Origin of the sequence: Chelatococcus sp. YT9 (assembly GCF_018398315.1) — a bacterium.
Classification (GTDB): domain Bacteria; phylum Pseudomonadota; class Alphaproteobacteria; order Rhizobiales; family Beijerinckiaceae; genus Chelatococcus.
On sequence record NZ_JAHBRW010000001.1, the window covers coordinates 3,605,932 to 3,663,354 of the forward strand.

Consider the following 57,423-nt stretch of genomic DNA (forward strand, 5'->3'; position numbering starts at 1 on the left):
TCAACATCTCGGGCTCTTCGGTCGCCATTACCCCGTCGAACGGGCAATGCCGCCCTCGGTGGCGGGCGACACATGGCGCCTTCTGTTGCCTTCCGGCGTAGTCGCAGCCGAGGGCAATATGGGGATGAGCGCCTTGAACCCGTAAGCTCCGATCAGCATGAGCCAAGTCACGAGGACGAAGGCGGAAGTCAGTACCGGCATGCCGATCGGTTTCAGGAAAATCGCGACCGAAGCCCACAGCCACGTCGTCACAACGATGCCGAAGAGGGTATAGAGGGCGCTTTGCCAGGTGAGCACCAAGAAGAAGCCACCCAGTGCAATGGCAGTCAGGGCCGCGTTATATCCGAACAGACCGTCGCGGATCGCTCCTTCTGGTCCGCCGAACACCGCAGCCACCGCAGCCGCGAGAGCCGCCCCCAATAGGGCCATGCCTGCACTGATCCGGGAATTGACGGCAATGCCCAGAACGATGAGATATCCCGCAATCCAGTTGTCCTGGAAGAAGATCTGACCGATGGCATTGCCTATGCCCATGTACCAGGTTGGGAGGACGTAATCGACGACGGGAGCGTACTGGTCGGGCGAGACCGGCTTCGCCAGCGGGCCAGCCTCGATATTCGCGAATTTCAGCACGGCAAAGAGGAAGAGCCAGCCCACCAGTACGAACGGCATGGTCAATGCGGCGACCTTGTACGGCTGGAGCAAAGCACCGATCGTCGAGAAGACGATGCTCGTCATGGCCGCCGCGAAAATGATGTAGATGAGCATGTGCACCGAAGGCACGCTGCCGGTGCGGAAGTCCGCGCTTGTGAAGGCGACGAGCGCAAGGCCAACGAGCGCTCCATTGAAACCGAACAGTCCGTCGGCCACGAGACCGTCATCTGCTCGGAGCGCCTTCGCCGTCAACGTCGCGACGATGGCTCCCAGCAGGCAGATCACACCATAGATCCAGGAATTGAAGAAAAGCGCACCGACGATGATCAGGCCGGAAATCGGGTTGTTCTGGAAAACTACCTGTCCAACGCCGCGCAGAACATGGTCACCAAAGGCAATGATCGTGTTATTCTGAACCCGCTTCGTGTCCATGCAAGCCTCCTTCCGATGACAAGCGCGCGGGGGGTTGAACCGGCGGACGTTCACTTGCGCAATGATCTTCCATCCGAAACATGCGTGACGGCGCGACCTGGCGCCGCCGCGCCAAGCCGCCCGATGCCGGCACTCAGAACAGAAAGTAGCGTTGCGTCATGGGTAGCAAATGCGCCGGTTCGCAGGTTATCAGCTCGCCGTCGATCCGAACCTGATAGTTCTGCGGGTCGACCTCGATCTTCGGCGTCAGCGTATTGTGGATCATGTCCTTCTTGCGGATCCCACGTGTGCCCTTGACGGCAACGAGCTGCTTCTGCAGTTGCAGCTTGTCACCGACCCTGTCGTCGAAAGCCGCTTGAGAGACGAAGGTAACGCCCGTTTTGCCACGTGCTCGGCCGAGTACGCCGTACATTGGCCGGTAATGCACCGGCTGGGGTGTCGATATCGAGGCGTTGGGGTCTCCCATCGGCGCGGTGGCGATCATGCCGCCCATCAGCACGAGCGATGGCTTGACACCGAAGAAGGCAGACTTCCAGAGCACGAGATCGGCGCGCTTGCCGACCTCGATCGACCCAACTTCATGGGCGAAGCCATGGGTGATGGCCGGATTGATCGTGTATTTGGCGATATAGCGCTTGCAGCGGAAATTGTCGTTGCGCTCGCTATCCTCGGGCAGAGGGCCGCGCTGCACTTTCATTTTGTGAGCCGTCTGCCAGCAGCGCAGCGTCGTCTCGCCGATGCGGCCCATGGCCTGGGAGTCCGACGACATCATCGAGAAGGCACCGAGGTCGTGGAGGATGTCCTCAGCCGCGATCGTCTCTTTCCGGATCCTCGATTCCGCGAAGGCAACATCCTCTGGGATCTGGGGGCTCAGATGGTGGCACACCATCAGCATGTCGAGATGCTCGTCGATGGTGTTGATGGTGTAGGGCCGTGTGGGATTGGTGGAAGACGGCAGGACATTCTCCTCACCGGCGGCCGTGATGATATCCGGGGCATGGCCGCCGCCGGCGCCCTCCGTGTGGAACGAGTGGATGGCTCTTCCCTTCATGGCGGCGAATGTGTCAGCCACGAAGCCACTCTCGTTCAAGGTATCCGAGTGCAGAGCGACCTGGATATCCATCTCGTCAGCGACAGATAGGCAATTGTCGATAGCCGCCGGTGTGGTGCCCCAGTCCTCGTGCAGCTTCAGCCCGATCGCCCCGGCGCGGACCTGCTCGCGCAGGGGCTCTGGCAGGCTGGCATTGCCCTTGCCGAGCAAGCCGACATTGATCGGCAACTCCTCGATGGCTTCAAGCATCCGGTGAATGTACCAGGGACCGGGCGTTACCGTCGTGGCGAGGGTGCCGACCGAAGGACCGGTGCCGCCGCCAACCAGCGTGGTGGTGCCGCTCGTCAGCGCTTCCTCGGCCTGCTGCGGCGCGATGAAGTGGATGTGGGTATCGATGCCGCCTGCAGTGAGGATCTTGCCCTCGCCGGCGATCACATCCGTGCCCGGGCCGATGATGATCGTGATGCCTGGCTGAATGTCGGGGTTGCCAGCCTTGCCAATGCCGCTGATGCGGCCGTCCTTGACGCCCACATCCGCCTTCACGATACCCCAATGGTCGAGGATGATCACGTTGGTGATCACGAGGTCGGCAACCTCGGCGGCGTTCCGCTGGCTCTGGCCCATGCCATCGCGGATGACCTTGCCGCCACCGAACGTGACCTCGTCGCCATAGACAGTACGGTCCTCTTCGATTTCGATCACGAGCTCCGTATCAGCGAGCCGGACCCGGTCACCCTTGGTCGGGCCATAGAGCGAAGCGTAGTTCTCGCGGGTGATGCGTGCCATCTCAACCCTCCAGCTTTCCCATGACCTTGGCGTTGAAGCCGTAGACGACCTCGTCGCCGGCGAGCGCTACCAGCTCGACGGTACGCGCCTGCCCCGGCTCGAAGCGTACTGCTGTTCCTGCCGGGATGTTCAGGCGAAAGCCGCGGGTCTTCTCGCGGTCGAAGTGAAGTGCCGTGTTCGTCTCGTAGAAATGGTAGTGCGAACCGACCTGGATCGGTCGATCGCCCGAGTTCGCAACGTCGACAGACCGCGTCTCACGACCTGAATTGAGTTCGATCTCGCCATCCTCGATGAAGAATTCGCCCGGGATCATGGTGAAACCTCACGGAATAGGGCTATGGACGGTGACGAGTTTCGTCCCGTCCGGAAAGGTGGCCTCGACCTGGACATCGTGGATCATCTCTGGGACACCTTCCATGACGTCCTCTCGGCTCAACAAGGTTGCGCCGAAGGACATGAGCTCGGCAACCGTGCGGCCATCTCGCGCCCCTTCGAGGATAGCCGCCGAAATATAGGCGACCGCTTCGGGGTAGTTCAGCTTCAGGCCGCGTGCCTTCCTTCTTTCTGCCAGAAGTGCAGCAGTAAAGATGAGAAGCTTGTCTTTCTCACGTGGAAGAAGTTCCATGGCCTTCCCTCGCTTCAGCCAATGTTTCCGTTAAGTCGCCCAAATACGTGGCACGTTGGCGGTCTTACCCTGACACGACATTCGCAGCGTATCCCACGCTCGGGCGAAGAGGGACTTGCCGTCCGCAACCCGCGGGCCGAGATAGCGGCACACGACCACTTGTTCGAGCTGGCTGACGGAGAATACCCCCTTGCCACTATCCCCGATTGCGGCCCGCACGCGTTCGGCCGCGCCTTCGTCGACAGCGCCGGCATAGACCATGGTGCCCCAAGTCGGCTGTCCGGCGAGCGAGAAGGCGGCATGAACAATGGGGGATCCGCCGGCGAGCGCCATCCGCTCGAACCAGATCGGTTTGCCGAACCTTGAGATGGTAAGGCGCTGGCTGAGCCTACCCGTCTCAAAGCGCTCACGAGCCGCCGGCCGGCCCAGGCAGAGAAAGTCCCATCCCACGTAGCTTGCGTCGGATGCGAGAGAAACCTGAAGGTCGATATGCGCGTCAGCGCCGTCAAAGACGATCGTTTCCTGGGGCAAATACTCGCACACCGCACCAGGCCCCACGTCAATTCGGGTGGACTGTGTGCTGGCCCCGTGCTCGCTGCGATAGAATTTGGTCGCGGCGGGTGTGGTCATTAACGCGCGTGAATCAGCGGCAAGATGAAAATGGAGATTGAGTTGATCACCGCCGGCAACGCCCCCCGGGGGATGAAGGAGATAGACATGGCACGTTCCGTCCCTTTCCGGGTGAAAGGGACGCTGGACCACCAGCGGGCCATGATGGCGCCTGCGCATAAGCCGGGTCTTGCCAGCACTCGGCTCAAACCAGAGCTCGAGTGTTGCAACCCAATTTGTCGGCTGCGCCGTGTAGCGGGCGCGCGCTATCTGGGAGGCAGACAGCTGCGTTGGCTCCGCAGGAGGAATTGACATGAGCGCATTCATCTGTGGCTCATTCGCCAAATTATCCCAAAGTACTTACGCCGAAAATAGGAGGAGATCGGGCGAAACATATCGCATATGTCCATTGTTGCAGCAAATGAAATTGGCGGTTGACGCGCGGCACATCCGGCCGCCTGTGCTGGACGTCCCACGACTATACATTCCATCTCAGATCCCGCTTCGCCATGATCCATAGTATCGATGTAAGCCCGTTTTACGCGGCATCGAAATGACGACTGCCTGTTTACTGGTGCACTGGTGCGGCGCCGATATTTGCGCTAAACATAGGCTATCCTTTATCTTATCGGCTGGGCAGGACCTGTCCGGCTTGATTGCTGAAGGTTAACGGATATGGCGTCAGCGAGGGTGGGCAGACATGCTGAGAGCGATAGCCCTCAGGCGGGCATCGGAAGATGGCGTGGGCCATGGGACACCGTTCGGCCAAGCGGTGCTCCCCCATGACGAGCGCCATCTGCGCCGACGTGTGATCGAGCTGGCCGATGGCCAGCGGGTCCTGGTTGATCTCCCCGAGACGGTCGTGCTGTCCGCTGGCGACACGCTCGTGATCGAAGGTGGTGGAACTGTCGAAATCGCCGCAGCGAACGAGGCGCTCTATGCAGTTCGTGGGAAAAATCCCATTCATATAACAGAGCTCGCTTGGCATATCGGCAATCGTCACCTGGCCGCTGCGATCGAGGATGACCGGATACTGATCTTGCGCGATCACGTCATTAAGGCGATGCTTGAAGGGCTTGGCGCTGAGGTCGAGGAGGTCGAAGCGGAATTCAATCCGGTACGTGGTGCCTATTCCGGCCATAATCATGAGCGCGACCATAGTCACCGCCACAATGACGATCATGGTCATTCCGACCACCATCATGACCATGAGCACGTCCATACCAGTCATCATTCGCATTCGCACGCTCACGCCTCGCGCGATCCTCGGCATGATCGATGATGACCCGGCGAAATGCCTGCCTATCGTTCCCTGGTTAATCTGAGGGCTTTCACCCATGGCATCGAAGAATGGCCCTCTCCGCGTCGGCATCGGCGGCCCTGTCGGTTCGGGGAAAACCACACTCACGGAGAAATTATGCAAGGCGATGCGCGAGGATTTCTCCATCGCAGTCGTGACCAATGACATCTACACCAAGGAAGACGCGATGATCCTGGTGAGGCGGCAGGCGCTCTCCGAGGATCGCATCGTCGGCGTCGAGACGGGAGGTTGCCCGCATACGGCGATCCGTGAGGACGCCTCGATCAATCTTCAGGCTATCGCCGAGCTCAATCGGCGCATTCCCGATCTCGACGTCATCTTTGTCGAATCCGGCGGGGACAATCTGGCGGCCACCTTTTCGCCGGATCTCGCGGACCTCACGCTCTACGTCATCTCCGTTTGCCAAGGCGAAGAAATCCCCCGCAAAGGCGGACCCGGAATCACCCGTTCAGATTTCCTCATCATCAACAAGAGCGACCTCGCGCCTTACGTGAATGTGAATCTCGACGTCATGCAGGCGGATGCGGCGCGGATGCGCGGCAAACGGCCTTTCGGTTTCACCGACCTCTCGCGGAGCAAGGGGCTCGACGGTGTCGTCGATTTTATCATCGAATATGGCGGGCTAGCGGACAACCGGCGCAAGCAAGCCGGCTTGCAAACAAGCCAATCTTGAAACCAGCTGACTTGACCGGGATGTCATTGATGGACGCTGTTTCAGGCTTCTCGGGCGAGCACCACGCGATACCGCTCCATTTGCTGCGGCTGGTCAGCCAGGGGCTGCCTGTCGGCGGGTTCTCGTATTCCCGCGGACTTGAGGGGGCTGTTCAGGCTGGCTGGGTATCCGACGAGGCGACGGCCCGCGACTGGATTCTTGGCACGCTCCAGGCCAATGTCGCGCAACTGGATGGCGCTCTGTTCTGGCGTATGGCTCTCGCTTTGGAAGCCGGCGATACCGAGCGTTTTCGCGCGGCGGATGCGTGGCTGGCGGCAGGACGGGAAAGCCTTGAATTCCAGCGTGAGGATCGACGGCTGGGGGAAGCCCTCTTGCGCCTTCTCGCCGATCTCGATGTCGCCGCGGCCGCTGGCGTCCAGGGAGAGGGGCTGACCTATGCCGCCGCCTTTGCGCTTGCGGCCCATCACTGGCGTATTGCCCCGTTTCAGGCGTTAACCGGACTGCTCTGGATCTATGTGGAAGGGCAGGTGACCGCCGCCATCCGCCTCGTTCCGCTCGGTCACACCGCGGGCCAGCGCATTCTTATCGACGCGGTCGGAGCGATTGAAGAGGCGGCCGCTCTTGCCCGGTCCATTGACGATCAGGACATCGGCAACCTGGCTCCGGCTCTGGCGATGGCAAGCGCCTGGCACGAAAGTCAGTACAGCCGCCTTTTCCAGTCTTAGACGTGAGCTCGAAGTGCTTTAGAGAAGGGGAAACCAAATTCCTCTGAATATTGGCGGCTTCATATTGCCGATTATAAGGCCATCTTTGATTGTTGATATATCGATATCTTCTATTATATTGATAATTTTCCTATTTTCATAAACAGAAAATAAATCCGATTCGAGTATCCTTTTTGCATCGTCAATGCTGAATGCCGTGACACCGCAGCCGAGATTGAGAATGCAAGGCTCCTCTGTTTTCGAGAAAGAGAACCAATACCTGTGCAGCATGTCTCATGTCTCCTCTGCGATGACACGTCGCAATGCGTCGCCGGAAGATCGAGAATTATCCCCGCTGCAAAAGGGCATAATCCTTGACGAAGGCGTGTTCCGCACAAAGCTATTTGCTTTGCGACACATCGATTGCGTTGCCTGTGAGGCGTTTATTGCCTTGCCGCGCCTGCCGTAGCATACGGCCCTCGGCGCCCTTGAACTCCAGGGTCCAGCCGGTCTGCGGGTTAACACGAACCGAAATATCTCCGGCCTCGCGGCTTACGACGGCGCGGAACTCTCGCTTCCTACGCTCGAGGATAATCGGCCGCGCGGATCGTTCCGGGGTTTTCCTCAATCGGCAGAAAAATGAAGACGCAATCGTGCTTGCCCGGTTCGAGATTCTTAGGGCCGGCGAACAGGAGATAACCTATCAGCTCTCCCGTATTCGTACCAGTTCCAGGGTGGCCATCGTATGATATCCGCGAGCGGCGGTTCCGTCTGTTCGATCGCGGTCTGGCGTCTAGGCGTGAATGCGCACAGGAATTTGGTTTTAAGGGCAATTTTGGTGAGCGCGCTGGGGCTCGAACCCAGGACCTACTGATTAAAAGTCAGTTGCTCTACCGGCTGAGCTACGCGCTCCCTCAAGAAGGTGCCTTGAGATACGGTCTAGAAGGCTCCGGGTCAACCGTCTTGACGCGTTCCTGTGTGGAGAGCCCTAACGAAACCAACGCGGCTGCTGCTGCAACAGGCCGTCCAGGGCTCGCTGGCGTCCGCGCAAGCTCACGCGGCTTCCGCTGACAGCTGGCGCTGGGTAGGCAGTTTAGAGAGCATCGAGAGCATGCCCCGATCCTGAAGGATGACCATGCGCTCCTTCGGCTTGAGCCAGGCGCGGGCGTCCTCGATCGTCTCGGCGTCGATCAGCTTGGCGAGGGCCAGCGCGTGGTCGGCCTCGATCTGGCCGCGATGGCGCTTGAGCCCGCTCGGCAGGAGCATTTCATGCCAGGTGCGGACGTCTGCGTCGCGGTGGATTACCTCGAGCGCGTCGGCGTCGTCGAAGCCGTCGCGTTGGAACTCGGCGTTGAGCTCGCCCGCGCGCTCAGCGATGGGCGGGCGCACCGTTTCCTCGGGCGTCAGAAGCAACCCGGCGCGCTTTAGCGCCAGCCCGAGTGCCAGCGTACCGGTCGCCCACGAGATGGGGATGGCAAGTACCAGGCCGACGATCGTCGGTGACATCCAGCCGAACAGGGAGGGCGCGATCATGAAGGCGGAAATTCCGGTGATCACCCCGAGAATCGTGTGCATGCGATGCCGGCGCACTATATCCCGCAAGGGAATGGAACCGTCGTCGCGGCGTTGCGGCTGCCAGCCGGTGTCACGGCCGGCGATGATCTGAAACACGGCGCCAGACTGGATGAGCATCATGATAGGCGCCAAGAGCGCCGAGAGGATGATCTCCAGCAGGGAGGATATGATCAGGCGTAGGCCGCCGCCGCTTGCGCGCCTCTCGTGCTTGGTCAGCAGCATCAAGAGGAGACCGAACAGCTTCGGCGCGAGCAGGATGCCCATTGTCACCGCGAACAGGAACAAGGCGCGCTCGGGATCGAACCGCGGCCAGACCGGAAAGAGCGAGAATTCGCGCGTGAAATATTCCGGCCGGACGTAATGCGTCTGCCAGACCAGCACGATGCCGACCATCAACTGGAGGAGCCAGAGTGGCGAAGCGAGATAGGAGAAGATGCCTGTCGCGAAATGCTGCCGCGTCGCCAGTTTGAAGCCCCGCGCGCCAATGACGCGCGAATGCTGCAGGTTGCCCTGGCACCAGCGCCGGTCGCGCGCCGCAACGTCGATCAGCGAAGGCGGGCTTTCCTCGTAGCTGCCCGCCATTTCCGGAATCATGTAGACAGTCCAGCCGGCGCGGCGAATGAGCCCGGCCTCGACGAAATCGTGACTGAGGATATGGCCGCCGAATGGAGGCTTGCCCGGCAGGTCCGGCAAACCACAGTGAGCGGCGAAGGCGGCCGTGCGGATGATGGCGTTATGACCCCAGTAGTTGCCATCCTTGCCCATCCAGACCGCTAGACCCTTGGCGATGAGAGGACCATAGACACGGGCCGCGAACTGCTGGACGCGCGCGAACAGCGTGTTGCGGTTGATGATCATGGGCAGGCTCTGGATGATTCCAGCGTCCGGGTCGTTTTCCATGGCATGGGCGAGACGGACGATGCAGGAGCCAGTCATGAGACTGTCCGCGTCCAGAACCAGCATGTGGTCGTAGGCTCCTCCCCAGCGGGTCACGAAGTCAGCGATGTTGCCAGCCTTGCGATGCGTGTTCTTGACGCGGTGGCGATAATAGATGCGGCAATCGCTGCCGTAGCGGCGGCGGAGATCGAGGAATGCGCGTTCTTCCGCAAGCCAGATGTCGGGCTGCGTGGTATCCGACAGTATGAAATAGTCGAAATGCCGCCCGAGACCCGTATCCTCGACGGATTCCCGAATGGCGGCAAAGGCACTGAACACGCGCGCCGTTGATTCGTTGTAGATCGGCATGACGACCGCGGTGCGCCGTGTCAGTGCTTCAGGCAATGTGGCGCGGTCTCGCCGCGCGAACAGCAGTGTTGCGAAACCGAGCAGGGCGCTGGTGAAGGCAAGCGCTATCCACGAGAAATTGATGGTGAAGAGGACAAGCAGCACCCACTGCAGCACTGTGGTGCGGCTCACCGACACGACCTGATACATCTCCCAGGCGCCATAGCCGGTGAGGGCGGCGGCGCCGCCAAAGACAAGGATACGCGCGAGCCATGGCGCCCTGATGTTGTGTGGGGCGACGAAACGGCGCCGCTCTCCTTGCGACCAGGACCGCAACGACTGCGTCGGCATGGCGAGGCGTTTTTCCGCCGGCAGGGGATCGGTGGGCAGTCCTCCAGTCGTCTCATGGGTGCGCGCGGCATCCACCACCGTGATCTCCTGCGCGGAGGTGGTTTGCTTTCCGGAGGCCTTCGTCGCTGTTTCCAGCTCCTGGGGCAGGGGAGCGTCGGTCATCGTCAACTCGTTCAAGCCGTCCACCGATAAAGCCATGTCTCGCCCAATGGTTTCCCTGCGCTCTCTATGACGAGACGTAATTCGGAAGCGGGGTCCCCCCCTGGGTCCAGCTCAAATGTCGCTCTCAGTGTCTTGCGCTCGGGATAAGGCCAAAGTTGGAGCTTTGATATCTTGCCGGGCGTTGCGGTCACGGTTGCCTTCGCCTCGCGCAGCAGATTGGCGTCAGAGAACGCGTCTGCGCGGAAGTCGACCGCAAAGCGCGTCACGCGTCCTGAGCCTGTCTGACCGACGCGTGTGCCGGTCACAACGGCCATCGCCGGTCTCTCGGGCGGAGACCAGCACCAATAGAGACGACATGCAAAGCTGGCTTCGCTGCCTGCTGCCAGGGGCTCTTTTGGGCGCCAATAGGCAATGATGTTATCGTTGAGCTCTGAATCGGTCGGGATTTCGATGAGCTGCACCTGTCCTGCGCCCCATTCTCCCAGGGGTTCCAGCCAAAGGCTCGGCCGGCGGTCGAAGCGCTGCCGATCGTCCTGGAACGCCCCATAGTCGCGGTCACGTTGCAACAGGCCAAAACCGACCGGGTTTGTGTCCACGAAAGCCGAGATTTCGAGATTGCTTGGATTGCTGACGGGCCGCCAGATCCATTCGCCACGCCCATTGTGGATTTGCAGGCCTTTCACCTCATAGACAGCCACGCGCACGTCCGGCGTCGCCGCCTGATCATTCGGTCCGAAGAGGAAGGCGCCCGTCATGGCGCCGTAGCCTACATGATCAACCGCCGCACGCGGGTAGAGGCTGACCTCGAGGTCGGTGATCGTCATCTCACCGGGCCGCAGGGTGAAGCGTGCCGTGCCGGTCAGATTCTCGGAATCGAGAAGCGCGTTGATCACCATCGCGCCGGAGCCAGCTGTCGGGCGGTCGATCCAGAAGGCCCGGAAGAACGGCACTTCCTCGCCCCTGGTATCAGCAGGCTTGAGGATCAGCGTGCGGGCGAAGACACCGAATTCCTGGTTGCGCGCCCGCGCCCGGAAGAAAGTGGCGCCTTGGAAGATGGCCGCTTCCCAGCTACTGCCATTGCCGCCATCGGCGAGAACGCGAAAGCCCGAGAAACCGAGGTCCTGGTCCTCTGCCGGCGGCGGGACCTTCCCGAAGTCGAAGGCGTTGCGACTATAGCCGATACGCCGGATGATCCCGTCCTCGACCGCGAAGATCTGCACCCTGTTTCCATAGACGAAACCGCGATGCAGCGGCTCGACCGTGAACCCGCGCCCCTCGCGATGCCAGATCGCCGATTCGGGTTTGATGCGAATCCCAGCGTACTGGTCGAAGGGAAGCTTTGCGAAGGCGTCTGGCAGGTCGTTCGGTAGCGGCACGAACGGGCGAGTCGCAAGGAATTTCGCGACCTCCCCGATGCGCGCGGCGTCAAAGGATTTGCCGTCGCCCAGAATCTCCAGCGCGGCGTCGATCACATTTTGATTCTGCGCCTCCGCAGCGCTCGTACCGAAAAGGCTCGCAGCCGATGCGACGGCTCCAAGACCGATCATTTCACGGCGATCGAGCACAAGGCGATCAGTGGTGTTTGGGCACGGCTTTATCTCTGACACGACGGTCCACTGTTTCTTAGAGTGAGGAAGGCGCTTGGGGGGAGCGGGACTTCCAGCCGAGGCGGCTGACATTTAACATGGCTACCCATCGGGCCGCGAGGTGGATTCATGAATGCCGCGAATGAAGTTAGTCACCGAATATCGGCAAAGCTTTGACAGACACTTTAGAAACGGTCATCGGCTGTGGGTAGCCCCACCCTGGAAGGACGGTTGAGAAATGACGAAATCCGGTGAGCGCGCCTCCGCGCCCACTGCCAGCAAAAGCGATGAGCGCCGCTGTCTGGCAGTTGTCTTGGCCGCAGGCGAAGGCACACGCATGCGTTCCCGGCGTCCCAAGGTGCTCCACGAAGTCGCAGGCCGTTCTCTGCTCGCCCATGTGCTGACGACCATCACCGCCGCAGGCGCAGGCGAGATTGCCGTCGTTGTAGGGCCCGACCGCGCGGACGTGGCCGAGGCCGCTCGTCGGGTGTCGCCGGGCGCCCAGATCGTCGAGCAGCGCGAGCGCCTGGGGACGGCCCACGCGGTTCTTGCCGCTCGCACGGCGATTGCCCGTGGAGCAGACGACATCATAATTGCCTTCGGTGATACGCCGCTCGTGACGTCAGAGACATTTCGCCGGCTACGTGAAGCATTGGCCGGCGGTGCCGCGGTGGTTGTGCTGGGTTTCGAGGCGACCGACCCCACGGGCTACGGTCGGCTGGTGCGGGAAGGAGACAGCCTTCTCGCTATCCGCGAGCACAAGGATGCGACCGAGAGTGAGAGGGCGATCACGTTGTGCAACGGCGGCGTCATGGCGCTGGCCGGTGGCACTGCGATCGAACTTCTTGAGGCCGTTGGCAATGCCAACGCCAAGGAGGAATACTATCTCACGGATGTGGTCGGGATCGCCCATAGCCGTGGCCTCCCGACACGCGCGCTCACCGTGACCGAGGATGAGATTCAAGGTGTGAACGATCGCGCGCAACTGGCTCAAGCAGAAGCATCTTTTCAAGAACGGCTGCGCGGTGCGGCGCTGGCTATGGGCGTCACCTTGGTCGCCCCGGAGACGGTGTTTCTCGCGGCCGATACAGCCTTCGGCATGGATGTCGTCGTTGAACCGAATGTCGTGTTCGGACCGGGAGTCACGATCGGCGACGGCGCCGTGATTCACGCTTTTTCGCATATCGAAGGTGCGACGATAGGCGCAGGGGTATCCGTGGGCCCGTTCGCACGTCTAAGGCCTGGCGCTGATCTGGGCGAGGGGGCCCGCGTCGGCAATTTCGTGGAGATCAAGGCAGCTACCTTGGGCGCCGGCGCCAAGGTCAACCACCTGACCTATATCGGCGATGCCTCCATCGGCCCGGCGACTAACATCGGCGCAGGCACGATCACCTGCAATTACGACGGCTTCCGCAAACATCGCACCACGATCGGCGCCAACGCCTTTATCGGCTCGAATTCATCGCTGGTCGCGCCGGTGACGATCGGCGATGGCGCCTTTGTCGGCTCCGGATCCGTCATCACCGCCGATGTGCCGTCCGATGCCCTGGCGCTCGGGCGCGGGCACCAGGCCGTGAAGGAGGGGTGGGTACCTCTATTTAGGGATAAGTTCGGTCCAAAAGGGGATCATTGATCGCGTTTTGAGGCAGGACACAAACGTTTATGCAACTTGATTTGGTCAGACTGCCGCGCTTCTGCTAGCCCTCACGGGCTTGGATGGGGCTTTGTAGCGAGGTGGTCGGCTGATGTGCGGCATCGTTGGAATTCTCGGCCGTGGGCCGGTGGCGGGGCAGGTCGTCGATGCGCTGAAGCGGCTTGAATATCGCGGTTATGATTCGGCCGGCGTTGCCACGCTCGACGGCGGCCGGCTGGATCGTCGTCGCGCCGAGGGCAAGCTGCGCAATCTTGAAGAGAAGCTCGCCATTGCGCCGCTGCCGGGCGCCAGCGGGATCGGCCATACACGGTGGGCGACCCATGGTCGTCCGAACGAGACCAACGCCCATCCCCATGCGACGTCACGCATCGCGGTCGTCCACAACGGCATCATAGAGAATTTCCGCGAATTGAAGGCGGAGCTCGCTGCCGAAGGCCTGGTCTTCGAGAGCGAGACCGATACGGAGGTCGTAGCCCAGCTCGTCTCGCGCGAGCTGGAGCGCGGCCGTTCACCGGCCGATGCCGTGGCCGCCGTTCTACCACGGTTGAAGGGTGCTTTCGCCCTCGCCTTTCTTTTCACTGGCGAGGACGATCTGATGATCGGCGCCCGCCATGGCGCCCCGCTCGCCGTTGGCTACGGTCAGGGGGAGATGTATCTGGGGTCGGATGCGCTGGCGCTCGCGCCTTTCACGGACAGCATCACCTATCTCGAGGATGGCGACTGGGCGGTGCTGACTCGCGCAGGTGCGATCATTCACGATCACTCGGGGAAGGTTATCCGACGGTCGCGTCAGCAGATCGCTCAGAGTGCCTTTATCGCCGATAAGGGCAACCATCGTCATTTCATGGCCAAGGAAATCCACGAGCAGCCTGAAGTGGTCGGGCGAACCATCGCCCATTACGTCGACCTGGCGAGCGGCCGGGTAAAGCTGCCCGCCGACCTGCCTTTTGATTTCGGGAAGCTGAGACGCCTCGTCATTTCCTCCTGCGGGACGGCCTATTACGCCGGTCTCGTTGCCAAATACTGGTTCGAGCGCCTGGCGCGGCTACCCGTCGATATCGATGTCGCCTCCGAGTTCCGCTATCGTGAGATGCCGCTCGACGAAGGCGAACTGGCGCTGTTCATCTCCCAGTCCGGTGAAACCGCCGATACGCTGGCCTCCCTGCGGTATGCCAAGGGCGAGAAGCAGCACGTCCTTTCCGTCGTGAATGTGCCGACCTCTACGATAGCTCGCGAGAGCGACGTGGTGATGCCGACGCTCGCCGGGCCGGAAATTGGCGTGGCCTCGACCAAGGCCTTCACCTGCCAGCTCTCGGTGCTCCTGGTGCTTGCGATCGCGGCTGGCCGGGCACGTGGCGTTCTGTCGGAAGCCGAGGAACAGCGTCTCGTGGCCTCCCTCGTCGCGGTGCCGGGCGCCATGGCCGACAGCCTCGTTCATGAACGTGAGATCGAGCAGTTGGCCCGCGAGCTCGCGAAGGCCCGTGACGTCCTCTACCTCGGCCGGGGGCCGGCATTCCCGCTCGCGCTCGAGGGTGCGCTCAAGCTCAAGGAGATTTCCTACATCCACGCCGAGGGTTATGCGGCAGGCGAGCTCAAGCACGGCCCGATCGCGCTCATCGATGAGAGCATGCCGGTCATCGTGCTCGCTCCCCATGATGGCGTCTTCGACAAAACCGTATCCAACGTGCAGGAAGTGGCCGCCCGAGGCGGCAAGATCATCCTGATCGGCGAAGAGCGGGCGGTCGAGGAGACAGGTGTCGCCGCCTTCGCGTCTATCTGCATGCCTGCGCTGGACCCGATCATCGCGCCGATCGTTTATGCGGTGCCGGTGCAACTTCTCGCCTATCACACCGCGGTTGTGATGGGGAAGGATGTCGACCAGCCTCGCAACCTCGCCAAATCGGTGACCGTGGAGTAAGGCGACGGCGCCGCTGACCAGCCGAGCCTTTGTCACGCTGGCGTGATCTTACCGCACTGCAACAAGGCCGGAAAGCATGCTAACCTCGGTCCTCGCGGCCATGGCGTGCGCGTGGAGCGAGGACAGGCGCGGCGGAGAAGTGGGTGGCTGTGAATACCGGGGATCAAAACGAGAGACCGCTGAGTGACGCAGAGGGCGTGCTGCTTCCGAGTGCTCACGAGGTCGTGCGCGACATGTCCGCCCTAGGCGGTTCGACCACAATCGGCGCCCGCCTGAAAACCTATTTTTTCACAGGCCTTATCGTGGCGGGGCCACTCGCCATCACCGCCTATATCATCTGGTGGCTGGTGACTTTGGTGGATGGCTGGGTCAAGCCTTTGATCCCGCTTTCTTATCTGCCGGAGACCTATCTGCCCTTCGCCATTCCGGGGTTCGGCCTGATCGTGGCTTTCGTGGGATTGACGCTGCTCGGCTTCCTGACGGCCGGCCTTGTCGGCCGCACCCTGCTCGGCTTCGGTGAGCGGGTCCTGGCGCGCATGCCGGTAGTGCGTGGGCTCTACAAGGGCGTGAAGCAGGTCTTTGAGACTATATTTTCCCAGTCCGGCAGTTCCTTCCGCAAGGTCGGGCTGGTGCAGTTTCCAGCCCCGGGCATGTGGTCCATCGTCTTTCTCTCGGCACCGCCGTCGGAGGAGATGGCCTCGCATATGCCGGAAGCTGGTGACTATGTCAGTGCCTTCATGCCCTGCACGCCCAATCCCACGACGGGCTTCTTCTTCTTCGTGCCGCGCAAGGATCTGATCGAGGTGTCGATCAGCGTGGAGGACGCCGCCAAGCTGATCATGTCGGCAGGCATGATCCAGCCGGCAGCGAATGCTCAGGTCAAGCTCGCCCAGCTCGCGGAAGTCGCACGCCTCACTACCGATCCGGCTCTTGCGCAGCGGGCGATCGAAAAAGTGGATTAGCTTACAGGCATTCAGCCGGCACCCCGCAGCAGCCGGATCGCCTCGTCGCGCTCGAACAGATACAACAGGAAGCGCAACGCCTCCCCGCGTGACCCGGTGAGCTTCGGGTCCCTTTCGAGGATGAGACGCGCGTCGTCGCGAGCGGCCGCGACGAGGTCAGCATCCTGCTCGATCCGGGCGAGCTTGAAATCCGGAGCGCCGGACTGGCGCGTGCCGAGGATTTCCCCTTCTCCGCGCAGCTTCAGATCTTCCTCCGCAATGCGAAAACCATCCTCCGTCTCCCGGATGACGCCGAGGCGTGCCTTGGCGATCTCGCCGAGCGGCGCCTTGTAGAGAAGGAGGCAGCTAGACCGCTCCGCGCCGCGCCCGACGCGGCCCCTGAGCTGGTGAAGCTGGGCGAGGCCGAAGCGCTCGGCATGCTCGATCACCATGATCGTTGCTTCCGGCACATCGACGCCAACCTCGATCACCGTGGTCGCGACGAGGATGCGCGTCTCGCCGCGCTGGAACGCGCCCATCGCTGCGTCCTTGTCGCGGCCGGCCATCTTGCCATGGAGCAGGCCTACCTCGTTACCAAAGAACTGCTGGAGCATGGCATGTCGCTCTTCGACGGCCGCCACGTCGAGTGTCTCGGATTCGGCGACGAGCGGGCAGACCCAGTACACCCGTGCGCCCTGCTTCAGCGCGCGGCCGATGCCGGCCACGACCTCGTCGAGCCGATCGAGCGGCAGCGCGCGGGTGTCGATCGGCTTGCGGCCGGCAGGCTTCTCGCTGAGGATCGAGACATCCATGTCGCCGAAATAGCTCAGCACCAGCGACCGCGGGATCGGCGTCGCGGTCATGACCAGGAGGTCGACCGCCTCGCCCTTGGCGCCGAGCGCGAAGCGTTGGTGGACGCCGAAACGATGCTGCTCGTCGATGACGGCGAAGCCGAGATCCTGGAACGTCACGCCCTCTTGAAAAAGGGCATGCGTGCCGACAACGAGGTTGAGTTCGCCGCTGGCGAGCCTGGCGATGGTCTTGGCGCGCTCGGCGCCTTTGTCCCGCCCCGTCAGAAGGCCGACTTCGATGCCGGCTGCCGCGGCGAGCGGTGCGAGGCGCGCGTGATGCTGCCGGGCGAGGATTTCCGTGGGCGCCATCAATGCCGCCTGCCGGCCCGCCTCGGCGGCGTTTGCCATGGCCAGCAACGCCACCACAGTCTTGCCTGAGCCAACATCGCCCTGGAGCAGGCGCACCATACGGTGGGGGGAGGTGAGGTCGGCGCGGATATCGGCGACAGCCTTCTCCTGCGACGCCGTCAGCGCGAAGGGCAGATGCGATCGGATCGCATCGGCGAGGTGACCGTCAATGGCGAGGCTGCGCCCGGTCCGTCGGCGTCCTTGCGCGCGCATCAGGGCCAGCGCGAGCTGGGTGGCGAGCAGTTCGTCATAGGCTAAACGCCGTCGCGCGGGCGCCTCCGGCGCGAATGGCGCCATGTCGAGCGGGTGGTGCAGGGTCCTTAAGGCGGTATCGAAAGCAGGGAACTCCCGTGCCTGGACCCAGGCACTGTCCTGCCATTCGGGGAGTGAGGGCAGCCGCTCCAGCGCCTGGCTGGCGACGCGCGCGACAAAGCGAGCCGACAAGCCTTCAGTGAGGCCGTAGATGGGCTCTACCGGAGGGAGCCTGTCCGCCTCTTCGGCGTCGAGGATACGGTCGGGATGCACCATCTGGCGATGGCCGTCCCAGAGCTCGATTTTGCCCGATATGATGCGCTTGGCACCAAGCGGGAGCATCTTGTCGAGCCGCGCCTGCGTCATGTTGAAAAAGGCGAGCGTCACGTCGCCAGTCTCGTCTTCCACCACCACGCGGAAGGGCGCGCGGCTGCGCCCGGGCGGCGGGGGACGGTGCTCCGTCACCGTGACCTCCAGCGTCACCACTTCGCCCGGCACAGCTGCTGCGACCGTCGGCCTGGCGCGCCTGTCGATGCCGTTATGGGGCAGATGAAAGAGCAGGTCGATGACCCGCGCCTCCCCTGACGGGGCATCGAGCAGCCGCGTGAAGAGTTGGGCCATGCGCGGGCCGACCCCGCTCAGGGTCGATAGGGGTGCGAACAGGGGATCGAGGGGAGTCGGACGCATACGATGATAGGTGAGCCAGCTAGGTGAGAACAGCGACTCGTTCCTTATAGCGCAGGCATCACCGTGCGACGACCTTGCATCCGCGCATCGGCATGCCCCACCTGACAGGCGCCACGGATCGCCTTATACCAGGCTTCATCGGGTGAGGTGGAGATGATGATGAACGACGAAAGTGACGCGCATGCGGTCCGGCTACGGCGCCTGAAGTTTCGCGCCTGGCATCGGGGGATGCGTGAGATGGACCTGATCTTTGGCCGTTTCGCGGATGCTCGGCTCGCCGAGCTCGACGAAGCCGATCTTGCCGCTTTCGAAGCCCTGCTCGACGAGCAGGACAAAGACATTTTCTCATGGTACTGCGGAGAGGTTTCCGTGCCCCCGCACTACGACACCCCTCTGTTCGCCAAGCTGCGCGCTTTCCCTGTCCACCGGATGTAAGCGGCAACGCGCAAGATGACAGCCAATTCTTTAGCTGCCGGGTTATTGACATGGCAATGACAGATGTGCCTACTTGCGAACTTAGTAGCTTAACTGGAAGGGCTATTTGTAGTTTACTAATTTTATGATTTCGATTTACTCATATCCATCGGAAATATCTAATATAATAGAGATAATTCCATGGCTGAAATAATTTTTTCATATAAAGATAGTTATATGTTCAGTGATTTATTCAACAATAAAAAGTTGAATCCGCCTCGCGTAGTAAATCGTTTAACATTGGTCGCGCATGGAGTCGGTGGATCAGTTCTGATTGACGGCGTGAGAATGAATGCGATGGATTTTTTCAGTTTTTCCCGTCGCTTTATTGATCCAAATGATCTTGATTACATTAGGTTGGAGAGTTGCTATTCCACCTGGGGTGGGGGCTCTTCCTTTGCATCGGAATTATCGAAAATATTCGAAAGAGGATATGTCAAGGGTTATATGAGACAAGTGTGGGTGTGGAATATACCGGACCAAGTTTTTAGTAATATGCAGCAGTATGGATTGAAGGGCGCGAGCGTAATGTTAACTAAAGAAATTATGCTGGGTTATTCGATTGCGAAGGGATACGCCGATTTTCACTCGATGGTATTTCGCAGGGGGAGGGTGATCAAAGAAAGAATATTGAACCCTTATATCTAAGGTCCGTTTCGCTTAGAATTCAGAGCTGGCTGACGTAGACTCGATTTGCGGTCACCAACTAAGGACACAGGTCTCGGTCCAAGGTTGTCCAGTTCTCGTGGCGATGTTGTGCTGGGCTGACCCGAGCGGGTCCCTCGGACGGGAGGGTTAGCTGGCATGTTTCGCCGTAATTTTGATCTCGTACAGGACCGCCCCGACAGAGGGGCTTATTGTGACCAGTGGGTCGGAAGAGGCCAGTATCAGCACATCTCCGTCGTGCATTAGGGCGGGCTGATTACTGATTGCGGCGATGCCGCCCTTGGCAAGGACGAGTGTCGTCACTTCATGTGGGCTCTTGCTTTGCCTCGCCCCGTCATCCGTGCCTTGGCTGATCCGCAGGTTGACGCCGCGATGGCGGGTGACGGTCGCGGTGGCGCGTCCACGGCGCACCATCACATTGAGATCGAGGAGGGCGGTTTCCACCGCGGTTGCGGCCGTCGGCACGTCGGCTGGGAAGGCGAAGGGTGTGCTCGCGTCGTCGAGGATACGGGCGGGCGCGTCCCCTACAGCAAGCGTCATTGGTCCGCCCGACAATATAGTGAGCACGCGGTCGCAGCCGGGGAAGGCTGAGAAGGGCCCCGGCACCTCGACGAGGGCCATGCTCACTCGCCAGTCGAAGGTGTCGAGGGCCGCGCCTTCCGGGGCGGCGGCGACTTCATAAGTTGTCCCGCCGCCGTTCTTCCACGGCATCTTCTTGTGGTCACGTTGCTTCAGAAGACGCATGGCTTATCCTTCGAGCCAGGTTACCTCAGAGAGGGCAGATCGAGCCCGTTCTCGCGGGCGCAGTCGATGGCGATGTCGTAGCCGGCATCCGCATGGCGCATCACGCCGGTGGCCGGATCGTTCCACAGCACGCGCGCGAGGCGGGCGTCGGCGTCGGTTGAGCCGTCGCAGACGATGACCATACCGGCATGCTGGGAGAAGCCCATGCCGACGCCGCCGCCATGGTGCAGCGACACCCAGGTCGCGCCCGAGGCGGTGTTGAGGAGCGCGTTCAGGAGCGGCCAGTCGGAGACGGCATCCGAGCCGTCGCGCATGGCCTCGGTCTCGCGGTTCGGCGAGGCGACCGAGCCGGAATCGAGGTGGTCGCGGCCGATGACGATCGGCGCCTTGAGTTCGCCGTTGCGGACCATCTCGTTGAAGGCGAGGCCGAGCCGGTGGCGGTCGCCGAGGCCGACCCAGCAGATGCGCGCGGGCAGGCCCTGGAACTTGATGCGCGCGCCGGCCATGTCGAGCCAGTTGTGGAGATGGGCGTTGTCCGGGATCAGTTCCTTCACCTTGGCGTCCGTCCGGGCGATGTCCTCCGGGTCGCCCGAGAGCGCCGCCCAGCGGAAGGGGCCGATGCCCCGGCAGAACAGCGGCCGGATATAGGCCGGTACGAAACCGGGGAAGTCGAAGGCGTTACTGACGCCTTCATCAAGCGCCATCTGGCGAATGTTGTTGCCGTAGTCGACGGTCGGGATGCCGGCGTGGAAGAAGTCGAGCATCGCCTTCACATGCACGGCCATAGAGGCCTTGGCGGCCTTGGCGACACCCTTGGGATCCGACTGGCGGCGCTCTTCCCATTGGGCCAATGTCCAGCCGGCCGGGAGATAGCCGTTGACCGGATCATGGGCGGAGGTCTGGTCTGTGACCGCGTCGGGCTTGATGCCGCGCTTGACCATCTCAGGCAGAATTTCGGCGGCATTGCCGAGGAGTGCCACCGAGACCGGTTTCTTGTCAGCGCAGGACTTCGCGATGATCGCTAGAGCTTCATCCAGCGTATCGGCCTTCAGATCGACATAGCCCGTGCGCAGGCGGAAATCGATGCGGCTCGGCTGGCATTCGATGGCGAGGCACGAGGCGCCGGCCATGGTCGCGGCGAGCGGCTGGGCGCCGCCCATGCCGCCGAGGCCGGCGGTCAGGATCCACTTGCCGGAGAGGTCGCCGCCGAAATGCTGGCGGCCCATCTCGACGAAGGTCTCGTAAGTGCCCTGCACAATGCCCTGGGCGCCGATATAGATCCAGGAGCCAGCGGTCATCTGGCCGTACATGGCCAGGCCCTTCTTGTCGAGCTCGTTGAAATGGTCCCAGTTCGCCCAGTGCGGTACGAGGTTGGAATTGGCGATCAGGACGCGCGGTGCATCCTTGTGGGTGCGGAACACGCCGACCGGCTTGCCGGACTGCACGAGCAGGGTCTCGTCGTCCTCCAGCCTGCGGAGCGCGGCGACGATGCGATCAAAGCTCTCCCAGTCGCGCGTGGCTCGGCCGATGCCACCATAGACGACCAGTTCTTGCGGCTTCTCGGCGACATCGGGATCGAGGTTGTTCATGAGCATGCGCAGAGGCGCTTCGGTCAGCCAGCTCTTGGCACTGATCTCGGGGCCGCGTGGCGCGCGGATAACGCGGGCATTATCGATGCGGGTCTGTGAAGTCATGGGAGAAGTCGTCATGGCAGCGGTCCTCTCACGAGCGCGCGAAAGCGAGCACGGACGTCAGCAATTGGGTGAGGAAGGCGCGCATGGGCGCGGCGTAGGTGGAGTCATAGGGTGAGGGCCAGTTGGCCTCGTTCACCGTGGCGGGCTCGTGCATATAGCCGCGGCAGCCGAGCTCCATCTGGACGGCATGCACACCGGTCTCCGGACGGCCGTGGTCGCGCGTGATCCAGCCGCCCTTGAAGCGTCCGTTGAGGACGCTGGTCTGGCCTGATCCTGCGCAGGCCTCGACAACGAGCTTCTCGAGCGCGGGGGCGCAGCTCTTGCTGCTGTTGGTGCCGATGTTGAACTGCGGCAGCTCGCCATCGAACAGCCGGGGAATGGTCGAGCGGATCGAGTGGCAATCATAGAGCACGACCTTGGGGTTGGCGGCGCGCAGACGCTGGAGCTCGGCGGCGAGGGCGGCGTGGTAGGGCTCGAAATAGGCCGCGCGGCGCGCGTCGATGTCCGCCTCGGTGGGGCCCGCGCCTTCCTTGTACAGCGGCTCGCCGTCGAAGCTCGTCGTCGGGCAGAGTTCGGTCGTCGCTTGCCCCGGATAGAGTGAGGCGCCGCTCGGATCGCGGTTGACGTCGATCACAGTGCGCGAGATCGCGGTGTGGATGATCGTCGCGTCGAGATCGACGGCGAAGTCATAGAGCTTGTCAATCCACCAGTCGGCGTCCTTGCGGGCGAGCCACGGCGAGACGAGGCGGCTCTCGATGTCGGCCGGAATCTCCGTGCCGGTGTGGGGCAGGCTTACGAGAAGCGGCGCGCTGCCGCGCCGTACCGTCAGCCAGGAGTGTGAGGCCTCCGCCATGATCAGCTCTCCAGGCTGGGCAGGGCATGATTGGCCGCCTTGATGACCTCGCCGGCGGTGATGAGCGCGTTGGCCGCTGCCATGTCCGGGTGGAAATAGCGATCGTCTTCCAGCGTTGGCACGTCACGGCGCAGCCGCGCGCGCACGGCTTCGAGGGCGGGGCTGGAGGCGAGCGGCTTGTGGAAGTCGCAACCCTGGGCGGCCGCCAGCAGCTCGATGCCGAGCACGCCGGTGAGGTTGTCCGCCATGCGGATGAGGCGGCGGGCACCGTGAGCGGCCATGGAAACGTGGTCTTCCTGGTTGGCCGAGGTCGGGATGGAATCGACGCTCGCGGGAAACGCGCTTTGCTTGTTCTCGGAAACGAGGGCGGCCGCCGTCACCTGCGGGATCATGAAGCCGGAGTTGAGGCCGGGTTTCGGTGTGAGGAAGGCCGGCAGTCGCGATAGCGCGGGGTCGGTCAGGAGCGTGATGCGGCGTTCCGACAAGGAGCCGATCTCGCAGATGGCCATGGCGATCATGTCGGCGGCGAAGGCTACGGGCTCGGCGTGGAAATTGCCGCCGGAGATCACCTCGCCATCCTCGGCGAAGACGAGCGGATTGTCAGATACGCCGTTCGCCTCGATGGTCAGCGTAGTGGCGGCCTGGCGCAGGAGGTCGAGGCATGCGCCCATCACCTGCGGCTGGCAGCGTAGGCAATAGGGGTCCTGCACCCGGTCGTCGCCGGTCAGGTGCGACTGGCGGATGGCGCTCCCCGCCATGAGGCTGAGCAGAACGGCGCCGACCTCGCGCTGGCCGGCATGGCCGCGCAGGTCATGGATACGCCGGTCGAAGGGAGCGTCCGAACCACGCGCCGCGTCGGTCGACAGGGCGCCGGTGATCAGAGCGGTCTGGAAAAGGCGCTCGGCTTCGAACAGGCCAGCCATGGCGTTCGCGGTCGAGAACTGCGTGCCGTTGAGAAGGGCGAGGCCTTCCTTGGCGCCGAGCGTCAGCGGCTTGAGCCCGGCTTGTTCCAGAGCCTTCGCAGCCGGCATGCGTACGCCATCGACGAAGGCCTCGCCGACGCCGATCATGACCGTGGTCATATGGGCGAGCGGGGCGAGGTCGCCCGAGGCGCCGACGGAGCCCTGCGCCGGCACGACCGGAGTGATGCCCTTGTCGAGAAAGGCGAGTAGCAGGTCGATGGTCTCGAGCTTCACGCCGGATGCGCCGCGGGCGAGGCTTGCGAGCTTCAAAGCCATCATCAGCCGCGCGACCGGCACCGGCATCGGCTCGCCGACGCCGGCGGCGTGGGAGAGCACGATGTTGCGCTGCAGGGTTTCCAGCTCGTCGAGACCGATCTGGATCGAGGCGAGCTTTCCGAAGCCCGTGTTGATGCCGTAGATCGGCTCGCCCTTGGCGACGATCGTGGCCACGGCTTCCGCGGAGCGCGCGATGGCGGGGCGTACGCTCGGATCGAGTTTGACCGATGCGCCGCGATAGATGGCGCGCCAAGCGTCGAGCGGAATGCGGCCGGGCTCAAGAGTAATCGCAGTCATTGTCCTCTCCACACACGTGCATGGAGCGGGCTGAACCCCATGCGATAAACGAGTTCTGCGGGACGCTCGATGTCCCAGATAGCGAGATCGCACTGCTTGCCGACCTCTAAGGTGCCGACGCGGTCGAGGCGCCCCAGGGCGCGCGCCGCCTCGCGCGTCACGCCGAGCAGGCATTCGTCGACCGTCATGCGCATCAGGGTCGCTGCCATGTTCATGGCGAGCAGCAGCGAGGTCAGCGGCGAGGTGCCGGGATTGCAATCCGTCGCGACGGCCATCGGCGTGCCGTGCCGGCGGAAGGATGAGATCGGCGGCTGATGCGTCTCTCGCAGGAAATAGAAGGCACCAGGGAGGATGACGGCGACGGTGCCGGCCGCCGCCATGGCGGCCACGCCTTCGTCGCTCGCATATTCAAGGTGATCGGCGGACAAGGCGCCGAGCCGCGCGGCGAGCGCCGCACCTCCGAGATCCGAGAGCTGGTCGGCGTGGACTTTCACCGGCAGGCCGAGCGCCCGGGCGGCCTTGAAGAAGCGCTCGCACTGGGCGGGCGAGAAGGCGATGCCCTCGCAGAAGGCATCGACCGCATCCGCGAGCTTTTCCTTGGCGACCAGCGGGAGAATGTCCTCGATCAGCACATCGATAAAGCGGTCCTTGTCGTCGAATTCGCGCGGCAAGGCGTGGGCGCCGAGGAAGGTCGCCACGATGTCGGCGTGCCGCAGCCCGCCGAGACGTCGGGCGGCGCGCAGCTGCTTCAGCTCCGCATCAGCCGAGAGTCCATAGCCGGATTTCACCTCCACCGTGGTGACGCCATCCGCCATCAGCCGATCAAGCCGCGCGAGGCTAGCCGCAACCAGCGCGTCCTCGCTCGCCGTGCGGGTGGCGGTCACGGTGGAATTGATGCCGCCGCCCGCCCGGGAGATCTCCTCGTAGCTTGCGCCCGCAAGGCGCAGCTCAAACTCATGGCTGCGGTCGCCGCCGAACACGAGATGGGTATGACAATCGATCAGGCCCGGTGTGATCCAGCGGCCTTCGCAGTCGATGCGCTCCGCGTCGGTGAGCGCGGGCAGATCCGCGGCATCGCCGACATAGATGATCCTTCCGCCCTCGGCGGCGATCGCCGCGCCTTCGATGACGCCGAGGCCCTCGCGGCTAGGGGCCATTGTCGCGATGCGCGCGTTCAGCCAGATGCGAGGGCGGACAGGCCTCGCTTCGGATGCGGCGGAACGTGCGTCATTGGCCGTTGTTTCGCCTGCCATGGTTTTCACCCTCTGCTGGTCTGGCGGAAGTTGGGCTACGGCATCGGGCCGAATACCGGCCCGATGCCGTAGCTCGCTTTTTGCGCATCGGCTTTGTCCGAAAACCGCGGTCCACTTTTCGGACCGATGCAGTATAATGCCTATACATATTCTTTGTATAGACATATAAGATGCTGTCAAGCGCAGTCGATGGGAGAGTGACATGGTTCTGTGGTTTCAATCGGCCCTGACGGCGGATGGCTGGCACGATGGGGTTCGCCTCCACATCGAGGCTGGACAAATCGCCGCGGTGGAGGCCGGGGTTGCGGCCGAGCCCGGCGACGAACGCCACGCCATCGGCCTGCCCGGTATGCCGAACCTCCACAGCCACGCCTTCCAACGCGGCATGGCGGGCCTTGCCGAAGTACGCGGCGAAAGTCGCGACAGCTTCTGGAGCTGGCGGCAGGTGATGTACCGTTTTCTCGACCGGTTGACGCCCGAGGATGTGGAGGCCATCGCGGCGCTTGCCTACGCGGAGATGCTGGAGGCGGGCTTTACCCGCGTCGGCGAGTTCCACTATCTGCACCACGACTGTGACGGCGCCGCCTATGCCGATATCGGCGAGCTCAGCGCGCGGATCGCCGCCGCTGCGGAGGCCACCAACATTGGGCTGACATTGCTGCCGGTGTTCTATGCCCATGCCGGTTTCGGCGGGCAGGCCCCGGCCGAGGGCCAGCGCCGCTTCATCAACTCGCTCGATCGATTCGGACTGTTGATGGAGCGCGCGCGTGCGAGCATCAAGGATCTGCCCGGCGCCAATCTGGGCCTTGCCCCGCACAGTCTTCGGGCCGTCACGGCTGAAGAGTTGGTCGAGGTCCTTCTACTGGCTCAGGAAGGGCCGCTCCACATCCATGTTGCCGAGCAGGTGAAGGAGGTCGAGGACAGCGTCGCCTTCAGCGGCAAGCGACCCGTCGAATGGCTCATCGAGGCGATGGCCGCGAACGGCACGCCGGTCGACAGGCGCTGGTGCCTGATCCATGCCACCCACATGACCGAGTCCGAGACCACTGCGCTCGCGGCGAGTGGCGCGACCGCGGGCCTCTGTCCCTTGACCGAGGCCAATCTGGGCGACGGAATTTTCCCGGCCGATCGTTTTGTCGACGCGGGCGGCTATTATGGTGTCGGTACTGATTCCAACATCTTGATCGATGTGCCCGGGGAGCTCGCGATGCTCGAATACAGCCAGCGACTGGCGCTGCGCAGCCGCAATGTGATGGCGGCCGGCGCCAGCAGATCGACGGGGCGCAGCCTGTTCGATGCGGCTCGTCAAGGTGGCGCGCGTGCGCTCGGCGTCGCGCCCATGGATCTGGCGGTCGGCGCTGTGGCCGACATCGTCTCTCTTGACCCCTCTGCCTTTGTGGAAGGGCAGCGCGACGATCGTATCGTGGACGGCTGGATATTTGCCGCGCGTCGTCCCATCGTCGACTGCGTCTGGCGCCACGGGCGGCAGGTGGTCAAGGCTGGGCGCCATGTGGCGCGCGATGCCATCGCAGCGCGTTACAAGGCGACGCTCGCCAAGGTTCTGGCTGAATGAACGATGCTGCCGCCCCTGACATCACGACGCCGCTGAAGCGTGGACAGCCCGACTCCATTCACCAGCGGATCAGGGCCGATATCGAAGGCAAAATCGTGTCCGGGGCCTGGCCGCCTGGCTATCGCATTCCCTTCGAACATGAGCTGATGCAGGAATACGGCTGCTCGCGCATGACCGTGAACAAGGTCATGTCGCGACTGGCTGAAATCGGGCTGATCGAGCGGCGTCGTCGCGCGGGATCCTTCGTGGCGCGGCCACAGGTCCAGTCAGCCGTGCTCGAAATCCCCGACATCAAGGCCGAGATCATCAGGCGCGGCCAGACCTATCACTACGAGCTGCTTTCGAGTCGTCGCCGCCGCGCCACGCGCGAGGACCGCGAGCTTCTGGTGGTCGAGGCAGGGACGGACGTTCTCATGCTGACCTGCCGCCATGTGGCGGCGGGTGTCCCCTTCGCGTTCGAAGAGCGGCGCCTCAATCTCGCCGCCGTGCCGCTTGCCGCCGAGGTCGACTTCGCGCAGGAACCACCCGGCACATGGCTGCTCGGCCATGTGCCGTGGACGCAGGCCGAGCACCGCATCCGCTCGCTCAATGCGGGCGAAGCCTACGCCGCGTCCCTCGACATAGCACCGGAAACGGCCTGTCTCGCCGTTGAGCGCCGCACCTGGCGCGGGGGCGAATCGATCACCCATGCCCGCCAGGTCTTCCCCGGCAGCCTCTATTACCTGTCCGCGACCTTCACACCCGTACAGGAATAGAACGGGTTTTTCCGTCATGGCCGGGCTCGTCCCGGCAATCCGACAAAGTAAAGCGTCACAGCTGCCGTTTCTCACCTCTCCCCGGCGGGGGAGAGGTCGGCGCGGCGCGCCGGGGCACCTCAGGAGAAGGTCTTAAACCCCGTCCTCATACCAGGTGCGGCCGTCGCGCTCGATCAGGGCGATGGCGGCTGAGGGGCCCCAGGTGCCGGCGGTGTAGGGCTTCGGCCCTTCGGTCGTGTTGCGCCACGCGTCGATGATCGGGTCCACCCAGGTCCAGGCGGCTTCCACCTCGTCGCGGCGCATGAACAGTGTCTGATTGCCGCGCACCACATCGAGGATCAGCCGCTCATAGGCGTCAGGATTGCGTGCGCCGAAGGCCTCAGCGAAAGTCATGTCGAGCGGCACATGCTGCAATCGCATGCCGCCCGGCCCGGGATCCTTGATCATCAGCCACAGCTTCACGCCTTCGTCGGGCTGCAGGCGGATGACGAGCCGGTTGCTTTCAATGTCCCCGGCATCGTTGCCGAACATTGAATGCGGGATTTTGCGGAAGGTGACGACGATTTCGGACACGCGGCCTGCAAGCCGCTTGCCAGTGCGCAGATAGAAGGGCACGCCCGCCCAGCGCCAGTTGGCGATCTCGGCCTTGAGCGCCACGAAGGTTGCGGTGCGGCTCGACGGCGCACCGAGTTCTTCCAGAAAGCCCGGCACGGCTCCACCGGCAGAGGCGCCGGCCCTGTACTGACCGCGGACTGTGAGAGCCGCGGCGTTGGTCGCATCGATGGGAACGAGAGACTTCAGCACCTTCAGTTTCTCATCGCGCACGGAATCGGCGGCGATCGAGGTGGGCGGTTCCATGGCGACGAGACAGAGCAGCTGCAGGATGTGGTTCTGCACCATGTCGCGCATCGCGCCGGCCGTCTCGTAATAGCCTGCGCGGCCTTCGAGCCCGAGCGACTCGGCGACCGTGATCTGCACGTGATCGATATGGGCGGCATTCCAGACCGGCTCGAACAGCGCATTGGCAAATCTGAGCGCCATCAGGTTCTGAACCGTCTCCTTCCCCAGGTAGTGGTCGATGCGGTAGACGCTCTCCTCGGGGAAGACCTTGCCAACAGCGTCGTTGACGGCTCGCGCCGACACGAGATCCTTGCCGATCGGCTTTTCCACCACCACGCGGGTGTGCTCGTCCACGAAGCCATGGCTGCCGATCCGTTCGCAGATCGGCCCGAAGAGATCTGGCCCGGTGGCGAGATAGAACACGCGGATATGGCCGTTGTTACCGGCCAAGCGGGCACCGAGTTTGTCCCAGCCACGATCCGAGCCCGCCTCCGTGCTGACATAGGACAGGCGATGCAGGAAGCGGCCGAGCGGCTCCTCCTGCAGCTCATGTGCCGGCACGTGGTCAGCGATCGCCTTGCGGGCAAATGCCTGAAATTCGTCATCGCTGAGATCGCGCCGAGAGGTGCCGATGATGACGGCTTCGTCCGGCAGCTGGCCCGCGAGGTCACGATGGAAAAGGGCGGGCAGAAGCTTGCGCTGGGCGAGATCGCCCGTCGCGCCAAAGATGACGAGGGTGAATGGCGGTACGGGGATCACGCGACTGGCCATGCGGACATTTTCTCCTCACATACTTCGGCGGCAGCGCCGTGCTCTTTCAGCCAAGATTGCATCGCAAACACCTATTGGTCACGCCGCCTTCTTTCGCTCGGCGATTCTTGCCAGATCGCGCATGATGACGGTGGTTCCCTTGAGGCGGTGCGCCGGCGTCGCGAAATCGTCGATGAAGACGATGCGCATGTCGGGCCGCACCTTGGCGAGCGATCCCTGTTCGGCGACATAGGCGACGAGCCCTTCGGGATTGGCGAAGGCATTGTCGCGGAAGGAGACGATGACGCCCTTCGGCCCTGCCTCGACCTTCTCCACATTGGCCCGCCGGCACAGGGCCTTGATCGAGACGATCTTGAGAAGCTGCTCCACCTCTTCCGGCAGCTTGCCGAAGCGATCGATGAGCTCGGCGCCGAAGCCCTCGATCTCGGCGTCGGTGTCGAGGGTCGACAGCCGCCGGTAGAGTTCGAGCCTGACATCGAGATCGGGCACGAAACTGTCGGGGATCATCACCGGCGTGCCGATGGTGATCGTGGGCGACCAGGCTTCCTCCTCGGCCTCCTCGACGCCGGCCTTGAGCTGGGCGACCGCCTCTTCCAGCATCTGCTGGTAGAGCTCGTAGCCGACTTCCTTGATATGGCCCGACTGCTCCTCGCCGAGGAGGTTGCCGGCGCCGCGGATATCGAGATCGTGGCTGGCGAGCTGGAAACCCGCCCCGAGCGTATCGAGCGACTGCAGCACCTTGAGCCGCCGCTCCGCACTCTGTGTGAGCCGCCGGTTGGCCGGCACGGTCAGCAGCGCATAGGCGCGCAGCTTCGAGCGGCCCACACGGCCACGCAGCTGGTAGAGCTGCGCGAGGCCGAACATGTCGGCACGATGGACGATCAGGGTATTGGCGCGGGGAATGTCCAGCCCTGACTCGACGATAGTGGTCGACAACAGGAGGTCGAACTTGCCTTCATAGAAAGCCGTCATCACATCCTCGAGCTGGCCTGCGGCCATCTGGCCGTGCGCCACCGCCACCTTCACCTCGGGCACCTCGCGGTCGAGAAATGACTTCACCTCGGCGAGATCCTCGATGCGAGGACAGACGTAAAAGGACTGGCCGCCGCGATACCGCTCGCGCAGCAGCGCCTCGCGAACCGAGAGCGGGTCGAAGGGCGAGATGAAGGTGCGCACCGCCAGGCGGTCGACTGGAGGCGTGGCGATAAGCGACAGCTCGCGCACGCCGGTCAGCGCCAGCTGCAGCGTGCGCGGGATGGGCGTCGCGGTCAGCGTCAACACATGCACCTCGGCGCGGAGATCCTTCAGGCGCTCCTTGTGGCTGACGCCGAAGTGCTGCTCCTCGTCCACGATGATCAGGCCGAGGTCCTTGAAGCGGATCGCCTTTCCGAGCAGCGCGTGAGTGCCGACCACGATGTCGACGGTGCCGTCGGCAAGCCCGGCCTTCACGGCTTTCAGTTCGGCGGCCGGCACGAAGCGCGAGGCTTGCGCGACCTTGATGGGCAAGCCCTGGAAGCGTTCCTCGAAGGCGCGGAAATGCTGGCGCGCCAGGAGCGTCGTCGGCACGACGACCGCGACCTGTCGGCCGGAGAGGGCGACCGCGAAGGCGGCGCGCAGGGCGACCTCCGTCTTGCCGAAGCCGACGTCGCCGCAGACGAGGCGATCCATCGGGCGGCCCGAGGATAAGTCCTCCAGCACCGCATCGATAGCATTCTGCTGATCCTCGGTCTCGTCATAGGGGAAGCGGGCGGCGAATTCATCGTAGAGCCCATGTGGCGGGACAATGCGCGGCGCCTCCTTGAGGGCACGCGCGGCCGCGACCTTGATGAGGGCGCTTGCCATCTCGCGGATGCGCTGCTTCAGCTTGGCCTTGCGCGCCTGCCAGGCCGCTCCGCCGAGCTTGTCGAGGGCGACTTCCGTATCCTCGGACCCGTAGCGCGAGAGCAGGTCGATGTTCTCGACCGGCAGATAGAGCTTGTCTCCGCCGAGATAGTGCAGCTCGAGGCAGTCGTGCGGTGCACCTGCCACGTCGATGGTTTGCAGGCCGACGAAGCGGCCGATGCCGTGATCGACATGCACCACGAGATCGCCGGCGGACAGGCTCGACACCTCCGAGATGAAATCCTGTGCCCGGCGAGACTTGCGTGTCTGACGGACGAGCCGGTCGCCAAGGATGTCCTGTTCGCCGAGCACCGCGAGATCGCCGACTTCGAAACCGGCTTCCAATCCCCAGACCGCGAGCCCGACTTCGCCGGCCGGCAGGCCGAGCGCGACGGAGAGCCGCCCGACCGGCGTCGCCTTCTTCAGGCCGTGATCCGCGAGAACCGAGCCGAGGCGTTCGCGTGAGCCTTCCGACCACGCCGCGACGACGACCTTGCGCCCCTCTCCTTGAAGATGGCGGATATGGGCGACCGCCGCCTCGAAGATATTGACGGTGCCGTCGGCGCGTTCCGGCGCGAAATTGCGGCCCGTCTTGCCGGCCGCGTCGATGATGAGGCGCGCCTCGCTTTCAGGCTGGGCGAAGGGCGAGAAGCGTAGCGTGGCTCCGGCCTTGAGACGCTCGCTCCATTCCCGCTCGCCGAGATAGAGGGCCTCCGGTGGGAGTGGCTTGTAGGGTGGAGCTCCGCCGGTCGCGCTGGATGCCGGACCCGCGCGGCGCGCGTCATAATAATCCTTGATCTGGGCCAGCCGCTCGCCAGCCGCGTCCTCCGCGAGGGGATCGAAGGCAAAGGGCACGCCCGGCACATAGTCGAAGAGCGTATCCAGCCCCTCATAGAAGAGCGGTAGCCAGTGTTCAAGGCCGGGGTGGCGGCGCCCCTCGCTCACGGCCTCATAGAGCGTGTCGTCGCGGGTCGCGGCACCGAACGCCGTGACATAGCCCTGGCGGAAGCGGCGGATGGTATCGGTGGTGATCTTCACCTCGCTCATCGGCACGAGATCGAGGGAGCGCAGCTGATGCGTGGTGCGCTGGGTTTCCGGATCGAAGGCGCGGATCGACTCGAGCGTATCGCCGAAGAAATCAAGGCGCAGCGGCTCGGGCAGGCCCGGCGCGTAGAGATCGACGATGCCGCCGCGCACCGCATATTCACCGGTGTCGCGCACCGTCGCGGTGCGCTGGAAGCCGTTGACCTCTAGCCACTGCACGAGGGCGTCCATGTCGACCGTATTGCCCGGCGCGGCTGAGAGGCTATCGCGGGCCATGAGGGACACGGGCGGCACGCGCTGCAACAGCGCGTTGACCGTGGTGAGAAGGAGACGCGGCTTCTCTGCCGACGAGCGGGAGGATGCGAGCCGCGCCAGCGCCATCATGCGACGCGCCGTGATGGCGGCGGTGGGCGAGACCCGGTCATAGGGCTGGCAGTCCCAGGCCGGCAGGCTCAGCACCTCGAGCTCGGGCGCGATGAAGCCCAGAGCCGCCTCTGTCGCCGCGAGCCGGCGGTCGTCGCGCAGCACATAGACGAGCGCGGCGGCATTGTCTTCACCGGCCAGTGCCCGCGACAGATCAGCGATAATGAGCCCGTCTTGCCCATCGGCAACGCTGGTGAGCAACGGGTTATCGCCCCGCCGAAGGGCATCAACGGCGCGTTGGAGCGGATTCATCGGATCGACCTGTTCAGACAAAAAGCAGAGGCTTGACGTGCGAGCGTTCATCGCGGACTGGGACGTATAAGCCCGCAATTGCGGCTACTCAACGACTCATGTCCACGGGTATGCTGTTTGAGAGAAGGGCCCCGCGTGGACGCATGCTCAGGGTGCCGGGCGTTCCGCACCGGCGCGGCATTGCTGGAAGGCTCCGCTCAGCTGTTGCCTTTCCTGCGGCAGGAGGCTGTTGGCGCTCATCTTCTCCCACATGTTGAGGCGCGTGATGGCATCGCTGGCGCAGCTGCAATAACGCGCGCAGGTCACGGCATCGCTGCCGTTGTCGACGCATGCCTTGGCGCAACTGCGCTGGAACGGCGTGGTGCGCGCAGGCTGCACCACCTGGATGAAAGCCCAGAGTACGCCTAGCAGGACAAGCTGATGGGTGAGATAGATGAGGAGGCTGTGCCGTCCGGCGATGCCGAGCCCTCGGGCTATGGGGCCTGCCGCGTCCTGGCTGAGCCAAGCCGGCAGGGGCGCGCGTCTCAGGATGAGCCTGGCGACCGCCACGCCGGCAAGCACGCAGCCGAACCAGGGGAAGAGCGGGATATAGTCGTTGGTTGTGGGAACACGGGTTGCAAGGCCGAGCCAGAGCCAGCCGGGCGCATTGAATAGGGGGGATGAGGCGATTTGCGGCAGCGCGAATGCGATCGCCGCGGCGATCGCTGTCACGAACCAGGGCAGCCGCACGAACGCAAGGCCCAGCACGCTCGTCAGAGCGATGCCGTGGAGAATGCCGAAGAAGATGAAGCTTTCCGGGAAAAGGAAATAAGAGCCAAGCGTGACCGCCGCAGCCGCCAGAACGAGGAGGCCGAGGCGCCGTAGGAAGGGACGCCAGCGGATGTGATCTCCATGGGCAAGCACCAGGCCGATACCAACGAGGCCGAGAAAGGACCCGGCGATCATCCGGGCGAAGAGCCGCCATCCCGGCGCCGTGGCGATATCCGTTTCGATCAGGCCGAAAAAGCTCAGATCCCAGCTGAAGTGATAGATGACCATCGCGACGATCGCGACGCCGCGGGCCACATCGACCATAGGGAGGCGGGGACGTAGGGGGCTTGCAGGCTGGGCTGGTGATGTGTGGAAGTCCACGGGTGGCTCTTCATCAATGCTGTTGGCAAAAGGTCAGGCAAGATCAGTGATGTGACAGATGCGGGATGATTCTGACACCGCGCGTCCTTCGGATGGTAATTTCAACGGCTGGCGGGTTGCGGATCACCGTCGCTGATGATTCTTGGATCGCCATCGCCGCAAAGGCATAGTGACCGACATCTTCGTCGGTTATGGTTTTGCACGGCAGTAGACCGTTCGAACGCGTAAATGGGAATGGACTGATGCAAGGTTATGTAGAGCGTATCCGGCGGTGCGGCGTGGTCCCCGTCGTCACGGTTCCGGATATTGAAGCGGCGGTTCCTCTCACGCAGGCTCTGGCCGATGGTGGCATCGACGTCGTTGAGCTGACGCTTCGGACGGCTGCGGGCCTAAAGGCTGTCGAGGCGGTGGCCAGCAAATGCCCCAATGTGCTCGTCATCGCCGGCACGTTGACGTTGCCGGAACATTTTGCGGCCGTGAAGAACGCCGGCGCTTCCGTGGCGGTCAGCCCGGGCTTCAATGAGGCGCTGCATCATGCCGCTGTTGCCGCTGATCTGCCTTGGCTGCCCGGCGTGGCAACGGCGTCAGAGCTGATGAGCGCCATGGCGCTCGGCCGTTCGTTGGTGAAGTTCTTCCCCGCGGGCCTAGCCGGAGGGGTCAAGATGCTGAAGGCGCTCTCGGGCCCCTTCCCGGACGCCACCTTCTGTCCGACAGGCGGCGTCGATCCCGACAATCTGAAAGATTACCTTACCTTGCCAGAGGTCATCTGCGTCGGCGGTTCATGGCTCGTTCCGCTAAAGGCTGTCACGGAGCGCAACTGGGGACAGATTCGTATGCTCGCACATGACGCGCGCGATCGCGTGGACGCCTTGCGTGATAACTGAGTGATGGCGCTTCCAGCTGTCTAACATTCGGGAGTGCAACGGAAAGTTGTGCTCCCGCTGTCGTTTTTTTCTTTTCCCTGTGCAATAAGATTTTAAGATATCTCCATGGCGGGTGGGCCAAGCGCATGCCTTTCTGACTTTGCCGCCTAGGACGCGATGTTATTCTCGGACTTGTAAATTGACATTTGTGATTCGGCTGGTGGTTCCATGTCCAACGATTTTGAAACAAGTTTAATTGGTCCGAAAATCGGACAACAGAAAGCAGACGAGGCAGTTTCTGGCCTCTCCTCAACCGACGTTGCCGAGGGAGAACCCCCGCTCGATCTCGTTGAAGTGGTTGGGCGCATCAAATGGTTCGACGTTTCCAAAGGGTTTGGCTTCATTGTGCCAGACAACGGAATGCCGGACGTACTCCTCCATGTATCCTGCCTTCGCCGCGACGGATATGAGACCGCCAACGAAGGCGCGCGTGTGGTTTGCGAGGCGGTGCAACGCGCACGAGGGCTTCAAGCCTTCCGCATCATCTCGATGGATGAAACTTCGGCGATTCATCCCTCCGAACTTCCTGCCCGCACCCGTGTGACGGTCGTCCCGACAAGCGGGCTCGAGCAGGTCGAGGTCAAATGGTTCAACCGTCTGCGTGGGTTTGGCTTTGTTACGCGCGGCGAGGGGACGCCCGACATCTTCGTTCATATGGAAACGTTGCGTCGCTACGGCCTCATGGAACTGAAGCCCGGGCAGATGGTGCTTGTCCGCTTCGGCAATGGTCCAAAAGGGCTGATGGCTGCGGAGGTTCGTCCACTCGATGGCGGTACGGCGCCGGCATCGCATTAAGTCTTCAGTGAACGACTTGAATCCTTTTATCTGATTTTACCACCAAGTTACTGATTTTAGTCAATTTTCGTTACGGTTGCAAAACTTAGATGGGGTAACTGACTTATCTGGGCGATCCATGGTGGCTTCCGTGGGCTGGCCATGGACTCGGCAATTGATCGCCTTTTGCAGTGGGGAGCGTCCGTTCGGCTTGTTCAGGCCCGAACGGCGCTCGCGTGTTGTTCTGTCAAGTCAGCGACCGTCACGCCGGTTCCTTCGTGAGAAGCGGAACCTCGCATCGCTTCCTCGTAGGATGTGATAGGGGAGGCGCGATCGAACGCATCTTGTCTGCGATGAGAACGTAAGCGACCATCGCCGCGCTTTGCCTCAAGAGGGTTTCCATGGTCGTGTTCACCGGGTTCGCTGCGGCTTTCAAGCTTTTGCTGATCTCCGCGTTACTGGCGCCCCTCGTCTGGATTCCGCCCGCGCAGGGCCAGCCGCATCCGGGCGATGCGATCATGCTGGTGAATGCCGAAACCGGTCTTGAGGACCTCACGATCAGCACAGCGAGCGGTCGGCATGTCTTCTCCGTGGAGGTGATGCGAACCGCCGCGCAGCGTGGCCGCGGCCTGATGGAACGCCGCTACCTGCCCGCTGATCGCGGCATGCTCTTCGATTTTCAGGAGGTGCAGCCGGTGACCATGTGGATGAGCAACACTTACTTGCCTCTCGACATGCTGTTCATCCGCAAAGATGGCACTATCGCGCGTATCGAGGAGCACACAGAGCCATTCTCGGAGCGTCTCATTCCGTCAGGTGAGCCCGTCCTGGGCGTCCTCGAATTGAACGCCGGCACGGCGGCGCGCATCGGTGCAAAGCCAGGCGATCGCATCGCCCATCCGATGTTTCGGTGAACGCCGCATTGCCATCCTAGATCGCGCGGGCGAAAAATATTGAAAATCAGCCATTTATGACGCGCTCCTGAATCTTTTTGTACGATAAGGGAGCGGCTGACATCGCGTTGCGAGCGTCTCTAAGCGGCGGCCCAGAAAAAAAGCAAGGCTTTCGCCTTGCTTTCGAGAATGGATTTTCTTTTATCGCCTCCAACTAAGCGTCTGTACGCTTTTTCTCTGAACGGCGATATTTCCTCCCGAGACCTGGACCGTATCCTGATACCAGTTAACCCCGGTCAGGACATTCATCCGCCACAATCCATAGTCGATCTAAAACGGGTTGTCATCCTTTTGAGCATAGCATGCCTGCATTTTTTGCAATTGCAGGCAGTGCGCTGCGAGAGGCTTGAGATGCAAGAGAAAGCCGCGGCCAGAATGCCTTCACATTAGGCGGCAGAGGCATTGGACCGATGCACAAGTTGCCGCCGCCTCGCGATGTGCCGGGGAGCGTAAGGCCGCAAGGCAGTGTTCGTGGGAGCTACGATGCCCCCTGGTGCGCAAAGAACAGGGCGTGAATCGCAATATGACGGGGGACTGCTTGTCTTTTTGGCGACAGAGGTGTTGTGTCGGTCCTCTCGAATCTCAATGATCTCCTAAGTCTCTTGATGCAAGGTCCCGATGCGCCTCAGCCGCTACTTCCTTCCCGTCCTGCGTGAAACGCCCAAGGAAGCGGAAATCGTTTCTCATCGCCTCATGCTGCGTGCCGGCATGATCCGTCAGGAATCGGCCGGGATCTATGCCTGGCTGCCGCTCGGGCTCAAGGTCCTTAACCGGATCTCGGCCATTGTTCGAGAAGAGCAGAATCGCGCGGGTGCGGTCGAGCTTCTCATGCCGACGATCCAGTCGGCAGAGCTTTGGCGCGAATCCGGCCGGTATGACGCCTATGGCAAGGAGATGCTGCGCATCGCCGACCGCCACGAGCGCGAGATGCTGTTTGGCCCCACCAACGAGGAGATGATCACCGAGATCTTCCGCGCCTCGGTGAGGTCCTACAAGGACCTGCCGCTCAATCTCTACCACATCCAGTGGAAGTTCCGGGACGAGATCCGGCCGCGTTTTGGCACCATGCGCTCGCGCGAGTTCCTGATGAAGGACGCCTATTCCTTCGATCTGGACAAGGAGGCGGCGCGTCACTCCTACAACAAGATGTTCGTGGCCTATCTCAGGACCTTCGCGAGGCTCGGCCTCAGAGCCATCCCGATGCAGGCCGACACCGGGCCGATCGGCGGTGACCTCAGCCACGAGTTTATCATTCTGGCAGACACGGGCGAGAGCGAAGTTTTCTGCCACAAGGACTTCCTCGATTTCCCGATCCCCGGCGCCGACACGGATTTCGACGATGTGGAGGGCCTCCAGCGGGTCGTTGATTCCTGGACTTCTCTGTACGCCGCGACATCCGAGAAGCATGACGCGGCGCGATACGCGGCCATTGCCGACGGCGAGAAGCTTTCGGCCCGTGGCATAGAGGTGGGCCACATCTTCTACTTTGGCACGAAGTACTCGGCCCCGATGGGCGCGACCGTGACCTCGCCGGATGGCCGGGAAGTACCTGTTCACATGGGTTCCTATGGCATCGGCCCTTCGCGCCTCGTCGCCGCGTTGATCGAGGCGAGCCACGATGACAAGGGCATCATCTGGCCTGAACCCGTTGCGCCGTTCGATGTCTCGCTCCTCAATCTGAAGGTGGGGGATGTGGCGACAGATGAGGCCTCTCTCAAAATTTATCAGGCGCTCAACCTCCGCGGCCGCGAGGTGCTTTATGACGACACCGAAGACCGGCCCGGCGCGAAATTCGCTACCGCCGACCTGATAGGCTTGCCGTGGCAGGTCGTCGTCGGGCCTAAGGGCCTCGCGGACGGAAAGGTGGAGGTGAAGCGGCGCGGCAGCGACGAGCGCGAGCTGCTCTCCGTCGAGGAGGCTGTCAACAAAGTCGCGGGTTAATCCCTTGTGCGTAAACGAGGAGCCGGAAACGGGCAAAGAATGAGCGCAGAACCCGGGTCGGATTCGACGCGTCCCTTCGCTGCTTTCGAGTGGATGCTGGCATCGCGCTATCTCAGGGCAAGGCGGCGTGAGGGATTCATCTCCGTCATCGCCGGCTTCTCTTTTCTGGGCATCATGTTGGGCGTGGCGACTTTGATTGTCGTCATGTCGGTGATGAACGGCTTCCGCGAGGAACTCCTCAGCAAGATCGTCGGCGTGAACGGCCATATCTTCGTTCAGCCGATCGAGCAGCCGCTGACCGACTATGCCGCCGTGGCGCAGCGAATCGCCGGTGTCGAGGGCGTGACGCTCGCGGTTCCCCTCGTCGAAGGGCAGGCGCTCGCTTCCGCCTCCCAGAGCGGCAACAACGGCGGAGCGCTTGTCCGGGGGGTGCGCGAGCAGGACATCACACGTATCCCCTTCATCGCAAACACCATCCGTGAGGGCACGCTTGCCGGTTTCGATGAGAAGGGTGGCATTGCCATTGGCCGGCGGCTCGCGGAATTTCTCGGTGTCAGGGTGGGAGATACGGTCACCATCATCTCGCCGCGTGGTTCGGCGACCCCGATGGGCGTGGCGCCGCGTATCAAGGCCTATCCCGTGGTGGCGGTCTTCGAGATCGGCATGTCGGAATTCGACGGATCGTTCGTCTATATGCCGATGCAGGAGGCCCAGGCCTTCTTCAATCGTGACGGCGACGTGAGCCTCATCGAAGTCTTCCTGCGCAACGCGGACGACGTCGACGCGGCTCGTGACCGCATCGATGCGGCTGCCGGCCGCCCGATCATGATGAGCGACTGGCGGCAGCGGAATCGCACGTTCTTCTCGGCCCTCGAGGTCGAGCGAAATGTCATGTTCCTCATCCTCACCCTCATCGTCCTGGTGGCGGCGCTCAACATCATTTCGGGCCTCATTATGCTGGTGAAGGACAAGAGCGAGGACATCGCCATCCTGCGGACGATGGGAGCAACCCGTGGCGCCGTCATGCGGGTCTTCCTGATCACCGGCGCGTCCATCGGCATCGTGGGCACGATCGCGGGCTTTTTTCTCGGCCTGCTCATTACGCTCAATGTGGAGCGGATCCGCGCATTCATGTCCTGGCTCACCAACACCAACCTCTTTCCGGCGGAACTCTATTTTCTCAGCCGCCTGCCGGCGGTGATCGAGCCGGGAGAGGTCGTGACGGTGGTTACGATGGCGATCGTGCTGTCGCTTATTGCCACGCTCTATCCAAGCTGGCGGGCCGCGCGGCTCGATCCTGTCGAAGCCTTGCGTTACGGATGAATGGATGAGTACCGCTGCGCCTCCGCCCCCCGCCCTGTTCCTGTCCCGCGTGGAGCGGCGCTACATCCAGGGATCGGCAACGCTTGATATCCTTCGCGGCGCCGACTTCGCGGTCTGGCCGGGCGAGATCGTGGCATTGGTTGCCCCGTCCGGGACGGGTAAATCGACGCTCCTCCACGTTGCGGGCTTGCTCGAACGGCCGGACGCGGGGGAGGTCTATATCGGCGCGAAGCCGACGGTCGAACTGGATGACGGTGAACGCACACGACTCAGGCGCGTCGATATCGGGTTCGTCTATCAGTTCCACCACCTTCTGCCGGAGTTCTCGGCGCTCGAAAACGTCGTGTTGCCGCAGCTCATTCGAGGGCTTGACCGTAAGGTGGCGGAGCAGCGCGCCACCGATCTCCTGACCTTTCTCGGCATCGGGCAACGTCTGAAGCACCGCCCGGCCGAATTGTCCGGTGGTGAGCAGCAACGCGTGGCGATTGCCCGGGCGGTAGCCAATGGCCCCCGCGTGCTCCTCGCCGACGAGCCGACGGGCAATCTCGACCCCAGTACCGCGGATCACGTCTTTCACACGTTGATCGCGCTGGTGCGCGCATCGCGCGTCGGCGCTGTCATCGCGACGCATAACCTCGACCTCGCCCGCCGAATGGACCGTCGGGTGACGATCCACGATGGTCTCGTCGTGCAGATGGATTGAACGCCCGGCCGCGATCTTGATCATTCCCAGCCGAAAAGCCGCGACGCGAAGGGGAGCGGGAGCTCGCGCTGGATATTTGATCCGGGCGGGGAGGAGGCGTATCATTCCCCTGATCGTCGCTGTGGTGAGACGGAACCTCGTCCCCGGCGTCGGACGTTCGGGAAGAGCGCCCGCTCCAGATCGAGGACGCACTGATCGGACAGGCTCACCGGCCATTCTGAGGGCCGGCGGTCAAGCCTGAGAAGACCTCGCCGTTTCGCGCCAGCGGCCTTGCCGACTGTTCGCTCGGGAGCGCGAGATGACGATACGTAATCCGGTAGAATGGACGTGGTCGCAGTTGAACCAGACTGCCCAGGTCGCGGGCGGGTTCGGCAATGCCGTCTACCACCCAGGAGATGCCGTCCGTGCGCGGCGACTCCATGTCAATCGCATCGGTTTCAGCGATCTCCGGGAGGCGCTCCGTCGAGGGTGGCAGGATTTCATCAGCTACCGCTCGGACGTAATGTTCGTGGTCCTGATCTATCCGATTGCGGGGCTTATATTGAGCCAGTTGGCTGTCGGCCGCTCGATGCTCCACCTCATCTTCCCGCTCGCCTCCGGCTTCGCTCTGCTTGGACCGTTTGCCGCAACAGGGATCTACGAGGTCAGCCGACGTCGAGAACTGGGGCAGCAGAGCAGCTGGTTCGAGGCTTTCAAGGTCTTTTCCTCGCCGGCCTTCGGCTCGGTCGCCATGCTCGGCTTCGTCATGACCCTGTTTTTCTTGCTCTGGTTGCTTGTCGCGATGGGCATCTACCACCTCACGCTCGGGCCAGCCTATCCCGCATCCATGGACCAGTTCATCGCCGATGTATTTGGTACACCAGCGGGTTGGGCGCTCATCCTCATCGGAGGTGGCGTCGGCTTCCTGTTCGCCCTTGTGGTGTTGATGACGGGCAGCATTTCCTTTCCGCTGCTGATAGACAGGGATGCTGGCATTGTTGCGGCCGTCGCAACATCCATACGCGCCTTTACGACTAATCCAGTGCCGATGCTGACCTGGGGAGCGATCGTCGCTGGCGCGCTCGTCCTCGGCTCACTGCCGCTTCTTGTGGGGCTGATCGTGGTCATGCCGGTCCTTGGCCACGCCACGTGGCATCTCTACAGACGCCTCACGGCGCCTTGAATAACCAGGTGGAGCGGATTTACCAGGCAAGCCATTAGCATTTTCGTAACCACGATGAGGCTCTGACGCGCCTTTCTTGCCTTTTGTGCGCTCACAGCCCCAACTCCCTCTTTGGTTGCAATTTATCCTGTGGAACAACCGTTTCTCCGGATGGTTCTGCTGATGCGATTGTGCACAGGAGTTGTTGTCATGAAGTCATTTTTCATTATGGGTGTTGCCGCTGGCCTTATGGCCGGCATTGCCGGTGCCTCTGCTCAAACCTATGTCACCGCGGCTCCAGTCGTGGCAACGACGCGGGCCGTTGCCGTCACAGGCTTCGGAACGACCCTCGTCGAAGGCGTTCTTCCGACCGTCGCGAGTGGCATCAAGGTCATACCGGGCAGCATCTTGCCGGCTTATGTCCCGTTGACCCATACGGTCAGCGCCATTCCCGCGACTGGCTACGTGGCCTTCGCCCCCGGTATCGGCCAACTTGAATGGATGCCGACGGGCACAGGTTTCATGCGCCTCGGGGTCCGCGGGTGGAGCAGCCATGTGATCATGCCGGCCATGGCGAGTTATTCTTATTTCATATCGCCTGACCGGAAGATGGTTTTCGTGAACCCGCTCACCCGCCAGGTCCTGCGTATCGTCACGCTCTGACCAAACGAGAGAGGCCTTCGTCGGCAGCCGCAGGCAAGACCTCGACCAGGCAAGCGTTTGACGCGAATCGAAACGGCGCGCTCTCCCCTGAGAGGGCGCCGTTCTTGTGAAAACGATCAGAAATGGCTGAAAGTGAAAACGCCGATCAGAATGAACGAAACCAGGATGGTGGTGACGAAAAGGCTTGCCGGCATACCCGATTCTTCGGGGGTGCCGACCGAGCCATGGGGATCTGAGGTGGCCATGAGGTCTCCATATAAGAATGACGGCAGACGCCGTAAGGATTTCACCGGGCACTATGGCGAACCTCGGCGATCTGGGCAATCGCCAAGATAGTCAATCGCCACGATCGCGCGTTGTCACCACCGTCCGTGAGCGGAACGGGCTATCAAGAGCGGACGGCACTATCGGAAAACGACTCCCTCGGCATGACCACACGCGCAGCTTCTGTTCCGGCGGCGACGGCACCTGCCCCGACGGCAGAGCGCCCGCGCCTGTCCGGCGCGGGCGGCTGCGACTGATCTCGTGGGGCTGCAGTCAGAACCGGTAGTTCAGCCCGGCGCGAAACATTTGGACTGCGGACGAATTGCGGGCGCCGAAAGCGACACCCGCGGTCGCGGAATCAAGGGGGGCTGCGGCGACGTTGCGTCCCTTCATCTGCACATGCAGGAACTCGCCCTTCACGGAGATATCGTCCGTGACGGCGTATTCGGCGCCAGCGCCGAGAGCCCAGCCGTAACGGTATCCCGACCCGCTTTTTCCCACTGTGCCGAAGAGACCGGCGGTGGGTGCAGGCGCGACGGCGGCAGGCTCGGCTGCGGCTGGATCGATGGTCGGATCAACGACCGGCGCCACGCTCGCGCCCGTGACGGAAAGAAAACCCTGCGAACGCTGGCTTGCCCGTGCCACAGCGAGGCCGCCGGTGCCGTAGACCATGAAACGGTCAAAGGCGGCCCATCCAATGCGTGGGCGCAGCGTTGCCAGCCAATGCAGGGACTGGCTGCTGCGCAGCGCTGCATCGACGGTCTCTCCGGTTCCTTCATCGACGAGGCGAGCGGTGGCCAAGGCACTGCGCTTCATCTTGAGCGCGTTGAAATCCGCCTCGACGCCGAGCACGACTGAACCCATCTGGTAGTTGTAGCCGACTTGCGCGCCACCGGTGAAGCTGCCGCGCGACCGTCGTGCCGCGCCGAGCCCGGTTATGAATGCAGGATCAGCGGCAATGGCGTCCTGCCGGCCGGCCCACCCGACCTTCGTCCGAAGACGGCCCATGGCATAGCCCGCGTTCACGCCGGCATAGGGACCGGTCCATGTGAAGGCAGGCGGAATGGGCGCAGGAGGTGAGGGACGGGGGGTCGAAAAATCCGCCGCGGACGCATTGGTCGTGACTCCAATTACGCCGACGAGGGCCAGTCCTGCCATGAAATAGCTTACGTGCATCGTATTTTCTCGCGATTGCATTATAATTAAAGAAAAATGAAGCGTAAAATAACAATAGGGATCATCTCAATGCAAAGTATCCAGTGCACAATTGCCGTAATCATTGCAAATTACGCATGGTAGGCGGGATAACGTGCAGGTTTATTGCCATTTATCGTTGTTTTTTGCCTCATGGTATATGATTGGTTATGAATATATCTTTGGGAAGACATGTTCCACTAGTTCATGGTTAGGCCTGGATCTTCGTATTGTTTCGACGCGACTACGGACGCATGCGCCTGCGGGGGGCACTGTCGTGGCGTCCTGCGGGGTTAGCGCTTGGCATTGCATGCGTTGCACTGCTACTCTGGCGCGGAATGAGAGCGTGGCGAGGCAGCTGGTCCTCGGCCGCGCAAGGATTTACGGCCGTGGTGGTCATGGATGATGCGGGCGCCGACAGCATCGCTGTTCTGGCGCGACAGGGCGACGCTGTGGAGGAACTTCCTCGACAGGTCAGGAAGCCGCGTCGGCGCGGCCGCCGCCGGCGATGGCGCCGCAGCGGGGTGAGGACGGCTACCTACGCTGCACTCGATCTCGGAACCAACAATTGCCGGCTGCTGGTTGCCGAACCGACCTACAGGGGCTTTCGGGTGGTCGATGCGTTCTCACGCATCGTACGCCTCGGGGAGGGCTTGGCGCGCGAGAACCAGCTCGGCGAGCCGGCGATCACGCGTGCCATCGAAGCTCTGAAGATTTGCCGCGCTAAGATCGACGCCAACGGCGTGGTCCGTGCGCGCCTCATTGCGACGGAGGCCTGCCGCGCGGCGGTAAATGGCGGGCAATTCATCGAGCGGGTTGAGCGCGAGACCGGTCTCACCTTGGAAGTGGTCGACCGGCAGACGGAGGCGTATCTCGCCGTAACAGGCTGCGCCAATCTGGCCGACCCCGATGCTGACGCTGTTATCGTCTTCGACATCGGAGGCGGTTCCACGGAGATCATTTGGCTCGAGGGCGCGGGCCTGTCCGGTCGAAGAGAGACGGGCGAGCGCGTACGCGCCTGGGAATCCATGCCCACCGGCGTTGTGACGCTTGCGGAGCAGCATGGCGGAGCGGACGTCACGCGCGAGTCCTTTGAAGCCATGGTATCCCACGTCTCGGGCCTTGTCGCTGGTTTCGCCGAGCGGGCCGGCATTGCAGCCTCTAAACGCGGCTTTCATCTTCTCGGGACATCCGGAACCGTGACGACGATAGCGGGTGTCCATCTTGCCTTGCCGCGCTACGATCGCCGGCGGGTCGACGGGTTGTGGATGGCTGACCGCGAGGTCTCGAATGTCATCGATCACCTGCTCGAGACCGGTTACGAGGAGCGCATGGCCAACCCTTGCATCGGCAGCGAGCGGGCGGATCTGGTGTTGGCAGGCTGCGCCATCCTTGAGGCAATTCGTCGTGCCTTTCCCAGCGAGCGCCTCCGGATCGCCGACAGGGGCTTGCGCGAGGGTATCCTCATGACGCTTATGCGCGAGGATGGCGTTTGGCGTGGTGGATGGGACTGATGAAGTCGAAGGGTTCAGGCGATGCGCCCCGCGCGCTCAAGGTGCGCGTCAAGACTGCAGGCAAGCGGTCTCTCGCCTCCCAGAAATGGCTCGCTCGCCAATTGAACGACCCCTATGTCGCGCGCGCGAAGCGCGAAGGTTATCGCTCGCGTGCCGCCTTCAAGCTCATCGAGATGGACGACAAGTTCCATTTCCTCAAGCGCGGCCAGCGCATCGTTGACCTCGGCGCCGCGCCCGGTGGCTGGTCCCAGGTCGCGGCGGCGAAAGTCGGGATCAAGGGAGACGGGGAAGGGCCGGGACGTGTCGTCGGCATCGATCTCCTGCCCATTGATCCGCTGCCGGGCGTCGACTTTATCGAGCTCGACTTTCTGGCCGACGAAGCACCTGACCGCCTGATCGCCCTGCTCGGGGGACCGGCGGATGTTGTCATGTCGGATATGGCTGCCAACGCCACGGGTCACAAGAAAACCGACCATCTGAAGATCATGGGTCTCGCCGAGACCGCCGCCGATTTCGCGCGTCAGATTCTGGCGCCCGGGGGCGTCTTTGTTGCGAAAGTCTTGCAAGGCGGCACCGAGAACGCCCTCCTGGCGGACCTTAAACGTGATTTCCGGGACGTGCGCCACGTCAAGCCAGCGGCGAGCCGCTCCGATTCTTCGGAGCTTTATGTACTCGCCATGGGCTTCAGGGGCCGCGGCGCGTCCGATGGTGAGGTTGCGGAGAGCCCCTAGCTAACCCTCCATGCGGTTATTCCGCCGGTTGGCGTTGTTCCTCGATGCTGCCTGCTGTCGCCTTGCGCGGATCCACATGGCCCGAGACCTCGGCACCGGCATGGGGGCTGAGGCGGAGCAACACGAACACGGAACTCGCCGAAATCAGCGCGACGCTCAGGAAAGCCGGCCAGAAATCGGCTGCGACAATACCCGTCGCAGGGTGGCGGCTGCTGACCATCTCCAGCACGAAGGCGCCCATCGCCACGCCGCAGCTCAGCGAGAGCTGCTGTGCAACGCTTGAGAAGCTCGTCGCCAAGCTCATGCTGCGTTTGGAGACATCCGAAAACATCAGCGCATTGAGGCCGGTGAACTGCAGGGAGCGGAAACAGCCGCCAACGAGCAGCAAGCCGAGCATCAGCAGATAGGGCATGTCGGCGGTGAAGAAGCCCTGAACGATGAGAAATGCGGAGCCCACGACAGCGTTCACCGTCATGACACGGCGGAAGCCGTAGCGCCTGAGGATCTGGGCCGCGAGCGTCTTCATGAAGAGAGCGCCGACCGCCGAGGCGAAGGTGATCAGGCCGGAATGAAGCGGGTCTAGCCCGAAGCCGATCTGCAACATGAGCGGCAGGAGGAATGGAATGGCACCGATACCGATGCGGAACAGGAAGCCTGCGATCACGCCGATGCGGAAGGTCGGAATGCTGAGAAGCGCGAAGTCGAGGACCGGATGAGGCGTGCGCTTCGCATGCCAGACATAGCTCCCGATAGCGAGCGCGCCGATGATCGTGGCTCCCGCTGAAATGAAGGGGGACACCAGGTGACGCCCGCCGGTGGCGAGGCCGAACATCACGAGGGACAGCCCGACCGCCGAGAGAAGGGCACCCGTTACATCGAGCGGCGGCACATCCTCCTCGCGGATGTTTTCGAAGAACACTGTCGCAAGCAAGATGCCGGCGATCCCGATGGGGATGTTGATGAAGAAGATCCACTGCCAGTGGAAATAGGTGGTAATGAAGCCGCCGAGCGGCGGCCCGAACACGGGCCCGAGCATCGCCGGAATTGACAGATAGGCGAGCGCCTGAACCATCTGGTTGCGCGGCACGCTGCGCAGCAGCACGAGCCGGCCGACCGGCACCATCATTGCCCCGCCCATGCCCTGGAAGAAGCGCGCGAGGACGAATGTCTCCAGCGAATGGGAGAAGGCGCAGCCGATCGATCCCAGCATGAAGACCGCCATGGCGAGGCGAAAGATCGTCTTGGCGCCGAAACGGTCCGCCATCCATCCGCTGATCGGAATGAACACGGCGAGGCTGACGAGATAGGAGGTGAGGGCGAGCTTGAGCGCGATCGGGTCCTCACCGAGATCTAAGGCGATCGCCGGCAGCGAGGTAGCGATGACCGTCGAGTCCGTGTTCTCCATGAAGAGCGCACAGGCGACGATGAGGGGGACGAGCATCGGACGGGCCATCACGGCCTCATTTTTCGTTCGTGCAGCACAACTCGCCCCAATAGCATAGCTGCGATTGATGTGACCGGCTCCGAACGCGGGGCTGGTCGCTCCTGTATGCATAGACAACAAGGGCAAAGTCGCTGCCGTCTACTCGACGGAACGTCAAGGTCGTGGTACAGACCGCTGCCAACTCAACAGCATGATATTGAAGCGGAAGCTGATCCGGCAGGCGGGTTTCCCGTCAGTGTCATGCTCTACCCGTAGCGTGGTTGCGTGATGGCTCCCCTCAGGCCTGCGCAACCGGGAAGCGATCACCGCAAGGCTAGCCGGCCTCGGCGGACTGCTTCACAAGATTGAAGAAAGGGTTGGCGATGCCGGTCATCCATGACAGTCCGTTCCGCGAGGCTTTGACGTTCGACGACGTGCTCCTGCAGCCCGGTCATTCCGAGGTCATGCCGGGTGAGGTCGACGTCCGCACACAGCTGACGCGCACTATCAGCATCAATTTGCCCGTCATGGCCTCCGCCATGGATACGGTGACAGAGGCTCGCATGGCGATCGCCATGGCGCAGAACGGCGGCCTCGGAGTCATTCACCGCAATTTGACCCCAGAGCAGCAGGCCGACGAAGTCCGCCTCGTGAAGAAGTTCGAATCGGGCATGATCGTCAATCCGGTGACAATCAACCCGAATGCGACCCTGGCCGATGCCTTCGCGCTGATGAAGCAGCACGGCATTTCGGGCATCCCCGTGGTCGAGGAAGGCCCTAACGGGCAGCGCGGCAAGCTGGTCGGCATCCTAACGAACCGCGACGTGCGCTTCGCGACGAACCCGCAGCAGCCCGTTGCAGAGCTGATGACGAAGGACAAGCTCATCACCGTCCGTGAGGGGGTGAGCCAGGACGAAGCCAAGCGCCTGCTGCACCAGTTTCGCATCGAGAAGCTGCTCGTTGTCGATGACCACTATCGCTGCATCGGGCTCATCACCGTCAAGGACATGGAGAAGCAGATCGCTTATCCCCATGCGGCCAAGGATGAGCAGGGACGCCTGCGCGTCGCGGCTGCGACCACGACGGGTGATGACGGCTTCCGTCGGGCCGAGCTCCTGATCGACGCCGGTTGCGACCTCATCGTGGTCGATACAGCCCACGGCCACTCCCAACGCGTGTTGGACGCGGTGACGAAGGTCAAGAAGCTGTCGAACTCCGTGCAGGTAATCGCCGGCAATATCGCGACGGCAAGCGGCGCAAAGGCGCTCATTGATGCGGGCGCCGACGCCATCAAGGTCGGCATCGGCCCGGGATCCATCTGCACCACGCGCATCGTCGCCGGTGTCGGCGTGCCCCAGCTCACCGCCATCATGGACGCGGTCTCGGCGGCATCGGTGCAGAACGTGCCGGTGATCGCGGACGGCGGCATCAAGTTCTCCGGCGATTTCGCCAAGGCGCTAGCAGCCGGCGCGCATTGCTGCATGGTGGGCTCACTGCTCGCCGGCACGGATGAAGCGCCCGGCGAGGTGTTCCTGTGGCAGGGCCGTTCCTACAAGGCCTACCGCGGCATGGGCTCGGTCGGGGCGATGGCGCGGGGCTCCGCGGATCGCTACTTCCAGCAGGATATCAAGGATACGCTGAAGCTTGTGCCGGAAGGCATCGAGGGTCAGGTGCCTTACAAGGGCAGCGTGGCCAGCGTGCTCCACCAGCTCGTGGGCGGGCTCCGCGCCGCGATGGGCTATGTGGGCGCTCGCAATCTCGAGCAACTGCGCGCGAATGCCGAATTCGTCCGCATCAGCGGTGCCGGCCTGCGCGAGAGCCACGTCCATGACGTGACGATCACCCGTGAGAGCCCGAACTATCGGACCAGGGACTGACCGATGACCGTGCCGATGGTGCTGCTGCCGGTCTTTGTCCAGGTCGCGCTGGCGTTCGTCCTTCTGTTGTCGCTCGTGCCTATGCGCGCCGCGGCCCTCAGGTCGGGCAAGATCGACGTCGCGGCCGTCGCCCTCGATGATCGCCAGTGGCACGGGCGGGCGCAGCAGGTCGGCAATGCCTTCAAGAACCAGTTCGAGGTGCCGGTGCTGTTCTATGCTCTGGTCGCCTTCGCCCTCATCACGCGCCAGGCGGACTTCCTCTTCGTGGCATTGTCGTGGGTCTTCGTCGCGAGCCGGCTGGTGCATGCCTTTATCCATGTGACGTCCAACACCATAAGCGTGCGTGGGCCGGCCTTCGGTTTCGGCGTTCTGGTGCTGGCCGTGATGTGGATCATCTTCGCCGTGCGGATTCTCGCGAGCGCGTGACGGCAGGATTTTTCACATGACACCCGCAGCGCGCGTGGCCGGAGCCATTGAGGTTCTGACCGATATTCTGGAACGGCGCCGGCCCGCGCCCGATGCCCTGAAGGATTGGGGGCTGGCGCGGCGGTTCGCCGGTTCCAAGGACCGCGCGGCTATAGCCAGCCTGGTCTATGACGCTTTGCGCCGGCGGGCCTCGAGCGCCTGGGTGATGGAGGCGGAGACGGCACGTGCGCTCATCATCGGCATGCTCGCCCTGCAGCGCGGGCTCGACAGCGAGGCGATCGCGGCCCTGTTCAGCGGCGAGCGCTTTGCGCCCGAGGCGCTGTCCGCGGACGAACTGGCACATCTCCGCCGCGCAGATCGGCTCGACGAGGCGCCGCCCGCCGTTGCCTGCGATTGCCCGGAATGGCTCCTGCCACCGCTGACTAAGGCTTTCGGCCCCGCGCTCCGCGATGAAATGCGGGCGCTGACAGGTCGCGCGCCGCTTGATGTCAGGGTGAACAGCCTGAAGTCGAGCCGGCGGGCGTTGCGCGAGGCGCTGGCCCATCTCGACCCGTGGGATACGCCGCTTTCGCCCTTTGGGCTGCGCTTCCCCGTGGGGGATGACGGGCGCGGCCCGGCGCTGCAGGCCGAGCCCGAGTTCCTCGACGGCTTGTTCGAGATCCAGGACGAGGGCTCGCAGCTCGTCAGCCTGCTGAGCGCCCCGGCTCAAGGATCGCGCGTGGTCGATCTCTGCGCCGGCGCGGGCGGCAAGACGCTGGCGCTCGCGGCGCTGATGGAGAATACCGGCGAGATCGTTGCGACAGACGTCGACGCGCGCCGGCTCGTCGCCAGCCACGCGCGGCTCCAGCGCTCTGGCGCGACCAATGTCACGGTGCGCACGCCGCGCGGCCGCTACGACCCACGGCGCCCCGACCCGCTGGCCGATCTGGCGGGGACAGCCGATCTCGTCCTGGTCGACGCGCCGTGCACCGGCAGCGGCACATGGCGGCGGAACCCGGATGCCAAATGGCGCCTGCGGCCAGGTGGGCTGGCCGAGCGTTGCCGTGACCAGTCGGTCGTGCTCGATCGCGCCGCCGCTCTGGCCCGGCCGGGCGGCCGCATAGCCTATATCACCTGTTCGGTTTTGCCGGACGAGAACGACGATGCGATCTCGGCCTTCCAGAGCCGTCACGGCGGTTTTACTCTTGTGCCGGCGGTGGAGGTCGCGGCGGCAGCCGGCTTCGCCGAGATGGCGCCATGGACGACCCCGGGCGGCGGACTGCTGCTGTCGCCCCATCGCACCGGCACGGATGCCTTCTACATCGCCATGATGCGCCGCCAAGGGTGACGTTTCACGCCTTGGCCGTCCAAAGCTTCCTATCCAATGACGCGGTCATTGCGGCGCCTCGCGTGGGCGAGGAGCCCGGCACCGACGGCATCGCGCAAGGAGAGTGCGGCACCGGCATCTTGGCGGTTGGTGCTCCTGGTCATAGTTCGGGCTCTTTGGCCCGCCAAGAAATGACGCCGTAGCCCCGTGCGCAATCAAGACACCTTAGCCTCCGAGGTCTCGGCCCCAGAGGTAGCCCCCGAAGTTTTGCCGGAGGTTTTGCTGCCCGTGGTTTTCGCCGCCTTGCGGCCGTTCTTGTATCGGTAGTAAAGGCTCTTGAGCCGACTGCGGAGAGCAAGCAGATTACGCTCGACGGCTGATAGCAGCACCGTCCCGGCGTGCTCGCCCGGGCGAGCATCGAAGCTCAGATCCGCAATCGGCTGCCGATCCTTCCAGAGCGAAGCCATGAAGCCGGTGTCGTCATGGGAGCAGGAGTCGATGAAAGCGACGGCGGCATCGTTCATGAGGCGCAGTGTGTAGTCCTCGACCAGCAGGACACCCGGCGAGTATTCGCGCAAGGCCTCGTCATAGGCGATCTTCCAGGTGAAGTATCCGCGCCCCGATCGAGCCAGGATCTGGATGGCGGCTGCCTTGCCATCGAGCCGGAGGGCCTCGATGATGACGTCGTTTGTCTCAGCCATCAGCGGAAACACGGCCCGCACGAATTGCGTATCACCCGGATCGCTGAGCACCGCCGTGCCGGCGCGGCCCTTCCAGCCCGCTGCTTCGAGTGCCAGGAATTCCTCGAGGGCGTCGGTGATCTCGGCGGGCTTCGCGTGGCGGGTTGTCGTGACTTCACCTTTCTCGCCAAGCCTGCGACGGTATTGTCGCAGCTTCTTGCGGGTCGAGGCGGACGGCGTGAAGGCGGCCGGATCTTCCCTCCGCGCCAGCGCGCGACGATAGGTGACGGAAACGGCGAGCGGAGTCTGGCGCCGATTGAGCACCGCTTTCAGGCCGGCCATCACCGAATATTCGTCGCCCATCAGGGAGAACGACAGGCGCGTTGGCACACCTGATGCGACGATCGCGTCGAGAATAGCCTCGATGACGGGCTCGATGCATTCGGCATCGATCAAGGGGGTCGAAAGGAAGGCGAAGTCGTGGAAGCGGCCCTCGAGGCTCGCTGTCCAGAGCCGTGTGGCGCGGCGTTGCCGTTTCAGGACAAGCGCGCCAGTGAGAGCCTCCGGCGCTCGATCGTCGCCGCGCCAGGCGAGAATGACGATAATGGCGTCGGGCCCATGTTCCGCCGCCGCTGCCGTGATGAAGGCGGGATGCAGGAAAGGATTGGGCTCGGCTGCGCGGAGCGCGAGGTTGACGAGCGCGAGGGCGCGCTCGCGCGCGGCCGGTCCGGCTGCCATCGCATTGCCGTCAAGAAGTTCCACCGTCAGCGACAGCGGTGCTTCCGCTTCTACCGGTTCCGGATTGTTGAGCATGTCCGTGGTGGGGACGACGGTTGTCATCGCTGGACCATCGGGCTCCGTCAAAGAGGCGGGCATGTCAGCACCTGCGAGGGGAGGGCGGCGCGTTGCCCTTGCAAGAATATTGGCGATCCATGGCCCACGACACGTTCGAGATCCTTGCATCTTGGGAAGCTATCCCGTAGCTCAATGCCATGCACGACAGCATCCTTATTATCGACTTCGGCAGCCAGGTCACCCAGCTCATCGCGCGCCGTGTGCGCGAGGTGGGCGTCTACTCCGAAATCGTCCCCTTTAGCAAAGCAGAAGAAGCTTTCGCTTCTCTGAAGCCGAAGGGCGTGATCTTCTCGGGTGGTCCCGCTTCGGTGACGGTTGATGGCAGCCCGCGCGCTCCCCAGGCCGTTTTTGATTCCGGCGTGCCGATTCTCGGCATCTGCTACGGCCAGCAGACACTCTGCCTACAGCTCGGCGGCGAGGTGGAGGGCGGCCACGCAGCGGAGTTCGGTCGCGCCGACGTCGAGATCAAGGCTGCGAGCCCCCTTTTCGAAGGGGTATGGGAGGTCGGCCGGCGCTATCCCGTCTGGATGAGCCATGGTGATCGTGTCACGCGCCTGCCTGAGGGCTTTACGGTCATCGCGACGTCCGAGAACGCGCCTTTCGCCATCGCGGCCGACGAGAGCCGCCATTACTACACCACGATGTTCCATCCCGAGGTGGTGCACACGCCGGATGGGGCAAAGCTCCTTGCCAATTTCGTTCACAACATCGTCGGGCTGAAATCGGATTGGACCATGTCCGCCTATCGGGCCGAGATGATCCGCAAGATCCGGGCGCAGGTTGGTGACGGCCGCGTGCTCTGCGCCTTGTCGGGCGGTGTCGACTCCTCCGTGGCGGCGGTCCTCATCCACGAGGCGATTGGCGACCAGCTCACCTGTGTTTTCGTGGATCACGGCCTGATGCGCCTCAACGAGGCAGCGGAAGTGGTCACGATGTTCCGCGACCACTACAATCTGCCGCTCGTGCATGTGGATGCCTCCGAGCGCTTCCTCGGCGAACTCGAGGGCGTTTCCGATCCGGAGACCAAGCGCAAGATCATCGGCCGCCTGTTCATCGAGGTCTTCGAGGACGAGGCGAAGAAGATCGCGGCGGATGGCAAGGGAGCCCCGAAATTCCTGGCCCAAGGCACGCTCTATCCCGACGTGATCGAGAGTGTGTCCTTCTCAGGTGGCCCCTCGGTCACCATCAAGTCCCACCACAACGTCGGCGGGCTGCCCGAGCGGATGAACATGGAGCTCGTCGAGCCCCTGCGCGAGTTGTTCAAGGATGAGGTGCGTGTCCTTGGCCGCGAACTCGGGTTGCCCGAGCGGTTCATCGGCCGCCATCCTTTTCCTGGCCCTGGCCTCGCCATTCGCTGCCCGGGCGGCGTGACGCGCGAGAAGCTCGACATCCTGCGGAAAGCCGATGCGATCTACCTCGATGAGATCCGCAAGGCGGGCCTCTATGACACGATATGGCAGGCCTTCGCCGTGCTCCTGCCGGTCCAGACTGTTGGCGTCATGGGTGACTACCGGACCTACGAATTCGTCTGTGCCCTACGCGCAGTCACCTCTGTCGACGGGATGACGGCGGATTTCTACCCCTTCGACATGCCCTTCCTCGGCCGCGTCGCGACCCGCATCATCAACGAGGTCCGCGGCATCAACCGCGTCACCTATGACGTGACGAGCAAGCCGCCTGGGACCATCGAGTGGGAATGATTCAGGCCCATCCAAACGCCGCCGACAACGCGCCAGAATTTCCCCTAACACTCTGATTGAAAATATTTTTTTATCCGCCACCTATCGAGACCTATCGGTGGGTAGCAATCACAAGTACCGTCACGATTGACGGTGCTCGCTCATATTGATCACGGCCGTCTCAGAAAGTACCGTCGCAAGAGTTGAGGATCGTGACGGTACTTTTTTCAACGTAAGACACTGATAACAAAGTGATTTAGGCGTCACGAACCTCCCAAAACCGCATGACGGTACTTTTCGGAGGCTGCGCGAACATGTTGACGGACGCTGCGCTTAAGGCGCTGAAACCAAAAGACAAAGTCTACAAGGTGTCAGACAGGGACGGCATGTATGCCCGTGTCACGCCGACAGGTCTGATCTCATTCAGCCTGGATTACCGGCTGAATGGGCGCCGCGAGACCGTCTATCTCGGCAGGTACGGACGTGACGGCATTTCGCTCGCGCGGGCTCGCGAACTCTGCCTGGACGCCAAACGCGCAGTCCGAGAGGGCCGCTCACCCGCAATTGAAAAACAGCGCGAGAAGCGCCGCCTGAAAGAGGCCAAGAGCTTCGGTCAGTTCGGCGAGAAGTGGCTGGACAAGGCTCCGATGGCGGACAGTACCAGAGCGATGCGGCGCTCGATCTTCGATCGAGAGTTGCTGCCCGTCTGGCGCAACCGGCTGCTGCACGAAATCACCCCAGATGATCTGAGAGCTCTCTGCGCCAAGATCGTCGATCGCGGTGCGCCTGCAACGGCCATCCACGTCCGCGACATCCTCAAGCAGATCTACAGTTTCGCGATCCTGCACGGCGAGAAGGTGCCCAATCCCGCCGATGAAGTCGGCCCAGCTTCGATTGCTGCATTTCGGCCCAGAGACCGTGCGCTTTCACCGACAGAGATCCGCATCATGCTGAGGCAACTGGAGCATGTCCCGACTTTGCCGACCATTCGCCTCGGCATGAAGCTCTTCCTGCTGACGATGGTTCGTAAAAGCGAGCTGCAGGACGCCGTATGGGACGAAGTGGACTTCGAGAACGCGGTTTGGAGCATTCCGAAGGAGCGGATGAAGCGCTCCAAGCCACACAATGTGTATCTTTCCCGACAGGCGCTCGACATCATGATCGCGCTCAAGACCTGTGCCGGCAATTCCCGGTATCTGCTGCCCTCGCGTTACGATGCGGATGCCCCAATGTCGCGGGCGACGTTCAACCGCATCACCTACGCGGTGGTCGATCTGGCGCAGAAGGAGGGGCTGCCGCTCGAGCCGTTTACAGTCCATGATTTGCGACGGACCGGCTCAACGCTGCTGAATGAACTCGGTTTCAACAGCGACTGGATCGAGAAATGCCTCGCCCACGAGGACGGGCGATCTTCGCGCGGCGTCTACAACAAGGCAGAGTACGAGGTTCAGCGCCGCCATATGCTCCAGGAATGGTCGGACGTCGTTGACGCATGGGTGGAAGGTCGCAAGCGGCCTGTCACCCTTCTCCCCCCGACCATGCCTATGCTTGAGCCCGACCCTGCCCTTTGACCGGCCGGAACTTCCGCTGGGCGACGTCGGGGTGTTTGGCGCGCGGGATTGGCCGCGTGCGCCGGCTTTCGAGCCACGCTTCGACCTCGGCAAGATCCCAGACGACGCATCTGGGTGAAAGGGCAAAGCGGCGAGGAAATTCTCCGCGCTGCTCCATTTCGTAAATGGTGCTGTCCGCCAGAGGAACGATTTCTCGCAGTTCATTCCTTCGGATCGAACGTTTGACGGGCCGGTCGCTAACGGATGGCATCTGCAGCTCCTGATCGTGGTGCGGTGATGCGATTGGAGCCGATATGTGCCGATAAGGGCCAGCAGAAATTGGCCGCGGCGTATGGTCGGCGACCATGGCGTGCAGATCGGACAGGCCTGATGCTGTTTGCGGCCGCTTTCTCAGGCGGGTCTTCTCCATTTAGGCCCCACCGCGGCTCCTAGAGTGAGAGTGCGGACGGGGTTTGCCGTGACGGGTTGAAGGTCGGGAGAGAGGCTTCCGGCGCCCGTCGCGGAGACAATCTCGATGGCCAGACAGAACCGCGCCGCACGCGACGGCGGCGACCGCACCAATCTCTATGACGAGATCACCGCGAAAATCATCAACGAGCTGGAGCAAGGGCGCTTGCCCTGGGTCCAGCCCTGGGGCACGGCGGCGAAGGCGCCGCTCGCGATGCCGAGGAATGCCGCGACGGCCCGGCAATATTCCGGGATCAACATTCTGATCCTCTGGGGTACCGTTGTTCAATACGGCTATCCGACCCAGCATTGGTTGACTTTCCGCCAGGCCTTGTCGCTCGGCGGCAATGTCCGGAAAGGTGAGCGCGGCACGACCGTCGTCTATGCCGACCGCTTCACGCCCGAGGATGAGAAGCGCCGCGCGCGGGAGACGGGGGAGGAAGCTGGCAGCATCCCGTTTCTCAAACGCTTCACCGTGTTCAACACGGCGCAATGCGAGGGCTTGCCTGAGGATGTTGCTATCGAGGCGCCGCCACCGCCGCCCCACATGATCGAGCCAAGGGTCGAGGCGCTGATCCGGGCGACCGGAATCGACTTTCGCATCGGTGGGAACCAGGCCTTCTATGTTCCAGCGCACGATTATGTTCAGGTGCCGCCGCCACAGGCCTATTTCGAGCCGATCGACTGGCACCGGACCGCCCTGCACGAGCTGGGGCACGCCACCGGCCATGCCTCCCGGCTT

At 62.9% G+C, this 57,423-nt stretch carries 47 protein-coding genes and 1 tRNA gene (1 of these 48 only partly in view); 26 read left to right on the forward strand and 22 right to left on the reverse strand.

Annotated elements, in window-relative coordinates; genetic code table 11:
• Positions 1-27: 27 nt before the first annotated feature.
• The 5 genes from KIO76_RS16665 to KIO76_RS16685 all read right to left on the reverse strand — a co-directional run bounded on the left by KIO76_RS16665 (position 28) and on the right by KIO76_RS16685 (position 4,472).
• Entirely contained in the window at positions 28-1,086 is a 1,059-nt protein-coding gene (locus KIO76_RS16665; protein ID WP_213324308.1) for an urea transporter, read from the reverse strand.
• A 133-nt stretch (positions 1,087-1,219) separates the two neighbouring features.
• Positions 1,220-2,923 (reverse strand): urease subunit alpha, encoded by a 1,704-nt coding sequence (gene ureC / locus KIO76_RS16670; protein WP_213324309.1) that lies wholly within the window; start codon positions 2,921-2,923, stop codon positions 1,220-1,222.
• A gap of 1 nt (position 2,924) precedes the next feature.
• On the reverse strand, positions 2,925-3,236 hold the full coding sequence (locus KIO76_RS16675) for an urease subunit beta (RefSeq protein WP_213324310.1): 312 nt from the start codon (positions 3,234-3,236) through the stop codon (positions 2,925-2,927).
• A 9-nt stretch (positions 3,237-3,245) separates the two neighbouring features.
• Positions 3,246-3,548 (reverse strand): urease subunit gamma, encoded by a 303-nt coding sequence (ureA, locus tag KIO76_RS16680; protein WP_213324311.1) that lies wholly within the window; start codon positions 3,546-3,548, stop codon positions 3,246-3,248.
• A gap of 30 nt (positions 3,549-3,578) precedes the next feature.
• Positions 3,579-4,472, reverse strand: coding sequence for an urease accessory protein UreD (locus tag KIO76_RS16685; protein WP_213324312.1), 894 nt, complete (start codon positions 4,470-4,472; stop codon positions 3,579-3,581).
• A 385-nt stretch (positions 4,473-4,857) separates the two neighbouring features.
• On the opposite strand from KIO76_RS16685, the gene KIO76_RS16690 reads away from it, so the two are divergent.
• Genes KIO76_RS16690 through KIO76_RS16700 form a run of 3 tightly spaced genes read left to right on the forward strand, consistent with a single transcriptional unit; the run spans position 4,858 to position 6,876 of the window.
• Positions 4,858-5,439 (forward strand): urease accessory protein UreE, encoded by a 582-nt coding sequence (locus KIO76_RS16690; protein ID WP_213324313.1) that lies wholly within the window; start codon positions 4,858-4,860, stop codon positions 5,437-5,439.
• 55 nt (positions 5,440-5,494) lie between these two features.
• On the forward strand, positions 5,495-6,151 hold the full coding sequence (gene ureG, locus KIO76_RS16695; protein ID WP_213324314.1) for an urease accessory protein UreG: 657 nt from the start codon (positions 5,495-5,497) through the stop codon (positions 6,149-6,151).
• Between the two features lie 29 nt (positions 6,152-6,180).
• Positions 6,181-6,876, forward strand: coding sequence for an urease accessory protein UreF (locus tag KIO76_RS16700; protein ID WP_213324315.1), 696 nt, complete (start codon positions 6,181-6,183; stop codon positions 6,874-6,876).
• 815 nt (positions 6,877-7,691) lie between these two features.
• On the opposite strand, the gene KIO76_RS16705 is transcribed toward KIO76_RS16700, so the two are convergent.
• From KIO76_RS16705 to KIO76_RS16715, 3 genes are all read right to left on the reverse strand, one after another.
• Positions 7,692-7,767, reverse strand: a tRNA-Lys gene (locus KIO76_RS16705).
• Positions 7,768-7,908: 141 nt separating this feature from the next.
• Positions 7,909-10,080, reverse strand: coding sequence for a glucans biosynthesis glucosyltransferase MdoH (gene mdoH / locus KIO76_RS16710; protein WP_502761890.1), 2,172 nt, complete (start codon positions 10,078-10,080; stop codon positions 7,909-7,911).
• Between the two features lie 98 nt (positions 10,081-10,178).
• Positions 10,179-11,714, reverse strand: coding sequence for an OpgD/OpgG family glucan biosynthesis protein (locus KIO76_RS16715; protein WP_249729623.1), 1,536 nt, complete (start codon positions 11,712-11,714; stop codon positions 10,179-10,181).
• 277 nt (positions 11,715-11,991) lie between these two features.
• Between KIO76_RS16715 and glmU the strand changes: the two genes are divergently transcribed.
• The 3 genes from glmU to KIO76_RS16730 all read left to right on the forward strand — a co-directional run bounded on the left by glmU (position 11,992) and on the right by KIO76_RS16730 (position 16,287).
• Positions 11,992-13,386: a bifunctional UDP-N-acetylglucosamine diphosphorylase/glucosamine-1-phosphate N-acetyltransferase GlmU gene (glmU, locus tag KIO76_RS16720; RefSeq protein ID WP_213324317.1), complete on the forward strand. Its 1,395-nt coding sequence runs from the start codon at positions 11,992-11,994 to the stop codon at positions 13,384-13,386.
• A gap of 112 nt (positions 13,387-13,498) precedes the next feature.
• Positions 13,499-15,325, forward strand: a complete 1,827-nt coding sequence (gene glmS / locus KIO76_RS16725; protein ID WP_213324318.1) for a glutamine--fructose-6-phosphate transaminase (isomerizing) — start codon at positions 13,499-13,501, stop codon at positions 15,323-15,325.
• A gap of 233 nt (positions 15,326-15,558) precedes the next feature.
• The gene (locus KIO76_RS16730; RefSeq protein WP_213325307.1) at positions 15,559-16,287 is read left to right on the forward strand and encodes a DUF502 domain-containing protein; all 729 of its coding nucleotides are present in this window, start codon (positions 15,559-15,561) and stop codon (positions 16,285-16,287) included.
• Between the two features lie 11 nt (positions 16,288-16,298).
• Here the strand turns inward: KIO76_RS16730 and recG are convergent, their stop codons facing one another.
• Positions 16,299-18,404, reverse strand: a complete 2,106-nt coding sequence (recG, locus tag KIO76_RS16735) for an ATP-dependent DNA helicase RecG (protein WP_213324319.1) — start codon at positions 18,402-18,404, stop codon at positions 16,299-16,301.
• Between the two features lie 159 nt (positions 18,405-18,563).
• On the opposite strand from recG, the gene KIO76_RS16740 reads away from it, so the two are divergent.
• Positions 18,564-18,839 carry an FAD assembly factor SdhE gene (locus tag KIO76_RS16740; protein ID WP_213324320.1) on the forward strand — a complete coding sequence of 92 codons (276 nt, stop codon included), beginning with the start codon at positions 18,564-18,566 and terminating at the stop codon, positions 18,837-18,839.
• Positions 18,840-19,019: 180 nt separating this feature from the next.
• Positions 19,020-19,526 (forward strand): hypothetical protein, encoded by a 507-nt coding sequence (locus KIO76_RS16745; RefSeq protein WP_213324321.1) that lies wholly within the window; start codon positions 19,020-19,022, stop codon positions 19,524-19,526.
• A gap of 147 nt (positions 19,527-19,673) precedes the next feature.
• On the opposite strand, the gene KIO76_RS16750 is transcribed toward KIO76_RS16745, so the two are convergent.
• Genes KIO76_RS16750 through hutI form a run of 5 tightly spaced genes read right to left on the reverse strand, consistent with a single transcriptional unit; the run spans position 19,674 to position 25,527 of the window.
• Positions 19,674-20,288, reverse strand: a complete 615-nt coding sequence (locus tag KIO76_RS16750; RefSeq protein ID WP_213324322.1) for a HutD/Ves family protein — start codon at positions 20,286-20,288, stop codon at positions 19,674-19,676.
• Positions 20,289-20,308: 20 nt separating this feature from the next.
• A complete protein-coding gene (gene hutU / locus KIO76_RS16755; RefSeq protein ID WP_213325308.1) occupies positions 20,309-21,982 on the reverse strand; it encodes a urocanate hydratase in 1,674 nt (557 codons plus the stop codon).
• 28 nt (positions 21,983-22,010) lie between these two features.
• Positions 22,011-22,835: an N-formylglutamate deformylase gene (gene hutG / locus KIO76_RS16760; protein WP_213324323.1), complete on the reverse strand. Its 825-nt coding sequence runs from the start codon at positions 22,833-22,835 to the stop codon at positions 22,011-22,013.
• 2 nt (positions 22,836-22,837) lie between these two features.
• Complete coding sequence (hutH, locus tag KIO76_RS16765) at positions 22,838-24,370, reverse strand: histidine ammonia-lyase (RefSeq protein ID WP_213324324.1); 1,533 nt, start codon at positions 24,368-24,370, stop codon at positions 22,838-22,840.
• Positions 24,367-25,527 (reverse strand): imidazolonepropionase, encoded by a 1,161-nt coding sequence (gene hutI / locus KIO76_RS16770; RefSeq protein ID WP_249729932.1) that lies wholly within the window; start codon positions 25,525-25,527, stop codon positions 24,367-24,369. The genes hutH and hutI overlap by 4 nt, the downstream gene beginning before the upstream one ends.
• Positions 25,528-25,825: 298 nt before the next feature.
• Between hutI and KIO76_RS16775 the strand changes: the two genes are divergently transcribed.
• On the forward strand, positions 25,826-27,196 hold the full coding sequence (locus KIO76_RS16775) for a formimidoylglutamate deiminase (RefSeq protein WP_213324326.1): 1,371 nt from the start codon (positions 25,826-25,828) through the stop codon (positions 27,194-27,196).
• Positions 27,193-27,951, forward strand: a complete 759-nt coding sequence (gene hutC / locus KIO76_RS16780) for a histidine utilization transcriptional repressor HutC (protein WP_213324327.1) — start codon at positions 27,193-27,195, stop codon at positions 27,949-27,951. The genes KIO76_RS16775 and hutC overlap by 4 nt, the downstream gene beginning before the upstream one ends.
• A 132-nt stretch (positions 27,952-28,083) precedes the next feature.
• Here the strand turns inward: hutC and zwf are convergent, their stop codons facing one another.
• The 3 genes from zwf to KIO76_RS16795 form a co-directional block, all read right to left on the reverse strand.
• On the reverse strand, positions 28,084-29,562 hold the full coding sequence (gene zwf / locus KIO76_RS16785; protein ID WP_213324328.1) for a glucose-6-phosphate dehydrogenase: 1,479 nt from the start codon (positions 29,560-29,562) through the stop codon (positions 28,084-28,086).
• A 78-nt stretch (positions 29,563-29,640) separates the two neighbouring features.
• Complete coding sequence (gene mfd, locus KIO76_RS16790) at positions 29,641-33,162, reverse strand: transcription-repair coupling factor (RefSeq protein ID WP_213324329.1); 3,522 nt, start codon at positions 33,160-33,162, stop codon at positions 29,641-29,643.
• Positions 33,163-33,309: 147 nt separating this feature from the next.
• Positions 33,310-34,293, reverse strand: coding sequence for a heparan-alpha-glucosaminide N-acetyltransferase (locus KIO76_RS16795; RefSeq protein ID WP_213324330.1), 984 nt, complete (start codon positions 34,291-34,293; stop codon positions 33,310-33,312).
• Positions 34,294-34,535: 242 nt separating this feature from the next.
• Here KIO76_RS16795 and eda point away from each other — a divergent pair, with 242 nt between their 5' ends.
• From eda to KIO76_RS16835, 8 genes are all read left to right on the forward strand, one after another.
• Positions 34,536-35,177, forward strand: a complete 642-nt coding sequence (gene eda / locus KIO76_RS16800; protein WP_249729624.1) for a bifunctional 4-hydroxy-2-oxoglutarate aldolase/2-dehydro-3-deoxy-phosphogluconate aldolase — start codon at positions 34,536-34,538, stop codon at positions 35,175-35,177.
• Between the two features lie 207 nt (positions 35,178-35,384).
• Positions 35,385-36,011 carry a cold-shock protein gene (locus tag KIO76_RS16805; RefSeq protein WP_213324331.1) on the forward strand — a complete coding sequence of 209 codons (627 nt, stop codon included), beginning with the start codon at positions 35,385-35,387 and terminating at the stop codon, positions 36,009-36,011.
• 380 nt (positions 36,012-36,391) lie between these two features.
• A complete protein-coding gene (locus tag KIO76_RS16810) occupies positions 36,392-36,904 on the forward strand; it encodes a DUF192 domain-containing protein (RefSeq protein WP_213324332.1) in 513 nt (170 codons plus the stop codon).
• A gap of 657 nt (positions 36,905-37,561) precedes the next feature.
• On the forward strand, positions 37,562-38,884 hold the full coding sequence (proS, locus tag KIO76_RS16815) for a proline--tRNA ligase (RefSeq protein WP_213324333.1): 1,323 nt from the start codon (positions 37,562-37,564) through the stop codon (positions 38,882-38,884).
• A 39-nt stretch (positions 38,885-38,923) separates the two neighbouring features.
• Positions 38,924-40,207: a lipoprotein-releasing ABC transporter permease subunit gene (locus KIO76_RS16820; protein ID WP_213324334.1), complete on the forward strand. Its 1,284-nt coding sequence runs from the start codon at positions 38,924-38,926 to the stop codon at positions 40,205-40,207.
• 4 nt (positions 40,208-40,211) lie between these two features.
• The gene (locus KIO76_RS16825; protein WP_213324335.1) at positions 40,212-40,910 is read left to right on the forward strand and encodes an ABC transporter ATP-binding protein; all 699 of its coding nucleotides are present in this window, start codon (positions 40,212-40,214) and stop codon (positions 40,908-40,910) included.
• Positions 40,911-41,208: 298 nt separating this feature from the next.
• Entirely contained in the window at positions 41,209-42,072 is an 864-nt protein-coding gene (locus tag KIO76_RS16830) for a DUF2189 domain-containing protein (RefSeq protein WP_213324336.1), read from the forward strand.
• A 189-nt stretch (positions 42,073-42,261) separates the two neighbouring features.
• Positions 42,262-42,714 (forward strand): hypothetical protein, encoded by a 453-nt coding sequence (locus KIO76_RS16835; protein WP_213324337.1) that lies wholly within the window; start codon positions 42,262-42,264, stop codon positions 42,712-42,714.
• Between the two features lie 116 nt (positions 42,715-42,830).
• Here KIO76_RS16835 and KIO76_RS31420 read toward each other — a convergent pair whose 3' ends face one another.
• Together KIO76_RS31420 and KIO76_RS16840 are read right to left on the reverse strand one after the other, a co-directional pair.
• Positions 42,831-42,959: a hypothetical protein gene (locus tag KIO76_RS31420; protein ID WP_283771446.1), complete on the reverse strand. Its 129-nt coding sequence runs from the start codon at positions 42,957-42,959 to the stop codon at positions 42,831-42,833.
• Positions 42,960-43,251: 292 nt separating this feature from the next.
• Positions 43,252-44,154, reverse strand: a complete 903-nt coding sequence (locus KIO76_RS16840) for an outer membrane protein (protein ID WP_213324338.1) — start codon at positions 44,152-44,154, stop codon at positions 43,252-43,254.
• 416 nt (positions 44,155-44,570) lie between these two features.
• Here KIO76_RS16840 and KIO76_RS16845 point away from each other — a divergent pair, with 416 nt between their 5' ends.
• Both KIO76_RS16845 and KIO76_RS16850 read left to right on the forward strand, forming a co-directional pair.
• Entirely contained in the window at positions 44,571-45,686 is a 1,116-nt protein-coding gene (locus tag KIO76_RS16845; RefSeq protein WP_249729934.1) for a Ppx/GppA phosphatase family protein, read from the forward strand.
• Positions 45,686-46,417, forward strand: a complete 732-nt coding sequence (locus tag KIO76_RS16850; RefSeq protein WP_213324339.1) for an RlmE family RNA methyltransferase — start codon at positions 45,686-45,688, stop codon at positions 46,415-46,417. The genes KIO76_RS16845 and KIO76_RS16850 overlap by 1 nt, the downstream gene beginning before the upstream one ends.
• 16 nt (positions 46,418-46,433) lie before the next feature.
• Here the strand turns inward: KIO76_RS16850 and KIO76_RS16855 are convergent, their stop codons facing one another.
• Positions 46,434-47,870, reverse strand: coding sequence for a DHA2 family efflux MFS transporter permease subunit (locus KIO76_RS16855; RefSeq protein WP_213324340.1), 1,437 nt, complete (start codon positions 47,868-47,870; stop codon positions 46,434-46,436).
• Positions 47,871-48,223: 353 nt separating this feature from the next.
• Here KIO76_RS16855 and guaB point away from each other — a divergent pair, with 353 nt between their 5' ends.
• Genes guaB through KIO76_RS16870 form a run of 3 tightly spaced genes read left to right on the forward strand, consistent with a single transcriptional unit; the run spans position 48,224 to position 51,470 of the window.
• A complete protein-coding gene (guaB, locus tag KIO76_RS16860) occupies positions 48,224-49,717 on the forward strand; it encodes an IMP dehydrogenase (RefSeq protein ID WP_213324341.1) in 1,494 nt (497 codons plus the stop codon).
• Positions 49,718-49,720: 3 nt separating this feature from the next.
• Entirely contained in the window at positions 49,721-50,143 is a 423-nt protein-coding gene (locus KIO76_RS16865; RefSeq protein WP_213324342.1) for an MAPEG family protein, read from the forward strand.
• A gap of 16 nt (positions 50,144-50,159) precedes the next feature.
• A complete protein-coding gene (locus KIO76_RS16870; protein ID WP_213324343.1) occupies positions 50,160-51,470 on the forward strand; it encodes an RsmB/NOP family class I SAM-dependent RNA methyltransferase in 1,311 nt (436 codons plus the stop codon).
• Between the two features lie 194 nt (positions 51,471-51,664).
• On the opposite strand, the gene KIO76_RS16875 is transcribed toward KIO76_RS16870, so the two are convergent.
• Positions 51,665-52,969, reverse strand: a complete 1,305-nt coding sequence (locus KIO76_RS16875) for a GNAT family N-acetyltransferase (RefSeq protein WP_213324344.1) — start codon at positions 52,967-52,969, stop codon at positions 51,665-51,667.
• Positions 52,970-53,121: 152 nt separating this feature from the next.
• Between KIO76_RS16875 and guaA the strand changes: the two genes are divergently transcribed.
• Positions 53,122-54,684 (forward strand): glutamine-hydrolyzing GMP synthase, encoded by a 1,563-nt coding sequence (guaA, locus tag KIO76_RS16880; RefSeq protein ID WP_213324345.1) that lies wholly within the window; start codon positions 53,122-53,124, stop codon positions 54,682-54,684.
• A gap of 293 nt (positions 54,685-54,977) precedes the next feature.
• On the forward strand, positions 54,978-56,234 hold the full coding sequence (locus KIO76_RS16885; protein ID WP_132004689.1) for a tyrosine-type recombinase/integrase: 1,257 nt from the start codon (positions 54,978-54,980) through the stop codon (positions 56,232-56,234).
• Here the strand turns inward: KIO76_RS16885 and KIO76_RS16890 are convergent.
• The gene (locus KIO76_RS16890) at positions 56,206-56,484 is read right to left on the reverse strand and encodes a helix-turn-helix transcriptional regulator (protein WP_121583338.1); all 279 of its coding nucleotides are present in this window, start codon (positions 56,482-56,484) and stop codon (positions 56,206-56,208) included. The genes KIO76_RS16885 and KIO76_RS16890 overlap by 29 nt on opposite strands.
• A gap of 264 nt (positions 56,485-56,748) precedes the next feature.
• Between KIO76_RS16890 and KIO76_RS16895 the strand changes: the two genes are divergently transcribed.
• Positions 56,749-57,423: the 5' portion of an ArdC family protein gene (locus KIO76_RS16895; protein WP_132004686.1), read on the forward strand. 270 nt of this gene lie beyond the right edge of the window; 675 of the gene's 945 nt are visible here — the first part of the coding sequence; it begins with the start codon at positions 56,749-56,751; its stop codon lies off the right edge, out of view.

Coding starts and splice junctions, on each gene's coding strand:
- KIO76_RS16665 (WP_213324308.1), bottom strand. CDS start 1,086: ATGGACACGAAGCGGGTTCAGAATAACACGATCATTGCCTTTGGTGAC.
- ureC (WP_213324309.1), bottom strand. CDS start 2,923: ATGGCACGCATCACCCGCGAGAACTACGCTTCGCTCTATGGCCCGACC.
- KIO76_RS16675 (WP_213324310.1), bottom strand. CDS start 3,236: ATGATCCCGGGCGAATTCTTCATCGAGGATGGCGAGATCGAACTCAAT.
- ureA (WP_213324311.1), bottom strand. CDS start 3,548: ATGGAACTTCTTCCACGTGAGAAAGACAAGCTTCTCATCTTTACTGCT.
- KIO76_RS16685 (WP_213324312.1), bottom strand. CDS start 4,472: ATGTCAATTCCTCCTGCGGAGCCAACGCAGCTGTCTGCCTCCCAGATA.
- KIO76_RS16690 (WP_213324313.1), top strand. CDS start 4,858: ATGCTGAGAGCGATAGCCCTCAGGCGGGCATCGGAAGATGGCGTGGGC.
- ureG (WP_213324314.1), top strand. CDS start 5,495: ATGGCATCGAAGAATGGCCCTCTCCGCGTCGGCATCGGCGGCCCTGTC.
- KIO76_RS16700 (WP_213324315.1), top strand. CDS start 6,181: ATGGACGCTGTTTCAGGCTTCTCGGGCGAGCACCACGCGATACCGCTC.
- KIO76_RS16715 (WP_249729623.1), bottom strand. CDS start 11,714: ATGATCGGTCTTGGAGCCGTCGCATCGGCTGCGAGCCTTTTCGGTACG.
- glmU (WP_213324317.1), top strand. CDS start 11,992: ATGACGAAATCCGGTGAGCGCGCCTCCGCGCCCACTGCCAGCAAAAGC.
- glmS (WP_213324318.1), top strand. CDS start 13,499: ATGTGCGGCATCGTTGGAATTCTCGGCCGTGGGCCGGTGGCGGGGCAG.
- KIO76_RS16730 (WP_213325307.1), top strand. CDS start 15,559: ATGTCCGCCCTAGGCGGTTCGACCACAATCGGCGCCCGCCTGAAAACC.
- recG (WP_213324319.1), bottom strand. CDS start 18,404: ATGCGTCCGACTCCCCTCGATCCCCTGTTCGCACCCCTATCGACCCTG.
- KIO76_RS16740 (WP_213324320.1), top strand. CDS start 18,564: ATGAACGACGAAAGTGACGCGCATGCGGTCCGGCTACGGCGCCTGAAG.
- KIO76_RS16745 (WP_213324321.1), top strand. CDS start 19,020: ATGGCTGAAATAATTTTTTCATATAAAGATAGTTATATGTTCAGTGAT.
- KIO76_RS16750 (WP_213324322.1), bottom strand. CDS start 20,288: ATGCGTCTTCTGAAGCAACGTGACCACAAGAAGATGCCGTGGAAGAAC.
- hutU (WP_213325308.1), bottom strand. CDS start 21,982: ATGACTTCACAGACCCGCATCGATAATGCCCGCGTTATCCGCGCGCCA.
- hutG (WP_213324323.1), bottom strand. CDS start 22,835: ATGGCGGAGGCCTCACACTCCTGGCTGACGGTACGGCGCGGCAGCGCG.
- hutH (WP_213324324.1), bottom strand. CDS start 24,370: ATGACTGCGATTACTCTTGAGCCCGGCCGCATTCCGCTCGACGCTTGG.
- hutI (WP_249729932.1), bottom strand. CDS start 25,527: ATGGCCCCTAGCCGCGAGGGCCTCGGCGTCATCGAAGGCGCGGCGATC.
- KIO76_RS16775 (WP_213324326.1), top strand. CDS start 25,826: ATGGTTCTGTGGTTTCAATCGGCCCTGACGGCGGATGGCTGGCACGAT.
- hutC (WP_213324327.1), top strand. CDS start 27,193: ATGAACGATGCTGCCGCCCCTGACATCACGACGCCGCTGAAGCGTGGA.
- zwf (WP_213324328.1), bottom strand. CDS start 29,562: ATGGCCAGTCGCGTGATCCCCGTACCGCCATTCACCCTCGTCATCTTT.
- mfd (WP_213324329.1), bottom strand. CDS start 33,162: ATGAATCCGCTCCAACGCGCCGTTGATGCCCTTCGGCGGGGCGATAAC.
- eda (WP_249729624.1), top strand. CDS start 34,536: ATGCAAGGTTATGTAGAGCGTATCCGGCGGTGCGGCGTGGTCCCCGTC.
- KIO76_RS16805 (WP_213324331.1), top strand. CDS start 35,385: ATGTCCAACGATTTTGAAACAAGTTTAATTGGTCCGAAAATCGGACAA.
- KIO76_RS16810 (WP_213324332.1), top strand. CDS start 36,392: ATGGTCGTGTTCACCGGGTTCGCTGCGGCTTTCAAGCTTTTGCTGATC.
- proS (WP_213324333.1), top strand. CDS start 37,562: ATGCGCCTCAGCCGCTACTTCCTTCCCGTCCTGCGTGAAACGCCCAAG.
- KIO76_RS16820 (WP_213324334.1), top strand. CDS start 38,924: ATGAGCGCAGAACCCGGGTCGGATTCGACGCGTCCCTTCGCTGCTTTC.
- KIO76_RS16825 (WP_213324335.1), top strand. CDS start 40,212: ATGAGTACCGCTGCGCCTCCGCCCCCCGCCCTGTTCCTGTCCCGCGTG.
- KIO76_RS16830 (WP_213324336.1), top strand. CDS start 41,209: ATGACGATACGTAATCCGGTAGAATGGACGTGGTCGCAGTTGAACCAG.
- KIO76_RS16835 (WP_213324337.1), top strand. CDS start 42,262: ATGAAGTCATTTTTCATTATGGGTGTTGCCGCTGGCCTTATGGCCGGC.
- KIO76_RS31420 (WP_283771446.1), bottom strand. CDS start 42,959: ATGGCCACCTCAGATCCCCATGGCTCGGTCGGCACCCCCGAAGAATCG.
- KIO76_RS16840 (WP_213324338.1), bottom strand. CDS start 44,154: ATGCACGTAAGCTATTTCATGGCAGGACTGGCCCTCGTCGGCGTAATT.
- KIO76_RS16845 (WP_249729934.1), top strand. CDS start 44,571: ATGGATGATGCGGGCGCCGACAGCATCGCTGTTCTGGCGCGACAGGGC.
- KIO76_RS16850 (WP_213324339.1), top strand. CDS start 45,686: ATGAAGTCGAAGGGTTCAGGCGATGCGCCCCGCGCGCTCAAGGTGCGC.
- KIO76_RS16855 (WP_213324340.1), bottom strand. CDS start 47,870: ATGGCCCGTCCGATGCTCGTCCCCCTCATCGTCGCCTGTGCGCTCTTC.
- guaB (WP_213324341.1), top strand. CDS start 48,224: ATGCCGGTCATCCATGACAGTCCGTTCCGCGAGGCTTTGACGTTCGAC.
- KIO76_RS16865 (WP_213324342.1), top strand. CDS start 49,721: ATGACCGTGCCGATGGTGCTGCTGCCGGTCTTTGTCCAGGTCGCGCTG.
- KIO76_RS16870 (WP_213324343.1), top strand. CDS start 50,160: ATGACACCCGCAGCGCGCGTGGCCGGAGCCATTGAGGTTCTGACCGAT.
- KIO76_RS16875 (WP_213324344.1), bottom strand. CDS start 52,969: ATGACAACCGTCGTCCCCACCACGGACATGCTCAACAATCCGGAACCG.
- guaA (WP_213324345.1), top strand. CDS start 53,122: ATGCACGACAGCATCCTTATTATCGACTTCGGCAGCCAGGTCACCCAG.
- KIO76_RS16885 (WP_132004689.1), top strand. CDS start 54,978: ATGTTGACGGACGCTGCGCTTAAGGCGCTGAAACCAAAAGACAAAGTC.
- KIO76_RS16890 (WP_121583338.1), bottom strand. CDS start 56,484: ATGCCATCCGTTAGCGACCGGCCCGTCAAACGTTCGATCCGAAGGAAT.